The organism is Arthrobacter sp. A2-55, from assembly GCF_025548615.1.
Classification (GTDB): Bacteria; Actinomycetota; Actinomycetes; order Actinomycetales; family Micrococcaceae; genus Specibacter; species Specibacter silviterrae.
Genome location: NZ_JAJLOZ010000015.1, coordinates 1 through 54,774 on the forward strand (window position 1 = coordinate 1; position 54,774 = coordinate 54,774).

The following is a 54,774-nucleotide window of genomic DNA, read 5'->3' on the forward strand; positions in this document are numbered from 1 at the left end:
TCTAGTGAAGTGCGACACTGAACTCGCGGGTAACGGCAGGCCGCCGCCTAGAATGGTGGTGGCTTAAACCAAGGGTGTTTTGAGCCAGGAAAGGTACTAGACGTGACGCTCAACAACGTTTCACTGACCAGCGACGCCGCATTGGACACCTGGATCCAGCGCGAAACCATGGCGGAAACAATGATCCCGCTCATCGGCCGCCTCTACCGCGAAAACAACGTGATCACCAGCATTCACGGCCGATCGCTGATCAACCAGTCGGTCATCAGCCTCGTGAAGGCACACCGTTTTGCCCGGCAAATCGATGAGGTTGAGCTGCCCCTCACCGAAACCCTGCCACTCCTGGAAACCTTGGTAACCCTCCAGCTTGGTGCTGCCTCCCTGGACCTGGCCCGCCTCAACGCCGGCTTCAAGGCCTCCGGCGAAACCAACCTGGAAACGTTCCTCCGCACGGAGCTGGCCGACGTCGTCGACCGCTTCGGCGCAGACGAGCGCACCAGCACCGACGTGGTCCTGTACGGCTTCGGCCGCATCGGCCGCCTGCTGGCCCGCATCCTCATCGAGCACTCCGGTGGCGGCCACGGCCTGCGCCTGCGCGCCATCGTGGTCCGCAGGGGCGGCGACATGGACCTGACCAAGCGGGCCAGCCTGCTGCGCCGCGACTCCGTCCACGGGCCCTTCACCGGCACCATCACGGTGGATGGGGACCGCAACATCATCCAGGCCAACGGCACCTCCATCCAGGTCATTTACTCGGACAATCCGTCGACCATCGACTACACCTCCTACGGAATCCATGACGCTCTTGTCGTGGACAACACGGGCCGCTGGCGCGACGAGGAGGGCCTGTCCCAGCACCTGCAGAGCAAGGGCGTGTCCCGCGTCCTGCTGACCGCCCCGGGCAAGGGTGCGCTGAAGAACATTGTGCACGGCATCAACCACGGCACCATCCTGCCCGAAGACAAGATCGTCACAGCAGCCTCCTGCACCACCAACGCCATCACGCCCGTGCTCAAGGTCTTGAACGACAAGTACGGCATTGTCCACGGCCACGTGGAAACCGTGCACTCCTTCACCAATGACCAGAACCTCACGGACAACTTCCACAAGGGCAACCGCCGCGGCCGCTCCGCCGCGCTGAACATGGTCCTGACGGAAACGGGCGCCGCGAAGGCCGTGGCCAAGGCACTGCCCCAGCTCGAGGGCAAGCTGACAGGCAACTCCATCCGCGTCCCCACCCCCAACGTGTCCATGGCCATCCTGAACCTGACGCTGGAAAAGGGCACCACCAAGGATGAAGTCAACACCTACCTGCGCGACATTTCGCTGAATTCGGGCCTGCGCAAGCAGATCGACTTCATCGATTCCCCCGAAGTGGTCTCCACCGACTTTGTGGGATCCCGCCGCGCCGGCATCGTGGACGGGCTCGCCACGATCAGCACAGACAAGAACCTGGTGCTCTACGTCTGGTACGACAACGAATTCGGCTACAGCTGCCAGGTGGTGCGCGTCATGGAGGAAATGGCCGGCGTCCACCCGCGCCAGTTCCCCGCCGTCGACGGCGCTGCGGCACCCGTCGCCGTCCCGGCCCGCGCACTGGTGTAGCGTCAGGCACCCAGGGTGCGCGGCCGCCGTCGTTCCTTCACGGACGACGGCGGCCGCGCACCTTTTGCTTTTGGCCCGCCCCTTTCGCCTGTAGCGTCTCCAGGCCTCCCCAGGCTCGCTGCGCTCGCTCGGGGCCCCTCGGCCTGTAGCGTCTCCAGGCCTCCCCAGGCTCGCTGCGCTCGCCCGGGGCCCCTCGGCCTGTAGCGTCTCCAGGCCTCCCCAGGCTCGCTGCGCTCGCCCGGGGCCCCTCGGCCTGTAGACTTAGCCCTTGGATAGGGCAGCTGGGCAACCGCGCGCCGCGCAAGCGGCTCGAGGAACGTCCGGGCTCCGCAGGACAGGGTGGTGGGTAACGCCCACTCGGGGTGACCCGCAGGAAAGTGCCACAGAAAACAGACCGCCCGCACGGCCCCGGCCGGCGCGGGTAAGGGTGAAACGGTGGTGTAAGAGACCACCAGTTCCCCAGGCGACTGGGGAAGCTAGGTAAACCCCACCCGGAGCAAGGCCAGACAGGGCATGGTTGAGGGCTGTCCGCCCGAGTGCCTGGGTAGGCTGCTAGAGGGCGCCGGCAACGGCGTTCGTAGATGGATGGTTGCCTCTCCGCCGCGGGAAACTGCGTCGGATGACAAAACCCGGCGTACAGGCTGCCCTATCCTTTCACATTGCGCAACGCCTGGAGGTGGCGCGGGCGCGCGGTGCGTAGACTTGCGGGCATGCTGATACGACAGGCAAACGCCGCCGACTGGCCCGGAATCTGGGCCGCCATGGAGCCCACCATCCGCGCCGGGGAGACATACACCTACCCGGTCGATTCCACCGAGGCCGCCATGCACGCCGCCTGGCTCCCCGCCCCTGAACAAGCCCCTGCCATGCACGACGCCGGCGCCCCCGCGCGCGTGAGCCGCACCTTCGTGGTCACGGAGGAAACAGGGGGTGGCGCCCCTCCCATGGTGGTGGCCACGGCCCAACTGCACCCCAATTTTCCCGGTGCCGGCAGCCACATCGCCAATGCCGGGTTCATGGTCCACCCCGACCACGAAGGCAAGGGCTACGGCCGCCTGCTGGCCCACCACGTGCTGGATGCCGCCCGTGCAGACGGCTACCGCGGCATGCAGTTCAACGCGGTGGTGGAGTCCAACACCGGGGCCGTGTACCTGTGGGAGTCGCTGGGCTTCGACATCATGACGACCATTCCCGGCGCCTTCGACCACCCGTCGCTGGGGCCCGTGGGGCTGCACATCATGTTCAAGTTCCTGGCCGGCTGACTGTTTCCCTCCGGGCCTGCGATGCGGCGCGGGTTGTGGATGACTCGGGGTGTGGATAACTTCCTGCACAGGCCCGGCATGGCGCCTAGACTCGTACGATCAACGAAATTTTGCCGCGCCGTCCTGGCCCCGCCGTCGGACGGAGGGACGGTGAAGCCGGACAGGGATGGGGTGAGGACGGCGGATGTCCAGGCATGCGGTGCAGCTTCCCCCGCCCACCCGCGGCTGGCGGCGCGGCCCGCAGCGGGGCCCGCGGCGTAGCCGGCAGCGCGGCCCGCAGCGCGGGATGGCCGGGCGGCAACGCAGACCAGCCAGCCAGGCGGCGCGGCTGATGCAGGCAGCCTCTGCACTGGCCGTGCTCCTGCTCGTCATGGTGGCCGGTTGGCTGCACGCCAGCGGGCGGTGGCCGTTCGAGCCCAACCCGGGGCCGCCGCCCGTGTTCACCACTCCGCCGCCGGGACTGGGACGGCCCGTGGTCTACGTGGGGCCCGCCACCGCCCTGGCCACCCTGGAAACCCTGCCGGTGAGGGGCAGGGCTCCCAAGACGGGTTATGACCGCAGCGCTTTTGGCCAGGCGTGGCTGGACGCCGACGCCAACGGCTGTGACACCCGCAACGACATCCTGCGCCGGGACCTGGACAAGGCCGTCCTTGTGGCCGCCACGCCGTGCCAGGTGGCGTCTGGCACGCTCAAGGACCCATATACGGGCTCCGACATCCATTTCACGCGGGGCGCGGACACCAGCGGAGCTGTGCAGATAGACCACGTGGTGGCGCTGGGCAACGCCTGGCAGACGGGGGCCCAGCAGCTCACGGACGTCCAGCGCCAGAGCCTGGCCAATGAACCCTTGAACCTGCTGGCCGTCGATGGCCCGGCCAACCAGGAAAAGTCCGACGGCGACGCCGCCACCTGGCTGCCCCCGAACAAGCGATTCCGGTGCCAGTACGTGGCCCGGCAAGTGTCAGTCAAGGCAGCCTACCGGCTGTGGGTCACTCCCGCGGAAAAGGCTGCCATGGCCCGCGTGCTCGGCACTTGTCCGGGCGAAAAGACGCTTCCATCGGGCTTCAAGGGCGGCCCGTAGCGGTCCCCGGGGGACACACCCATTGAAACATTTACGGCGGTGATGGCCAGCCGCCGGAATCGGTGCGATGATGCCGGTATGAGCGAATCAGACTTCACCAACCCGATGCAGCTGGCCCACGACAACCTGGAGGAGGCCAACCGTCAATTGGCCCAGGCCACGGCGGATTTCAACGCCGGCGCCATCACCCAGGAACGCCTGGACCAGATCCACGAACTGCGCGACACCGCCGCCGCAGACGTCAACCGCGTGGCCAAGGAAAACTAGGCACCGGCACCGCAGCCGGGGCCTACTCCCGGGTGGTGCCGATTTCCGCCAGCGCCAGGTCCGGGTAGTTCTTTTCCACGCGGCGCATGGCCCAGATGTCGTTGAACAGTGCCAAATACTCCCCGTCGCTGCGCTCAAGCACCTCAGCGCCATGGACGGAGCCCAGCGTGGCTGTTGCGTCCGGCGTCGTCAGCCTGGCCAGGGAATAGGGGAGGCGCTCCAGGCGCATGGGGGCGTTGAAGTCGTGGTGCATGCGGTCCTCGACCACCTCAAACTGCATGGGCCCGACGGCGGCGAGCACGGGGGCCTGGTCGCCGCGCAGGTCCGATCGCAGCACCTGGATCACGCCCTCGTGCTCCAGCTGCTCAATGCCGCGGCGGAACTGCTTGTACTTGCTGGGATCCTTGGAGCGGGCCACCTGGAAGTGCTCTGGGGCAAAGAGCGGGATGGCCGGGTACTCCACCGGCTCCTCCACGTACAGGCTGTCGCCCACCCGCAGGGCCGAGGCATTGACCAGCCCCACGACGTCGCCCGGGAACGCTGTGTCGATCACCTCTCGTTCCCGCCCAAAAACCTGCTGGGCGTACTTGGTGGCGAAGGACTTGCCGGTGCGGCCCTGGGTCACCACCATGCCGCGCTCGAACTTGCCGGAGCAGACCCGGATGAATGCCACGTGGTCGCGGTGGGCCTGGTTCATGCCTGCCTGGACCTTGAACACGAAACCGGAAAATGGCGCCTCCACAGCCCGCGTGCCGCCGGAGACATCGGGGCGCGGAGCTGCCGGGGGAGCGTAGTCCACCAAGGTGTCCAGGATCTGCTTCACGCCAAAGTTCAGCGCTGCCGAGGAAAACAGCAGCGGCGTGGCCGCACCCGAGTAGAACGCCTCCAAGTCCAGGGGGGAATCGGAATCGACCACCAGCGACGCCTCCTCGATGGAATCCTGCCAGGCGTCGCCCTCGGAATCGGCGGCTTGTTCCGGTGTCAGGTACTGGGTCAGTGCAATGTGGGCGCCGGAACTGTTGCGCGCAAACTTGGCGAACTCGTTGCGCTGGATGTCCCACACGCCGCGGAAGTCGCCGGCGATGCCAATGGCCCAGGTCAGCGGCATGGGGGTGAGCCCGGTGCGCTCGGTGATTTCGTCCATCAGCTCCAGGGGGTCCAGGCCGGGGCGGTCCCACTTGTTGATGACGGTGATGATGGGCAGCTTGCGCTGGCGGCACACCTCAAACAGCTTCATGGTCTGCGTTTCCAGCCCCTTGCCCGCGTCCACCAGCATGACGGCGCAGTCGACGGCGGCCAGCACACGGTAGGTGTCCTCGGAGAAGTCGGCGTGGCCGGGCGTGTCCAGGAGGTTGATGACGGTGTCCCGGTAGGAGAACTGGAGGGCTGCCGAGCTGATGGAGATGCCGCGGTCCTTTTCCATCTGCTGCCAGTCGGAGACGGTGTCCTTGCGGTTTGACTTGCCGTTGGTCGCACCCGCCGTGCCAATGACCTTCGCGTGCAGTGCCAGCGCCTCGGTGAGCGTGGACTTGCCGGCATCCGGGTGGGAGATGACGGCAAAGGTGCGGCGGCGGCCCGCCTGGCCGGTGATTTCAGTGGCGAGGGCGGGGGTGGGGGCCGGTAGGGACACAGGACTACTTTCTGGCGGAAAAGGAAATTCGTGGCAGGCATGCCGGAAGCCGGGGCAAAATGCCAACTCCCAAGTTTACCGCAGGGCTAGTGGGGCAGGGGCATGTACCCGAAACCGAGCTGCCACGTGCCGCCCGCGTCGATGCGGTCCAGCACCACCTGTTGCAGCGCAGTGGTGCGCGGCAGCGCAGCAAGGTTCTCCATGCTGCGCGTTCGGAACGTGAAGTAGACGGCGTCGGTGGGTTCATCGCGCGGGGTGCCGTAAGGGGTGAAGAGCCCGGCAAAACGGGCAATGTTCGACTCGGGGGCCAGGTGCGCCGCCAGGTACGGGTCCAGCAGCCAGGATTCGCAGTTGGCCACGGCAACTGGCCGGTCCGGAAAGTGCGTGGCAAGGAACGGTCCGGCCGCGGCCAGGCTCCCGGCAACCACCTGCACGCCCAGCCCGCCGTCCTCGGGGATGTGGATCCCCGCGACCCACTCCCCGGGAGCCACGCCGGGAATGCCGGCGGCGGGCTGGTGGAGCAGGAACTGCAGCCGGCCCAGCTGGAAAATCCGGCCGGCGAAATGGTGGGTGAGCCACTTGTACGTGTCCATGCCGAAGTGGCCGTGTACGCGGCGGTTGATGGCCAGGTTGCGGCCAAAGTCGGCCAGGGTGTCCCGCGTGACGGCGTCGGGAATGTCCCGCTCCGCGTGCCAGTGCTGCAGGGCCGGGACAAAACGGAGCATGGCCTCCAGCCATGGGCCCTCCGCCGTCGGCAGGCCGCCGGAAGGCTCAGCTGCCGGCACCGGTGCGCCCAGTTGGGAGTCCAGGTAGTCAAGAACGACGGCGGCCTCCGGGCTGATGTCCCCCTCAAGCAGGGCCAGGCACCCGGCCCGGTCCTCCGCCGCAACCCCCAGATAGTCGAAGGTCAGCTCGGTGGACAGTGCGGTGTGCGGCATCATTCCCCCAGCCTACCGAAAGTCAGTGGCCGAAGGGGTCCGGGTCCACGCCGGGCATCCAGCTCAGGCCCGGCACGCCCCAGCCGCGTTCCTTGCGGGCCCGCTTGGCCTTGCGGGCGTAGTGGTCATTGAGCCGGTCCACGTACAGCTTGCCGTCCAGGTGGTCGTATTCGTGCTGCATGCAGCGGGCAAACCAGCCCGTGGCCTCAAAATCGAGGGGGCCGCCGTCGGCGTCAAAGCCGCGCACCCGCACCCACTCGGCCCGCTTGAGCGGGAAGTCGATGCCAGGGACGGAAAGGCAGCCTTCCAGCTCCTCGTCGGGGTCCGGGCTCTTCCCGGAAATTTTGCCCAGCGTGAGCGTGGGGTTCACCAGCACGCCGCGGCCGGGGACGCCGTCGTCGTTTTCCATCTGGTACGTGAAGATGCGCAGCCCCACGCCGATTTGGGGTGCGGCCAGCCCCACGCCGTGGGCGGCGTCCATGGTCTCGAACATGTCAGCCACGAGGGTTTTGAGGGCGCCGTCGAACGCCTGGACCGGCTCGGCGCGGCGGTGCAGCACCGGTTCGCCCAGGATGGTCACGGGGAGGATGGTCATGGCGGGTCCTTTCCAGGGGTGGCTCCCCGGGCGGCGGGGGAATGAAAAACACCCCGATCAAGTGACCGGGGTGTTCCGTGTTCGCAAGGAACACCATGGGGTGAGATACGGGGGTTGAACCCGCGACCTCCTGGACCACAACCAGGCGCTCTGCCAACTGAGCTAATCCCACCATGAGCCGCCGTCGTGCAGGCACACACCTGAAGTGCATCCTGCGCTTTGGGCAACGACGACTAGTCTACCCGGTCTTCCCGGTGGTCATGACCAAAACCGTGGGATTGGGCAAAAATGTGGTCCAGATCGCATTTTTGCCCAGCGGCAACCGCGCAGCCACGCGGATTCCGGTGCTAAAACTTGGCGGCAATCTTCTTCGCGGTGTCCGAATCCGGCCCGGGTGCGGGCACAAAAACGGCCTCCCGGTAGTACTTGAGCTCGTTGATGCTGTCCTTGATGTCGCCCAGCGCGCGGTGCCCGCCGGTCTTGGCGGGGGACTGGAAATAGGCTCGGGCGTACCAGCGCCGGGCCAGTTCCTTGATGGTTGAGACGTCAATGACCCGGTAGTGCAGGTGCTCCACCAGTTCGGGCATGTCGCGGGCCAGGAACACCTTGTCCGTGCCGATCGAGTTGCCGGCCAGGGGAGCCTTGTTGGGCACCGGCACGTGCTCCTTGATGTAGGCCAGCACCTGGGCCTGGGCATCCTCCATGGTGGTGCCGGCGTCGAGCTCGTCAATCAGCTTCGAGGTGGTGTGCATGTTCCGCACGAAGTCGCCCATCTGGGCCAGGGCCTCCGCCGACGGCTTGATGACCACATCCACGCCGTCGCCCAGAATGTTCAGCTCGGAGTCCGTCACGAGCGCCGCCACCTCGATCAGGGCGTCATTGACGGCATCCAAGCCTGTCATCTCACAGTCAATCCACACAATGCGTTCATTTGTAATAGGCACCCGTCCAATGTACCGCGAACCCGCATGCGCCCCGGCAGCGCTGGTAAAATCGCAGGGCCACCATCCGCGTGGCAGCCACGCATGTTTTCCAAGGAGACCCCATCAGTACCACGCCGGCCGGAGACTTCCGTTGAGCGCGGCACCGCGCGCTGCCGGTTCCGTGGAGACGGGCGGGATCCGCCCGTGGGTTGCGTTGCTGGAAGGGTTCGCCGGCTCCCTGCTGGTCCTGGCGGGCTCCGTGGGTGTCGGGTGGATTGCCAACGGTTCGCCCATGATCCGAAACCCAATCGTCATAGCCATGCGGACCGACGGTACGGCCGTGCTGGCCTCCACCATCATGCTCACGCTCGGCGCCATGGTGCTGTTGCGTTCGTGGCTGCGGCTGGGCCAGCGCCTGCACGGCTGGGGCCCCGGCTCACTGCGCCACGTGGTCCGCGCGGTCGTGGCCTGGGGTGCCCCTTTGCTGGTGGCCGTCCCCATCTTTTCCCGCGACGTGTATGCGTACACCGGGCAGGGGCGGCTCATGGCGGAGGGCCTGAACCCGTACACCACGGGCATTTCGGCGCTGAGCAACTGGTTCATGCTGGGCACGGACCCGTCCTGGGCCGAGAACCGCACACCGTATGGCCCGCTGTTCCTTTGGCTGAGCCGGTGGGTGGTGGCCGTCACGGGGGCCCAGCCCGATGTGTCCGTGCTGTTGTTCCGCGTGCTGGCCTGCATCGGGGTGGCCCTGTGCGTGTACTTTGTGCCCAAGCTGGCGCAGCTGCACGGCATCAACGGCGCCCGGGCGTTGTGGCTGACGGCTGCCAACCCGCTGTTCCTCATTTCCTTCGTGGCCAGCGCCCACAACGACGCCCTCATGGTGGGGCTGGCCGTGGCCGGCATCTACTACGCCGCCGTGAGGAAGCCGCTGCTCGGAATTGTGTTGGTGACGGCGTCCATTGCGGTCAAGCCGATCACCATTGTCCTGCTGCCGTTCATCGGACTTCTCTGGGCCGGCTCCGCCGCGGGCTGGAAGCGGAAGCTCGCGTGCTGGGCCGGGACGGCAGCCCTGTCCGCGGCCCTGCTGTTCCTGGCCGGACTGCCGCACGGCCTGGGCTTCGGCTGGACGTGGGCGCTGTTGGACACCACGCCCGGGTACACGGGCTATTCGCCGTCGGGATTTGGCGGCCAAATGGTGGAACTGGCAGGCAACGCCCTGGGCCTGGACGGGGGAGCCATGGGGGACGGCTTCCGGAAGCTGCTGACCCTGGCCAGCATGGCTTTGGCAGCCTGGCTGGTGCTCTTCGGCAACCCCAAGCGGGTGGTGCGGCGCCTGGCGTACGCTTTCGCCGCCGTCGTTCTTCTGGCCCCCATCATCCAGCCGTGGTACGTGCTGTGGTTCCTGCCGTTCCTGGCCGCGACGGGCATTCGGAACAACTGGCAGGTCAAGGTGCTCTATGTGGTGGTGGGGTTCTTTGTGGTGTTTGGCGCCCAGGACCAGGTTTTTGTGTGGAACTTCGTGGTGCTGCCCGTCTCCGCCCACGCGTTGTCGTACTGGGTGGCCCTGGCGGCCGTGGCCTACCTGCTGCTGCTCGACGTCCACACGCGCAGGCTCGTGTTCAACCGCCCGCCCGTCGCCGTCCCGCCGAAATAGCGGATCCGCACCGCCCTTCCGCCGAGTTAGCGGATCCGCACCGCCCTCTTGCCGAGATAGCGGATCCGCGTCGAGATGGGCCAAATATTTGGCGGGGTTTCGGCGCTTATCCGCTACCTCGGCGCGTTCGGCGGTCACTTCATGCCGCCCTTGCGCAGCGCGGCCAGCAGGCGGCTTTTGAAGACGCGTTCGTTGAACAGATCGTTCCAACCGATTCGGATGACTGTCCACCCCTGCTCGATCAGGACGTTTTCCCGGCGCCGCTCCTCGCGAAGGACCTCCGGTGTGGGCCTGTAGTTGAAGTACTTTCCCTCGCCGTCGAATTCGAGGATGACCTTGTATTGCGGCCAGGCAAAGTCGGCGCGGTAGCCACCCAGGCGGGTGGCTAGCGGGAATTGCAACACCGGAGGTTCAATGTTGCAGGTGGCGATCAAGTCCCGAGTCAGGGATTCGCCGGCGGATTCTGAACTGGCGCCGGCGAAATCCAGTGCGGCCCGGAAGATCCGGATGCCGCGGTGGCCGTCAAAGGCGGCCGCCTCGCGTTGCAGCACCGCCCGCGGAATTCCGGTGCGCAAGGCATGGTCCATGAGGATCAGGGCCTGCTTGTAGTTCATGGTCAGCGCACAATCCACCGAGGTGCGCACCACATTCGTCAGCGTGACCCCGTCGATTTGCGTGCACTCTGAGTCCAGCAGCGGGCGGCAGTGGATCCTGACGTCGGGTGCCCGCCCCACGGTTGATTGCTGGGCCGGGAGTGTCAGGTGGATGAATTTGTCTGCCCGCCACAGTGGCAGCCCGTGAAGCCGCGCCGCCGATGCATGGCTGTAAACGGACCGTGCCCAGGAAGACGATACCGCGGCGTGGGCGTGCAGCAGGATCGCCAGCCGGTCCTGGCCGCGGGGATCGAATTTGTCCCAGTATTCTGCCCGGACATAGCAGCCGTGGCGGGCCCTGATGAGGACGCGTGCGCGCACCAACGCGGCTATGGAGGCTGCGTTAAGGCCCATTTCATTGAGTTGGCGGGTCCGCCAGGCGTGTTTGTTGCCCGGCAGGCTGTCGGCTGGCAGCGTTGCTGTGGGCGGGCCCGCACTGTCACGGTTGCTGTGGGCTGTGCTGTGGCCGGTGCTCTGGCCGGCGGCCGGCACCAGCCGCACAGTTCGGGCGCCGTCAGCTGGCGGAGGTGGTGTGTCGGAGTAGTTTGGCTTTGGCGAGGAGTTCATGGATCCAGCCTGACGGGACGCGCAAAGCCGCAACAGCCCCAAACGGTGATCTGTGGATAACGTGCGGCTGCCGCCCATTGGCCGAGGCAACTTTTCCCGAAATAGCGGGTCCGCGTCGAGACTCGCCGAGATGTGGGCTGGTCTCGTGGCGGACCCGCTATCTCGGCGCCGGGGAGGTGGCGGGATGGCGCGGGGGAGGCGTAGGGGAGGCGTGCGCGGGGAGGCGTGTGAGAGGTGTGGGGGAGGTGTGCCGGATGTGGCGGACCCGCTACTTCGGCGCGGGGGACGGCGCGGGGGCGCTGGAGGGTTTCCGGCCCAACTCCGCCGTCCGCCGCACGGACCACACCAGCAGCGTCACCAGCAGCACGTTGCGGATGGTGAGCACGGCCGCCATGATCGGGTTCGCGTGGATGAGGGGGGTGTAAAACAGCGGGTAGATCACAAAGGTGGTGAACGCGATTCCCATGAGCAGCGTGGCGGGGATCTTCCAGCGGTCCCAGTTGTGCGTGAGCCCGGCAATGACCACGGGTGCCAGCCAGATGATGAACTGCGGGGACCCCACCTTGTTGAACACGATGAACGCCGTGACCATCAGCAGTGACCCCTCGAGGAGGAGTTCCTCGCGTTCGGCGCCGCGGCGCAGCGCACGGATCATGATCAGGGCGCCCGCCACGGCCGCAATGATGAGCAGCGGCTGCATGAGCAGGGCGGCCAGCGGGGCGCCCGGCCCGTACACTTCCGTGGAGTTGATGGCGACGTTGTCCGCAATTTTGGACCCGCCCAGGTGCAGCACGCTCAGCCACACCCACGGGGTGGAGAACGTGGCCTCGAGCTGCATGCCGCGCTGGCCCTGGTTGACGGCAAAGTCGAGCAGGTGGGGCCCGGCGCCGGAAAGCACAGTGGCCCCTGCGACCACGGCGCTGACCACCACGCCTGCCACCAGCACCTGCAGCCGCCGCGCGCTGGCGATCAACAGGGGGGCCACGACGGCGGCCGGCCAGACCTTGATCCACGTCGCCACGGACAGCAGCACAGCCGCCACCACGGGACGGTCCGCCGCGTAGAGCAGCGCAATCAGCACAATGGACGTGGTGATGCCCTCCACGCGGGCGAAGCTCAGGTAGCCCATGAACACGGTGAAGCCCAGCCAAAACCAGGCCGGGGCGATGCCGCGGCGGGAACGGGTGCCGCGCGTCAAGTACGCCAGCCCAACGGCGTCAAGTGCGGTCAGGATCAGCGTCCAGCCGAGCAGGTACAGGTGCGGGCCAAAAATGTTGGCGGCGAAGATGGGCACCTGCGCCAGCACGGGGTACACCCACGGGCTGATGGCGCCGTGCAGCTCGGCCGGGTTGTAGCCCAGCAGCGCCCATTCGCGGTACTGCTCCGTGTCGCTGAACGTGTCGCCGTGGACGAAAAAGGAGAACATCCACGCCAGGAAGTACAGGTGGACGGCCGCGAAGCCCCACCACACGCTGGCGGGCGTGCGGAACCAGGCCAGCACGGCGGGCGGGAGCAGCCGGTTCCGAAGCGACGTGGCGCGGTCCAGGACCCGGTCGAAAAGTGGCGTGGAAATCTCAGGACTCCTTGGCACCGGCGGGGGCGCCGGCGTCGTGCTTGGAGGGAACGGCGGAAGGCCGCCGGCCCAGCTGGAACAGCCCGCGCACCGACCACACAAACAGCACCACCAGCATCAGGTTGCGCAATGTGAGCACGCCGGCCATGACGGGGTTGTTGTGCGAGAGGGCGTCATAAAACAGGGGGTAAACCACAAAGGTGAGCACGCCGATGGCAATGAGCATGGCCGCCGGCACCCGCCAGGCCTTCCAGCTGTAGGCCAGCCCGACGGCGACGGCGGGGGACAGCCACACCATGAACTGCGGGGAGCCCACCTTGTTGAACACGACAAACGCCGTGGCCAGTGCCAGCGCCCCCAGCAGGAGCAGCTCGGTGCGGTCGGCGCCGCCGTTGCGCTTGCCGGTGTGCAGGGCCCAGAAAATGAGCCCGGCCACCAGCAGTGCGGCGGCCACCAGCAGTGGCTGCATCAGCACGCTCATGACCTGGGTGCCGGGCCCGTCGACCTGCATGGAGTTGATGTCCTGGTTCATGTACATCCGCGCCCCGCCCAAACCCATCACGCTCATCCACAGCCAAGGAGTGGTAAACGTAGCCTCGAGCTGCATGCCGCGGTCGCCCTGTTGGAGCAGGAAGTTCAGCAGCTTTGGCAGCGACTGCATGGACAGTGCCAGGCCCACCACCAGCACAGTCACCAGCACGCCGGCAAGGACCACCCGCACCCGGTGTTTCACCACCGTGAAGAGGGCAAGAACGACGGCGGCCGGCCAGACTTTCATCCACGTCGCCGCGCTCAGAATGGCCGAGGCAAGGAACGGCTGGGCCACACCCAGGGACAGGGCGATGAGCACCACGGGGGCCGTAAAGCCGTCCACGCGCGCAAAACCGAGCCAGCCCAGCAGGCCGGTGAAGCTAATCCACCACAACGCCGCCGGAATGGCCTGGCGGCGCCGGCCCCAGCTGGTGAGCTTCGCCACGGCCAGGAAGTTCAGGAAGGTGATCATCAACACCCACAGGAACAGGAACGGGGCGTTGCCAAACACGTGCGCCACCGCCATGGGGAGCAGGGCCAGGATGGGATAGACCCACGGGCTGGGTCCGGTGATGCGGGTTTCGTCAAAACCCACGTCCACCCACGAGCGGTAAATGAAGGTGTCGCTGAACGCCTCGCCGCGCAGGGAAAGGATGCCGGCAAAGACCAGGAAGAACAGGTGGACGGCGGCAAAGACGCTCCACATTCCCTGGGGGGACTTCAACCAGGCGAGGGCAGGTGCCGGCAGGATTCGGTCCCGGGTGTGGGAGAGGCCGGCAAAGAATTTGTCCGTGGAGATGGTTGGGTCCTTCTCAAGCGTGGTTGGGTAGACTGCCAAGATAAGGTGCCCCTTGGCTTTACCATGTTAGCGCAGCCCGCTGTTTGCCCACGGGCCGCCCGGTGCGCGCCGGTGCCCACAGGGCAAACGGATTGTGCATGCCACTGATTGTTCAGGAGAAGAGTATTTGACCAGCCCGGAGGTTGCCGAGCTCGAGACGAGGAGTCCGGTGTCAGCCGCGGAGCCAGTGCACAGGGTGACCGCCAGGTCCGCGGTGTGGCAGGGCTTTGCCGGCTCCGTGATGTTGTTGCTCGGCTCCTTGGGCGTTGGCTGGATGGCTACGGGCAGTTCCCCCCTGATCCGCACCTGGCTGTTCATCCTGGCCAGGACCACACCGGCCGCCGTCATCACCTGTACCGTGCTGCTGTGCGTGGGCGCGCTGCTCATGCTGCGGGCTTGGCTGCGCCTGCGCCAGCACCTGGAGGGCTGGGACCCCTCGTCGCACCGGGTGCTGGTCAAGGCCCTTGCCCTGTGGACCGCCCCCATGATGGCCGCGCTGCCGCTTTTTAGCCGGGACTCCTACGCCTACATTGGCCAGGGCAGGCTCATGCAGCAGGGCCTGGATCCCTACACCAACGGCATTTCGGCGTTGAGCAACTACTACAACCTGGGGCCGGACGCGCTGTGGACCGAGGCCCCCACCCCGTACGGGCCGATCTGGCTGTGGCTGGAGCAGGCCGCCGTCGGGCTCGCCAACGGCAGCCCCGAACTGGCCCTGATACCGTTCCGCCTGGCCAGCCTGCTGGGCGTGGTGCTGCTGGCCGTCTACGTGCCGCGGCTGGCGGCGCGGCACGGCCTGAACCCGGAGCGGACCCTGTGGCTGGTGGTGCTCAACCCGGTGCTACTGATCAACTTCATCGGCAGCGTCCACAATGATTCCCTGATGCTGGGCCTGGTGGTGGCAGGCATCTACTACGCGTCCGCCAAGCATCCCGTGGTGGGAATTGTGCTGGTGACCCTGTCCATAGCCATCAAGCCCATTACGCTGATTGCGCTGCCGTTTGTGGGCCTCCTGTGGGCCGGCTCGCAGGCGGGCTGGCTGCGCAAGTTCGGGCTGTGGGCTGCCACGCTTGCCATTTCCATGGGGATCATGGCCGCCATGGGGGTGGTCAACGGGCTGGGCTTCGGCTGGCTGGCCGCCCTGAACACTCCGGGCGCCGTGTGGATCTGGTACGCCCCGGTGGGCCTATTCTCCCACACGGTGGGCTTCGTGGTGACCCTGCTGGGCGGGGGCGCGGCAGGGGGAGTGGTGACCGGCGTCATCCAGGCCGTCGGCCAGGGTGCGTCCATCCTGGCGGTGGTGGCCCTGGCACTGGTGAAGGTGCGCCCGCCGCGGGCGGATGGTTGGCGGGCGGACGCCGTGGACGACACCCGCTACAGCCGTGCCGCCATGCGCCGGATGGCCTGGGCGTTTGCGGCGGTGGTGCTGCTGGCGCCCATGATCCAGCCCTGGTACATGCTCTGGCTGCTCGCGTTTTTTGCCGTCACAGGTGTCAAGGACGGCTGGCCCCTGCGTGTGGTGTATTTCCTGTCCGTGTTCTTCACGCTGATTGCGCTGACCGACCAGCTGAGCGTGTTCCAGTGGATCCCCGTGGTGCTGGTTCGCGGCGTGGCCATTGGTGTTGGGGTGCTGGGGGCGCTGTGGATCATGCTGTGGGACAGGAAGGTCCGGGGGCTGTTCCGGCCGTCCGTGGCTGCCCGGGACGAGGAGCGCGACGCCGCGGCCGAACGGCCGGTGGCCGCCCGTCGCGGCGCCGTCAACCCAGGTGCTTGAGCGCCTCGCGCCGTGACAGCGGGCTGAGCCGGGCGCGGTACCGGCCCACGAAATCCAGCACCCAGTCCGGATCGGTTCGTGCGTATTGCCGCAGGGCCCAGCCAACCGCTTTCCGGATGAAGAACTCCGGCTCCGCCAAGTTGGGCACCAGGACATCGTGCAGCAGTTCCGTGTCCGTTGCCGACTTGGCAGGCAGCTGGGAAATGATGGCTGCCCGGCGGAACCAAAAATTCGCATGCGTGCTCCACTCCCGCAGCAGCGGGTCCATGGCTGCCCGTTCGGCCAACAGCAGCCCGGCGAGCCTGGGCGCCACTGAATCCACGTAGTCCCACCACTGCCCCTGGCCAATGACTGCCGTGTAAAACGGCAGGAAGCCCAGCTCGCCCCGGGCCATGCGCGAGTCCGTGAGCATGATGGCCGCGTAGTGCTCCTCCCGGTATTCCGCCCCGGCCCACAGCGCCTGCGCCGTGGCCAGCAGTTCGGGCGGGCCCGTGAATCCGTGCTTGCGGGCCAGGGCGCGCACGGCCTGGCGCACCACGGGGGACGGCACGCCCAGGAACGGCATCGCCGACTTCATATAGGCCGCCATGCCAGCTGCCTTCCTCGGCACGGCCAGCCCCTCAAGGGCGGGGCGCAGGGAGGCGAGGAAGGCGGTGTTTGGGGCGGCGGCGCGGTCGGTCATGGGGACAGCTTAACCGCCGCCGGCCGGGGAGCGCTCCGGCTGATGGACGACGGCGGCGCGCCGTGCCGGGCTTCCGCCGCGGGAAGGGGTCTACCATGTGTATTCCATGGAGCCCATTGGCGTGGAGTTGGTCGAGGAAGTGGTGGCGCAGCTGCGCGCAGCCGGATGCGTCTATGCCGAGGAGGAAGCCGGCATCCTCCTGGAGGCAGCAGGGGATTCCACCATCCTGGCAGGCTTGCTCCGCCGCCGTGTGGCCGGGGACCCGCTGGAGCACATTGTGGGCTGGGCCGGGTTTTGCGGGCTGCGCATCAAGGTGGCGCCGGGGGTGTTTGTGCCGCGTCGAAGGACAGAATTCCTGGTGGCACGGGCGTTGGAAGTGCTTGGGACGGCGCCGGCCGGCTGTTTCCTTGACCTGTGCTGCGGCAGCGGTGCCGTGGGCACGGCGCTGGCCGCAGCCCTGCCCGGCGTCGGCGTCCACGCCGCGGACATTGACCCCGCCGCGGCGGCCTGTGCCATGGAAAACCTTGCCCCCTACGGCGGACGCGTCCACTGCGGGGACCTGTTTTCTCCGCTTCCGGAGGACTTCCGCCATTCCTTCATGGCCATTGTCGCCAATGCCCCCTACGTGCCGGAAGACGACATTGCCTTCATGCCCCCGGAAGCCAGGCTTCATGAACCCGGGGCGGCCCTCAACGGCGGGCCGGACGGCCTGGCGCTGCACCGGCGCATCGCGGCGGAGGCTCCCGGGTGGCTGCAGCCCGGCGGCTGGCTCCTGCTGGAGACCAGTGCCAGGCAGGCCACACGGACCTTGGGGATCTTGGAACAGGGAGGCTTTTCGGCCACCGCGGCGCACAGCGGCGAGGTGGACGGCACAGTGGTGGCGGGACAGCTGCGCGGTGGTCGGGCAGCTACGCCAGCGCCTTGAGCAGCGAGTCGTAAACCCATTGCCGGTACCGCGTGCCCGACCAGCCGAAGGTGCCCCTCAAGGAGGCATAGGTGTCCGGGTGCCCGATCGTGAAGATGATGGCGGCAGCGTCGCCGTCGCCCATGCCGCCGGTCAGCCCGCCGCGCTCCCGGACGGCGGCGGCCGCCTCGCGGTAGTGCTCCATCCGCTGCCTGGCCCGGGCATCCCGCAGCTGCGCGACGGCGGGGTCGACGGCGGCCGCCTGGGCAATGGCCGTGAAAACAGCGCCGCTGCGGGGCAGCCCCTCGGCAAACCAGTCGGCCAGCACGCCCGCCAGGGCGGGGAAGTCGGCGGCCCGGGAGGTGCGTTCACGCATGAATTCGGGCACGGTTGCCGGGGCGTTGGGGCCGGCGACGGCGGCGTCCAGGACGGCCGAAAGGAGGGCAGGTTTGTTCCCGACGGAGTTGTAGATGGTCTGGACCGCCACGCCCGCGGCCGCCGCGATGGCCCCGATGGTGGTGGACACATAGCCCTGGGTGAGGAACAGTTCGCCAGCCGCCTGGACAATGTCGAGGCGGGTTTGTGCCGCCTGCAACTCGCGCCGTCCCGCGCGGCTGGATGATCCTGCTGTGCCAACCATGAATCTAGAATAGCATTCCACTCACTGGAAGCGTATTCTAATGAAATCACAGGGCCACGGAGTCGCAGGAGGCGCATCATGGCTGCACGGGACACAGGCGGGACCATTGTCATCGGGGCGGGGCAGGCGGGGCTGGCCACGGCGTTCCACCTGGCCCGGCTGGGAGTGGAATGCGAAGTGCTGGAAAGGGGCGTGCCGGGGGAATCCTGGCGGCACCGCTGGGATTCGCTGAAACTGTTCACGCCTGCCCAGCACTGCAGTCTGCCCGGCCGGCGGTTTCCGGCGCCGCGGGGGAGTTTCCCCGCCAGGGACCAGACGGTGGCATACCTGCAGGACTATGCCGCAGAACTGCCGGTCACACCGGGCGTAACGGTGACCGCCCTTCGCAGCTCGGGCAGTGGGTTTGAGCTTGACACCTCCAGGGGAACCCGGTCTGCTGCACGGGTGGTGGTTGCCACCGGCGCCACTTCCGTGCCGCGGATTCCGGAGCTGTCACGGGAGCTGGCCCCCGGCCTGTGCCAGCTCCACAGCTCGGACTACCGCAACCCCGGCTCGGTTCCCCACGGTGGCGTCCTGGTGGTGGGCAGCGGCACCTCCGGCGTGCAAATTGCCATTGAGCTGGCCGAAACGCGTGAGGTGTGGCTGGCCGGAAAGGCGCCAGTCCACGTTCCCGATCCCCTGCTTAAGTACGCTGGTGCCCTCTACTGGCAGTTCATTCACCGCGCACTGACCCGGCGTACTCCGCTGGGCAGGAAGCTGGCACCCAAGGTGGTGGCCCATGGCGCCCCGCTGATCTCGGTGTCGACGGCGGATGCCGAACACGCCGGCGTCGTTCTGCTGCCACGCTTTGAGGCCGTTACCGACCGTGGCCTGCCTTCCTTCGCGGGGCGTCCCGCCCCGGCCATCTCAACGGTTGTTTGGGCCACCGGTTTCAGGCCGGACTATGCCTGGATTGCCGGACTGGAACGCGACGGGAACGGCTGGCCGCTGACGGACAGGGGTGCTGCGGCCGGGCTGCCAGGGCTGTTCTTTGTGGGGTTGCCGTTCCAGTTTGGGCTGACGTCCCCATTGTTGGGCGGGGTGGGGCGGGACGCCAGGCATGTGGCCGGACGGGTTGCCGCTGCACAGCAGGCCGTGTGAAGTTGCCCCCGTCAGGACGATAATGGGGTCATTCCAGGCAAGTGGCATGGATGGAAGCAGGGGGCAATGGAATCCCGATTCGGCAGGGGCGCCGTGATTGTTGGGTTGCTGCCGGCCCAGGACCCGGCTGTCCTGCTGTGTGCCGCCGAACTGGCTGCGGCAACGGGGGTCCGGCTGGCCGGCGCCTATGTTGACCCGGCCAGCTACCTCATTGAGTGGGACCCGGACGGAAATGTCGACGGCAAGTCGCTGGACCCCGCCCTTGACCCGGAGGACGACGCGCTGCAGGCAGCCCATGAACTCGAGGCCTTGCTCCGCGGCGCGGCAGGTGCGTGCGGCGTGGAGTATTCCTTCCGCACACTGGGCGGTGACCCTGCCATGGCACTGGGCCGCCTGGCCGCTGCCATGTCCGCCTCGGCAATAGTTGTCGGGACGCGCAGGCCCGGCGTGGCGGCCGGCGTCAGCGAGCTCGTGGGCGGCTCCGTGGCGCGGAAACTGTTCACCACCCAGCACGTCCCCGTGGTGGTGGTGCCGCGAACCGGGGTCAAGGCGGGCCACCAGGGCTGAAGCCCGGCAAGCAGGACTGAAGCCCGGCAAGCAAAGGCCCGGTGCCGGCGTCGTTGGCAGGGGTGACGTCTGCGGCGGTCCTTTCAAAGCACGGGAATTCTGGCTAGCCTCGGGAGGGACCGACCGACACACAATGAGGAGCCATCCGTGAGCCTGCACAAGCACCACCCCCAGCATGACGCCATTGTTTTGGACCCGGCATTCGACGGCGGCGTGGGGTCCATTCCCAAGCACAGGCTGCCCCGCGGCACCCAGGATGCAGACGCCGCCCAGCGATTTGTCCGGGACGAGCTCATGCTGGACGGCAATGCCCGCCAGAACCTGGCCACCTTCGTCACCACCTGGATGGAGCCGCAGGCCGCCGCACTGATGCAGGAGTCGTTGGAAAAGAACATCATCGACAAGGACGAGTACCCGCAGTCGGCCGAGATTGAGCGGCGGTGCGTGAACATCCTGGCCAATCTGTGGAACGCGCCGGCGCCCACCGGGGGAGCGGATGCCGTGGGGTGCTCCACCACCGGCTCCTCGGAGGCCGCCATGCTGGCCGGAATGGCGCTGAAGTGGCGGTGGCGGGCGCGCCGGGAGGCCGCCGGGCTGGACACGGCGAAGCCCAACCTGGTGATGGGTGCCAATGTGCAGGTCTGCTGGGAGAAGTTCGCCCGCTACTGGGACGTGGAGGCGCGCCTGGTCCCACTTGACGGGGCGACCCACCTGACGGCCGCGCAGGCCGCCGCTGCCTGTGATGAAAACACCATCGGCGTGGTGGCCGTGCTGGGCTCCACGTTTGACGGCTCCTATGAGCCCGTTGCTGAAATGGCCGCAGCCCTGGACGAACTGCAGTCCAGGACAGGGCTGGACGTGCCGCTGCACGTGGACGCTGCATCCGGAGGCTTCGTTGCCCCGTTCCTGGACCCGGAGCTGGTGTGGGACTTCCGCCTGGATCGGGTGAAGTCCATCAACTCCTCCGGCCACAAGTACGGCCTGGTCTACCCGGGCGTGGGCTGGGTGCTGTGGCGCAGCACCGAGGACCTCCCCAAGGACCTGATCTTCAGCGTGGACTACCTGGGCGGGTCCATGCCCACCTTTGCGCTGAACTTCTCCCGTCCCGCAGCCCAGGTCATCGCGCAATATTACGTGCTGGTCCGGTACGGCTTTGACGGCTACCGGCGCATTCAGCAGCGCTCGCGCGACATTGCCGGCGCCATTGCCGACGGCGTGGGGCGGCTGGGGCCGTTCACCCTCCTCAGCCGCGGGGACGAACTGCCCGTCCTCGCCTTTAAGCTCACCGCGCCGGACGGCTGGAGCGTGTACGACCTCTCGCACGAGCTGCGCAGCTTCGGCTGGATTGTGCCTGCCTATCCCATGCCGGAGGGGATGGCGGATGTGGACGTGCTGCGGGTGGTGGTGCGCAACGGCTTCACCTTTGACCTGGCGGAGTCATTGCTGGTCGATATGGGCAAGTGCGTGGACAGGCTTTCCGGCGCCGCCAAGCGGGCTGTCGCCTTCCACCACTAAGCTGTGCGGCGCCGGCACAAAAAAGTTGTTGACAACGCTTTTCGGCGGGTTTAGCTTTAAATAATCAACCAACTGGTTGATAAACGAATTAGTTGATTATAGGCAGTGGACACATGCAGGACACCGGACCTTACGACGACCGCCTGGACAGGGCCTTCCTGGCCCTGGCCGACCCCGTCCGCCGCAGCCTGGTGGCCCGGCTTTCACGCAGTTCGGCCACGGTGAACGAGCTCGCCGAACCGTTCCAGCTGAGCAAACAGGCCATTTCCAAGCACATCCAGGTGCTGGAGAAGGCAGGCCTGATCACCAGGACCCGGGACGGCCAGCGCCGCCCGTGCCACCTGGCACCGGCCGCCCTGGAGGAGCTCACCTCCTGGATCGACGGTTATCGCCTGGCTGCGGAGGCGCGCTTCAGGGCGCTGGATGGGGTCCTGGCCGCCATGAGAACTGCCCCGCCGCCAAACAAGGAAACACGGAAAGAAGTTGGGAAAGATGACTAGCCAAAACACCCTCGTTGTCACCGCCGAGCCGGGCGTGCCCTTCGTGGACAGCTTCCGTGAGGTGGATGCCCCGGTGGCGGACGTGTTCCGCGCCTACACCGACCCGGCCCTGGTGGCCCAGTGGATGGGGCCGCGGGAACTGACCATCGAGATCATTTCCTGGGATGCGCGCATTGGCGGAACCTGGGCGTACACCCACACGGATCCAAGCGGCAACGCGTACGGGTTCCGCGGCGTCTTCCATGACGTCACCCCCAATGCAGGCATTGTGCAGACGTTTGAATACGACGGATTCCCCGGCCACGTCAGCCTGGACCGAGTGGTCTTCGAGGACCTGGGCGGGCGCACCCGAATTGTCAACCACACCACGTTCCAGACGCAGGAGGACCGCGACGGCATGGTGGCCTCCGGAATGGAGCGGGGCATGTCCGAAGGCTACGAACGCCTGGAGGAGCTTCTCACCGGCAAGTAGGGGGGCTACCCCTGGGCAACCACCGTGGCCAGTTTCGCCAGGCCCTTTTCAAAGTCGCCACCCACCAGCTTGTCCATGTTCATGAACAGCATGAAGACCTTGTTCAGCCCCTTGCTTTCCCCGTCCATGGCCCAGGTGACCCGGGTGCCGGAACCTTCCGGGGCGAAGGTGAAAGTGATGGGGTTCAGGGCCTTCATGGGCTTCGTGAACTCAAGCCGGATGGCAATGCTGGCGGGCTCCGACGCGTCGGTGATTTCCATGGTGCCGGCACCGGCCTTGCCGTTGCCCTTCCAGGCGTACTTGGCGCCCACGCCCTTGACGGGCCCGTCATAAGTGCGCGTCATCGAGGGGTCGATGGTCTCCCAGGGCGACCACTTGACCCATTCGCGGAAGCTTTCGACAAACGGGTAGATGGCCTCGGCGGGCGCCTGGATGAGTGCGCTGCGGGTGACGTTGAATGATGACATGCGCCCATACTATGCGCCGTGCGCGCTGTGCAACAGACGGCCGCCCCGCGTGCCTGAAAGCCGGCCTGCGGTGTTGCTTCGACGCCGGAAGGTGCAGGATGGGACCATGGGCTACGACGACGGCGGTGTTATGGGCGGGGATCGGGATCACCTTGGCGCCACAGCGCACCCGAACGGGCTGCGGCCGCACCCGTGGCACCGCTTTGTGGCCCTGGGGGATTCGTTCACCGAAGGCCTGGGCGATCCGGAACCAGGCAGCCCGGGCGGCTTTCGCGGCTGGGCGGACAGGGTCGCGGAGGAACTTAGTGCCAGCCGGGAAGACTTTGCCTATGCCAACCTGGCCGTTCGCGGGCTGCTGCTCCGGCAGGTGTTTGACCGCCAGCTGGCCCCCGCCATCGCCTTGCATCCCGACCTGGTTTCCATCCAGGCCGGCGGGAACGACCTCCTGCATCCCCGTGCCGACCCGGACAAGCTGGCTGACGTCGTCGAGGGTGCCGTGGTGGAGCTGCGTGCGCTCGGGGCCACCGTGCTGGTTTTCGTGGGGCCGGATTCGGGCAGGTCCACTGTCATGGGCCAGTTCCGGACCAAGATTGCCATCTTCAATGAAAATGTGCGCAGCATTGCCGAACGCCACGACGCCGTGGTCGCAGACCTCTGGGCCATGACCGAGCTCCACGATCCGCGCATGTGGAGTCCGGACCGGCTTCACCCCTCAGCCATGGGCCACCATGCCGTGGCGGCCATGGTCCTGGACACGCTTAATGTTCCCCATTCCATGGTGCCCCAGCAACCCAAGCCGCTGCCTGCGCGGAGTTGGCGGGAGGCGCGGGCCGGGGACCTGGTCTGGGCACGGGAGTACTTTGTGCCGTGGGTGCTGCAGGGCCTGAAGAACCGCTCCCACAGCGACGGCTTCCAGGCGAAGAGGCCCATGCCCGGACCAATAACGGGGCCGGCAGGCGGACCGCTCTTCGGCAACCCCGTCCCGCCCGGCCCGGAGGCCGAAAGTTAAGGCATGGTGGCGCCGTGAAAAGATTCCTGGCCCGCTGGCGGCGTGAATTGCGGGGCACCTTCAGCGCCAACTCGCCCGCCATTCCCCAATGGGAGCTGGACCTCGAGCACGGGAACGACGGCGGCTACTTCGGCCCCGACTCCGCCGCCTGGGCCGTCCACGGATCAACGGCAACCCTGGTGGCCGGCATCCAGTCCCTGCTCATCCAATCCCTCCACCCCGGAGCCATGGCCGGCGTCCACGACCACTCCGACTATGCCAGGGAACCCCTCTCCCGGCTGGCCGGGACCATCCGCTGGATTTTCACGCTGACCTACGGCGACACGGCCGCCGCGCAGGCTGCCTGCTCCCGGGTGCTCAAAATCCACCGCCACATCACCGGCAGCTACACCACGGCCGCGGCGGAGGAGGTGCAGTACAGTGCCAATGACCCTGACTTGCTGCGATGGGTGCACCTGGCATTCATCGAGGCGTTCCTTGCATCCAGCCGGTACGTGGGTGGCCCCATGCCGGGAGGGCCGGATTCCTATGTGGCCGACTGGGCAGTTGCAGGCCATCTCATGACAGTAAACAATCCGCCGCTCACGGAACGCGAACTTCACCGGCAGCTGGCGGCCTTCACCCCGGAACTGCGTTACGACCACCGCGTTGCGGACACCGTGGCCTTCCTGAGGAACCCGCCGCTGCCGCGCTCGCAGCAGATGGGCTACAGGATTCTCTTTGCCTCTGCGGTGGCGGCCATGGCTCCTGAATACCGTGCCCTGCTCCGCCTGGACACGCCCAGGGTGGGAAGGGTCCGGCTCCCGGTGAGGTCGGCTGCGAAGGTGGTGCTCGGGGTCGTGCGGTGGGGGTTGGGAACGCCCGGGCCCAGCGAACGGTCAGCCCGGGCCCGCAGGCGACGCCTGGGCCTGGACGGGACTGAAGCCAACTAGGCCACAGCGCGGCCCACGCGCCGGCCGGCTGCGGCGGGCCTATACGGCGTCGAGCTGGTGAACGTTGCGGGAGAGGTAGATGTGGTTGTCGTCCACCCTGTCAATGGCACTGAGCGGGGCGAAGCGGCTGCCGGACCACACGCCGTGGCCGGCAATTTTGACGAAGCCGGCGCGGAACAGGCGCGAGGACATTTCCTTGGGCACGCGCGGTGTGGCGCCGAAAATGGCGGTCAGAATCAGGTTGATCGGGTCCTGGGTGGAGACGCTGGCGGCTTCCTCAAAATCAGCGATTTTCGCGTTGGCCGGTTCCACATGGCTTACCTTGCCAATCTGGCGTCCCTCCGAGTCAATAACCAGCATGCCCTTGATGACGTGGTCGTAAGTGATCATTTCGACACCCTCCTTGAACTCTTAGTTGAACTATAGCTCCACGAGGGTAAAAGTCCCCTGAATGTTCATGCCAATTTTGCAACGGCGGAAAGCGGTGGACATTTCTCACAGGAGACACGCAATTTCCGTGCTGTCCGCGCCCAGCAAGGGGCAATTTACTGGAGAAGCCAGGCAAGGGCCTGACGGAATTAAGGAGTACCGGTGAGCCAAGAAGCACCAGAGAATGACGCTGCGGGCCGGGTGCCTGACGCGCACGACGGCGGCGCCCGACTATACAACCCGCCCACCCAGGCGCTGCCCAGCACCGGCCAGCCCCCGGGCGCCCAGTTCAGCGCGGCCGGCCCCGGAACGCCCCCTGTCTGGCGGGGCACCAACTCCACCATGGCTGCGCCGCTGAAGAAGAGGTGGTGGACCATCCCCAAGGTGATCATTGCCGGGGCCATCGCCGTGCTGCTGTCAGGCGGAGTGGGCGGCGCCGTCGGCTACGGCATCGGCCAGGCAAGCGTCCCGCACCACGGCTTTGGCCAATCCGGCCGGCTCCGCTACGGCCACGGCGGATTGGGCAACGGCACCATTCCCGGGCAGGGCGCCACGGGCGGAAACGGGTCCGGCAGCAATTCCGGGTCCGGCAGCAGCAACCCCTGAAACTTCCTGCGGGGCAGTGCACTGGCACTGTTCCGCAGGATGCCACCCGGCTAGCCTTGGAGAATGAAAAGTAGGGGCAAACCGCCCCCGGCCCTGGGAGGAAACCATGTTGGCAGGCAGCCGTGCATTTAGCGGATATTCGGTGGACGACGTCGGAACGGTCCGGGACTTCTATTCCCGCACCCTGGGCCTGGACGTGGGCGAGGACCACGGGATGCTCAAGCTGAACCTGGCCGGCGGAGGCCAGGTGCTTCTCTACCCCAAGGGGCCGGCCCACGTGCCGGCGACATTCACGGTGTTGAACTTTCCCGTGCCGGACGTTGATTCCGCCGTAGAGGCACTTGCCCAGGCCGGGGTGGCCTTTGAACACTATGAGGGCACGCCTGCTGAAACCGACGACAAGGGCATCTTCCGTGGCGGCGGGCCGCTGATCGCCTGGTTCAAGGACCCCGCGGGGAATGTCCTCAGCGTGGTCCAGGAATAGGGGCCGCAGGCCGGGCAGGCCTGCGGCGAGCCTGGGTCGCCACAACTTTCGTGTTTGCCAAGATGATCTGTGTGGAATACTATCTGCGTGACAGCATAGTTTCTGGGCATGGAGGCAATCATGGAAATCGGCGCCTACAGTTTTGGCGACACCCCGCTGGAGGCGGACGGTTCGCCGCGCCCCACTGCGGAGGGCATCCGCAACTTGTTTGACGCCATCGTCCATGCCGACCGGGTGGGGCTGGACTATTTTGGCGTGGGGGAGCACCACACGGTGTCCATGCCCGCATCCTCCCCGGGCGCCCTGGTGGCGGCGGCCGCCGCGGCCACCAAAAACATCACGCTGGGCAGCGCCGCAAGCATTATCAGCACTGATGACCCTGTGCGGGTCTTTCAGCAATTTTCCACGGCTGACGCCGTATCAGGCGGAGGGCGCATCGAAATCACTGCAGGTCGCGGTTCCTCGGTGGAAACCTTCCCCCTTTTCGGATACGACCTGGCAGATTATGACCAGCTGTACTCCGAAAAGCTGGCACTGCTGATGGCCATCAACAGTGCTGAAACGGAAAACATTTCGTGGAGCGGCAGCGTGCGCCCCGCCATTGACAACCTGGCCGTAGTCCCCCGCCCCCTACTGGGAAAGCTGCCGCTGTGGATTGCCACGGGAGGCAGTCCGGCGTCGTCCGCAAGGGCAGGGAGCCTGGGACTGCCGGTTTCCTACGGCATCATCGGCGGGGCACCGCACCGCTTTGCCCCGCTGGCCCGGCTTTACCGGGAGTCGGCCGCCCAGGCAGGGCATGCGGGGGACGGCATCAAGGTTTCGGTGGCGGCGCTGGGACTGGTTGCCCCCACCAAGAAGGAGGCCTTGGAGCGCTTCTACCCGGGTTGGCACAACCTCAACGTGGAGATGGGGCGCCTGCGAGGATGGCCCGCCCCGGACAGGAACGCCTACCTGGCCCAGGCCGAGGCCCCCGGCGCCTACTATGTGGGCGACCCTGATGAGGTGGCAGAGCGGATAGTCCACCTGCACGGGTACATGGGGCACATGCGGCACTTCCTGCAAGGGGACATCGGTGGGTTGCCGCACCAGCACCTCCTGGAATCAATCACGCTGCTGGCCACCGAGGTCAAGCCGCGCGTGGAGCGCCTGCTCTCGAAAAAGTAGGGTGGCGCCCGGACGTTTCAGGCTGCCCCGGACACTGCCCTTGACACTGCCCGCGGCGGTGGACAGCATTGCCTCAACAGCAATTCCACGCAGCGGGAGATGGCCATGGACCCTGACGGTGGCAACAAACTTGCCCCAGCGCTGACACACGCCCAGCTGGACGCCTTGCGGCCCCATGTGGTGGAGCTTCAGGATGGCGCCCTGGCAACCACGGCCCTGCTGAATACGACGGCGGCGGATGTTGACGCGATTTTCACCACGCACCTCCCGGCCTTTATCCAGGCACGGGGCGGCGGGCCCGTGCCTGTCATGTTTTGGGCGCACGGCGGTCTGGTGGGTGAGGGCCATGCGCTGGAGACTGCCCGCCAGCTGCTTCCCTGGTGGCTGGCCAACGGCATTTATCCTGTGTACTTTATCTGGCACACGGGCTTGTGGGCCACCCTCGGAGACCTGGTGGCCAGCCACGTCACTGGTACATCCGCGGCGCAAGCGCGCCCGGCCGGGGCCTGGACGGATTCAACGGACACGGTAATCGAGGACGCCGTGAGGGCCCTCGGCGGGCCCGCCGTGTGGGAAGCCATGAAGGAAAATGCGCGGCTGGCGTCGATCGCGGGCGGGGGAGCGGCCCTGGTGGCGCAGCGCCTGCAGGCGTTTCTTGCCGCCAAGCCGGGCGCCCTGACGCTGCACGCTGCCGGCCACAGCGCGGGGGCCCAGTTCCATTCACGCTTCATCCCCGCGGTGGTGCGTCCGGGACCGGGCTTTGACAGCTGCTCCCTGCTGGCCCCCGCCCTCACCACCGGGGAATACAAGGCAACGCTGCGGCCGCTGGTGGGGGCAGGCATCGCCTCCACCGCGGTGTTTGGCATGAAGGAAGCTGTGGCTCGCGCCGACAATTGCTTTGGACTGTACCGAAAATCACTGCTGTACCTGGTCGGCGGAGCCCTGGAACCCCATCCGGGCACTCCCATCCTGGGCCTGCAGCAGTCGTTGCTGGCAGACACGGAATTGCGTTTGCTGTTTTCGGGCTCGCACCGGGCCGCGGCGGTCTGGTCGATTGCTGACACCGGCCCCCTCCGCTCACGCAGCAGCGCCACCAGCCATGCGGCATTCCAACACGACGCCCCGACAATGGACAGCGTGGTGCGCCGCATTACCGGGCGCGACAACATCATTTCCTTCGGCGCCGCGAGCCATCCAGGTGTTCTCTCGGCGGCGGCGCGGATGGCGCGCTAACTCCGGTCCTTGAAGTTCCAGGCGGTGTCAGCCGGCGCGTTCGGGCCACAGCCCGGGCAGCATGGGCGTGTCGCCAAACAGTTCGGAGGCGTCATCCGGGACGGCAGGCAGGACAAAATTCTCCACGGGCGGCTCGCCCATCTCGATGAGCAGCTCGTCGATGGAGGTCTGCCCCTCGATCTCCCCGGGAATCTCAAAGTCCATGGCTAAATCGTACGGTTGCCTGGCGCTGCCGGGGATGGGACACGCCCACACCGGGCGGCGGGCCGCCACGTTTTGTCTGGGCGTATACTCAACTTCGTGGCTATCACAGTGACTGTGCCCTTGGGGCGTTTGGAGGTTGTCGGCGAATCACTCGCCGACGCCAGATAGCGCCGTTTTCCCCGGTGAATTACCCCGGCGCCGTTTGGCGCCCCTTTCCACCCAAGTCTGTCCCTGAACGGTTCAAAGCGGCACAGCCGCACGGCAGGGACCACGAGAAACGGCAACCACACCATGCTTTCACTTGACGAAAAAACCATCCGCTCCTCCTTCATCAACGCCTCCCAACGGGAGCGCAGCAACATGAACTTGCCCGAGAATTTTGACACCCTCGACTGGGACGGCCTGGACTTCCTGGGCTGGCGCGACAAAAAGTACCCCGAGCTTGGCTACGCCGTGGCCTGGACGGGAGGGCGCCCCGTGGGGGTCCTCCTGCGCCAGGTGGAGGGCAAAACACGCAGCCGTCCCCAATGCGCCTGGTGCGAGGACGTGTACCTGCCCAACGACGTGGTCTTTTTCAATACCAAGCGGGCCGGGGCTCCGGGGAGACAGGGGAACACTGTGGCCACCCTGGTGTGTGCCAACTTTGAATGTTCCGCCAATGTCCGCAGGCTGCCGCCCGTGGCGTATCTCGGCTTTGACGTGGAGGCCGCACGTGTGGAAAGGATTGCCGCCTTGCAGGGAAACGTTGAATCCTTCCTGCGCAAGGTGGGCGGGGACACCCCATGAGTGCCTTTGCCACACCATCCCTCAAGCGGACCATGTCCTTCCGGGACCTTGTCATGAACGGGCTGGTGTTCATCGGCCCGGCCGCCGCCGTGGCCGTTTTTGGTCCGCTCGATGCCAAGAGCCACGGGGCCACTGCCATGGTGTACATCGCGGCAACCGTCGTCATGGGCTTCACGGCCTTGTCCTATGCCAAGATGTCCGTGGCCGTGCCCAAGGCAGGATCAGTGTTTTCATACGCCACGGCCGGCATTGGGCCGGGCACCGGTTTCATGGCCGGCTGGATGGTGTTGCTGGACTACATGCTGATCCCCAGCGTGGCGTACTTGTTCACGGGGCTGGCCATGCATTCGTTTGTGCCGGCCGTCCCCACCTGGGCCTGGACGGGCGCGGCCGTGGTGGTCACGACCATCCTGAACCTGACGGGCGTGAAAAACATAGCCCGCGCGGCCCTGGTGGTGGCCCTGGCGGAGGTCCTGGTGCTTGCTGCCGTGCTGGTGGGCGGGGTGGCGGTGCTGGCCACCGCCGGCGCCACCCGGCCCCTGCTTTCACCCCTGCTGGGGGTGGGCGGCTTTTCGCTGGCGGCGGTCCTTGCTGCCGTCTCCATCGCCGTGCTGTCGTACCTGGGCTTTGACGCGATTGCCACGTTTGCGGAAGAAAACGCCGGTGACGCCAGGCTGATAGGCCGGGCCACCCTGGTGTGCCTGGTAATTGCCGGCCTGCTGTTTGTGGCCCAAAGCTATCTGGTGGCGTTGATTTCACCCACGTCCCCGGCCGAACTCGCAGCCCACCCGGAGCTGCAGGGCACCATTTATTACGACATCGTGCGGGAAGCCGTTGCCCCCTGGCTCGCCACCGCCCTGGGGGTGGCCAAGGCCCTGGGCGCCGCCTTCTCCGGAATGGTTGCGCTGGCAGCGGGCGGCCGCGTTGCGCTGACCATGGCTCGGGAAGGGAAGCTGCCCCGGGCCTTGTCCGGCGTGTCTGCGCGCACAGGCATTCCCACCGTCTCCACGGTGACAGTCACTGCCGTCACCCTGGTGGTGGCAGTGTGGGCCGCCTCCGCTCCGGACGGCCTTGACCTGCTGGTGTCCGTGGTCAATGTCGGCGCCCTGTGCGCGTTTGTGCTCCTGCATGCCTCCGTGGTGGGGTACTTCGTGGTGCGCGGCGGCAGCCGGCGCTGGGTGAGCCATGTGGTGTTCCCGGCGCTGGGCGTGGCCACGTTGGTCCCCGTCCTGGTGCTGGTCAACCACCGGGCCCAGCTGGTGGGCGCCGTCTGGCTGGCTGCCGGCCTGGTGACGGTCGCCGTGCAGCGGAGGCGTGGTGCTGCGATGCCGCGGAGCTAAGCTCCGCTGCTCAGGCGGCCGGCCTCAGGGGCCTTCCGGTGCTTCCTTCGCGGCCTGCTCAAGCTGTTGGCGGTACTGCTTCCACCACCTTTCGTCCTGGTGGGGCAGGTTTTCGTTGCCGCGGCGCAACCCCGCCATTCCGTCAATGAGTTCGCGCACTATGTCGGCGTGCCCGGCATGGCGGTGTGTCTCGGCGATCATGTGGACCAGGATTTGCTGCAGCGTCACCTCCTGCCGGCCCTCCGCCCACCAGGGCACCCGCCCGGGTGCGTCGAGGGGCAGGGCGGCGATGGTGCCGTCGGCATGCGCGCAGGCCGCGCGGTAGAGTCCGGTGATGTAGTCACGTGATTCGCCGGCCGTCGCCCACATGTCCACGTTGGGGCCGTCGTCGTCCGACCAGGGAAGCACGATGTCGGCGGCCCTGCCAAACACCGTCCCAAAATAATCCAGCTCGCAGCCTGCAAGATGCTTGACGAGACCTAGCAGGTTGGTGCCGGTGGGCGTCCTTGGGCGCCGGATGTCAAAGTTTGACAGCCCCTCAAGCTTCCACAGCACGGCTTCCCGGGCGGCGTCGAGGTAGCGCTGGAGCACATCTTTCGGATCAGTTTCAACCATGTGGGGAAGACTACCGCCCGCGACGGCACATTCCCACAGGCAATGTGTCCCGCCATGCCGGCGGCAGCACCGGTCATCGGGCCGCCGTACCACGCGGTGCGAATCAACCCTTGAAATCGACGTCCATGGCCGGCGTGACGGCTGCCGTGCGGCCGGGCGCGTCCTGGTACTGCCAATACAGGTTTGTGTGCGCAATGACTGACTCCACCGGCGGGGCTCCCCAGGCGGTCTTGTCCCCGGCCGTGTGGGCATCACCCACGAGCGTCACGTCATAGCCGCGCGTGAACGCGCCGTGGATGGTGGAACGGATACAAGCGTCCGTTTCGGCGCCGGCCACCACCAGCCGGCCCACGCCGGCGCGGGCCAGCACGTCCTCCAGGTTCGTCCCTTCGAACGAGTCCCCATAGGACTTGTGGACCAGCGCCTCCGATTCCCGGCGGACCAGCTCCGGCACGTACTTCCAAGCTTCGCTGCCCTCTTGCAGTTCCTCATCCGAGTGCTGGACCCAGACCACTGGAACGCCCTCGCCACGGGCCTTCTCAACCAGCGCATGGATGTTGGCGACGACGGCGTCTCGCCCAAGGGCCCCGTCCACCACGCCGTTTTGGACGTCGATGACAATCAATGCCGTGTTGGGCCGGTCCGCAAGTGTGGTCATGGTGCTTCTCCCTGGTCGGTGGAGCTGGATTGCTTTCAGATTTCCAGACTAACCGGGACCACTGACAGGCACCATGGCCGCAAGCTTGCAGTGACTTCGCAGCCTCCAGCTGCCGGCGTCGGGCGGGACCGGGCAGCCGAAAATTTTTTGGGCCGTTGTCGATTTCCCCTCGCGCCATTCGACCAATGGGTGAGAAGGTCGAGAGGCGGCCTTCCACAACCAAGGAGTGCATCATGGCAAAGTACATGCTGATCTGGCGCCCGAGCGATGCGTCAATGGCAAAGTTCCAGGACATCGACTTCACCGACATCATGAACGCGATGGGCAAGTTCACGGACGAAATGATCAGGGCCGGGGTCCTGCTTGCCGCCGAGGGCCTTGCCGATCCGGCAGAGGGAGTGGTGGTCGACTTCACGGGGGAGGTTCCCGTCGTCACCGACGGGCCCTACGGGGAAACGAAGGAACTGTTCAACGGCTACTACATCATTGACGTTGCCTCAATCCAGGAAGCCGTGGAATGGGCCAAGCGGGCACCCTACATGCAGGGGAGCAAGGCCGAAATCCGCCGGGTGCCCACCATCGACGAGTTCCCGCAGGACAACGAGTGGATCCAGAAGGAACGCGCCTGGCGCGAACAGACAGGGCAGCTCTGATCCGCCATGGAAATGCAGGGCGGGAACGGCTGTGAATGAGGCCCGGGGCGCCGTCGAGGCGGTGTGGCGTATGGAGTCTGCCCGCATCGTCGGCGCCCTGGCCCGCTACACGGGTGATTTCCCGCTGGCGGAGGACCTGGCCCAGGAGGCGCTGGCCGAGGCCCTGGTTTCCTGGTCAGTGGACGGGGTGCCCGCCCAGCCCGCGGGGTGGCTGCTGACGGTGGGCCGCCGTCGGGCGATAGACACCTTCCGGCGCCGGGCCGCGCGGGACGAACGCTACGCGCTGCTGGCCCGCGGGCTCGACGGCGAAACGCCGGGACCGGACGCCTTGTTTGACCCTGAAGCGGTCGACGACGACATCCTCGCGCTGATGTTTGTCTCCTGCCACCCCGTCCTGGCCAGGGAGGCGGGGATTGCCCTGACGCTTCGCGTGGTGGGCGGCCTCAGCACAGCCGAGATCGCCAAGGCGTTCCTGGTCCCGCAACCCACCATCCAGGCCCGCATCACGAGGGCGAAGAAGGCGCTGGCCGCGGCAAACGTCCCTTTCGCCGTGCCCCCGCCGGAGGAACGTGCCGCGCGGCTGGGCTCCGTGCTCCAAGTGGTCTACCTGATTTTTACTGAAGGGTCCTACGCGTCCGGCGGCCCGGAGTGGATCCGCACCAGCCTGGCCTCGGAGGCCCGCCGGCTGGCCCGCGTGCTGGTCCGGCTGGTCCCGCAACCTGAAGTGTTCGGGCTGCTGGCGCTGATGGAACTGACCGCGGCCAGGTTTCCGGCCCGGCTGGATGCCGCAGGCCGGCCGGTGCTGCTGGAGGACCAGGACCGGCGGCTGTGGGACCAGTCGGCCATCCGCCGCGGCCGGGCCGCGCTTGCCCAGGACGTGGCCGCCGGCCGAGGCCTGGGCGTTTACGGGCTGCAGGCCTCCATTGCCGAATGCCATGCCGTGGCCCGGTCGGTGAAAAAGACTGACTGGCCGCGGATTGTTGCACTGTACGGGGCCTTGGGGAAGCTGGCCCCGTCACCCGTCATTGAACTCAACCGTGCCGTGGCGGTGGCGATGGCTTCCGGCGCGGAAGCCGGGCTTGGCGTGCTTGACGCGATCGACGCCCGCGGCTGGCTGGCGGAAACGCACCTGTTGCCGTCCATCCGCGGTGAACTGCTCCTGCGCCTTGGGCGCATTGGGGAAGCCCGGGCCGAGCTTTCGAGGGCCATCGGCCTGTGCGGCAATGATGCCGAACGTGCCGTGCTCCAGGACAAGCTCGACGGCGTGGGCCGAGTTTAGCGGGCAGGCCACGCATGGGCTTGCTGGCCGATCAGCGTCTTGAGATTGCCGTTGATGTACCCGCCCCAGGCGGATTCGCACCTGTCGTAGCACTCGAAGTCCGGGACCAGGCCCTCGTGCGTGAATGTCACCAGCGTGCGGCCGTCCTGCTCGGCAACGTCGAACGTCACGGTGGTCCCGGTCCATTCCTCCTTATTTTCGGCGAAGGTCAGCTGGCTGTCGAGAACCAGCCAGGCCACGCGGCTTGAAGGGCTGAACTCGGTGATGCGGAACTTGGAGTAGTGGATATCCGGGACCCGGTAGGTGAATTCGTCGCCAAGCTTGTCGGTGCCTCCCTCGATGTCCCCCGTCCACCAGCCACGGACGTTGTTGATGGCCGAGAAGGCCTGTTGCGGGGTCTGGTCAACCACAAAGCTGATGCGCATGGACTTGTCCATGGTGGTGCTTCCGATCTTTCCTGGGCCGCTCGCGGTTGCGAAGCAAGCCGCTGTTTAAGACGATGAGAATTACTTGAGTGACACTTCCGCCATGCTGTCGTCCTGGGTCCGGACCTGGGGATCCTAGGATGGATAGGCCCACCTTTCCCCTTACCGTGCAGTGTGCCTTCCGGCAGGATTAAAGCGATGGGCAGCACAGGAAGGGACCGCACCGTGACCGAATTTCAGGCAACGCCACTCGAGGCAGGACCGACCATCCACCTGCTCTGGGGGCTGCGCGTCGGGGACACCATCGAGTCCTGGCGCGGGGGCCGGCTTGAGGCGGCTGGAATTGTGAGCCGAACCCTGCCGTCCGTGGCGATGGCGTGGATCGTGTGCGCCAGGACGGGAACCCTTAAGCTGGTCGACCAGCAGGCCACCGACCTAGTTGTGGTGGCCGCGGCCGGCTGCGGCATCCTGGAAGGGGCGGCACCCGGGGGGTGCCGCCATCGCCAGTCCTTGCGGGCGGAACGGCCCGGCCAGGTCACGACGTGGAGCGGACAGTCCAGAAGTCGCTGGCCAGTGACGTGCTGAGCAGGTAGGCGTAAGGCATGGTGGCGTAGCCGGCCTTGCCCCAGCCGGTGCCCCACGAGTTGCGGATGGTAAAGCGCTGGCTGGAATCGTCGTATCCCACGGCCACCACGCAGTGCCCGCCCAGAACCGCTTCGCCGGCGGCCGGCATGGGGACCACGCCGGTCTTGGCAACGTCGGGGCTTTCAAAGCTTTCGTAAACGGTGAAGCCAAATACGATGGGGTACCCCGCGGCCAGGCAGCCCTTCATTTGGCTGAGCGTTTGGCCGACCCGTGAATACACAATGGCCCTGTGCTTCTTGGCAGCCGTGTAGCAGGCCGCCTTGGGCTTGGTGGCAAACTTGGCAATGTCGTACGGCCAGAGCGTTTCATCGCAGGCGCCTGCGGCGGCCACCGTCTTGATGCCGTCGCGGATCTGGGCGCCGGAATCGGACTTGACGGTGCCTTCAATGACGCGCTCGTTGTAGTAGATGAACAGGCGCGACGGCGTGGACGAGTCCGCCAGGCCCTCCTTCAGGGCGTCAAACTGGAGCACCCCGGCCACGCCGTTGCCGGTGCAGGAGCCCAGCTGCCCCTGGTCGTAGACAGGCGGGCAGTTCGCTGTCAGGTCGACGGCGGGCGGCAGGCTGGCCTGCACGGCCGCCGGTGCCGCAAAGTGGTAGTCGCGCTGGTCGGGAAGGTCGGGGACCCATCCGTACCGGGAGTTGGTTCTGGCCATGATGCCGTGCCTCCTTGCCCATGCCGTGGTCCGGGCGGGCCTTGCAGCGGCATGGTTAGTCACGAGATTCCTCCCGGGCAAGGGCCTTGTCAAGGGGACATTGTCAAGGGGGCCGGCGCGGACTTGGCGGCGGCAGCCGGGCCCGGGGCCGGGCATGGCGCGCGGCCCCGGGCGGGACCGGGCTAGCGGATGCCTTCCTTGGCAAAGGCAAGCACGGCGGGCGCGTTGTTCTTGTCAATGATGGACGGCCCGGTCAGCACGGGAAGCCCGCCGCCCACCTTGAATCCGCCACGCTTGTACTGCCAGAGCGCGTCGATGGAGTCATAGCCCTGCAGCCACGGCTGCTGGTCCACCGTGAACTGCACTTTGCCGTCAATGATTGACTGCGCGAGGGTTGCGTTCAGGTCGAAGGAGGCCACCTTGACCTTGTCCTGCAGGTTCAGGCTGGTGACGTCCTTGACAATGGTGAGCGTGATGGGCGCCCCCAGGCCGATAATGGCATCCGCGCTGGAATCGGCCTGCAGCTTCGCCGTCACGGTGGAGTCGACCTGGCTCATGTCCGTGCCCTGCACGTAGAGGATTTCGGTGCCGGGAACCTTGGTCTTGACACCGGCACACCGGGCCTCCAGCCCGACATTGCCCTGCGCCTGGATCACGCAGATGGGGCGCTTGACACCCTCCGCCGCCAGCCGGGCACCCACTGCGGCGCCGGCAACGTTCTCATCCGAGCCAAAGTGGGTGAAGGCCCCCAGGCTCTTGAAAACGTCTTCGCCGGAGTTCAGGCTGACCACGGGAATGCCCGCGTCCTCGGCCTTCTTCAACACGCCCTTCAATGCATCCGGCGTGGCAAGGGTGACGGCAATGCCGTCCACTTTCTGGTCGATGGCCTGCTGCACCAGCTGAGACTGTTTTCCGGCGTCGGTGTCCGAGGTGTAAAGCAGGGTGACGTTGTCCTTGTCGGCGGCCTCCTGGGCCCCCTTGCGGACAATGTCCCAAAACGTGTCACCGGCCGGGGCGTGGGTGATCAGGGCAATCTTCAGCCGCGGCGTGGTGGCCACCTGTCCGCCGCCCCCGGCCGCGGACGAGGTGGCTGGGCGGCCGCCCGTGCTGGAACAGGCGCTCAGCGCCAGCATTGGCACCACCGCGGCCGCCATTGCCGCCATGCGCCATGAAAACTTCCTCACAATTGATCTCCTTTGATGTGTGACTGCCCTGGGACGCTGTTTTCGCTGGGAACTCGCAGCGTCCAGGCAGGGACTGTTGAGGCCGTGGGGTGGGCCGGCGCCGCACATCAGTTATTCAAGACAAGTTGTCAAGACAAAGTGCTGGCGTGAGAAAAACTGTACGTGCCCCCACGGGCATCCACAAGGCTTTTTGGGAAATTATTTGCAACGCTCCAAATTCGACCCGTGGCCCGGGGCTCAGCACATGCCAAGAACGACGGCGGCGCCCGGCTCAGGGGCTCACGGCCGCCGTGGTGCCCCGGGGGGCCAGCTCGGGCTGGATCAGCGTGCGCAGCAGCGGGCGCGAGGATTCCTCCATGCGGGCCAAAAGTGCCCGTGCCGCGCCGATGCCCACGTCACCGCTCTTGGCGTCAATGGAACTCAGGTCAAGGTAGCGGGACATGGCCAGCGGTGAGTTGTCGTAGCCGAGGACGGAAACGTCCCGGGGCGCCTGCAGCCCCCGCTCCCGCAGTGCGGCCAGCGCCCCCACCGCCATGATGTCGTTGGCGGCGAAGATTGCCGTGGTGTCCGGGAAGTGCTCCATGAGTGCGCGGGCGGCCTGGTAGCCGTCCTCCTCGCTGGTGCCGTGCCCCTCGCCCCACAGGCGCACCGGCAGGCCGGCCTCGGCGCACCGCAGGAGGAAGCCGGCCCGGCGGTGCGCCGCAGCGCCGCCCGATCCGGTCAGGTGGGCGATGCGGGTGTGGCCCAGGTCCAGCAGGTGTCCTGCTGCCAGCCGCCCGCCGGCGGTGTCGTCGTTGGCAACAAGGTCGGCCCCGTCGGGGATGCGGTCCCGCCACCCGGCAACAACCGTGGGCGCCCACGTGGCCGGCAGCATGGAATCGCGGGGGTCCATGGCCACCACGATTCCGTCAACCCGCAGGGAGAGCAGCTGGTCGATGGGCCCGTTTCCGGGCGTTTCGTCGCCCGGCGAATCCACCACCGTGACGTGGTAGCCGTGCTGCTCCAGCTCGGCCTGCAGGCCGTGGAGCAGCTCGACAAACCACAGGTTGCGGTAGTCGTCGATGATCAGGCCGATTGTCTTGCTGGCGCCCCCTGCCAGGGTGGCAGCCGCCCGGCTGGGTCGGTAGCCCAGCTCCTTGATGGCAGCATCCACCGCAGCGCGCTTGGGCTCCCGGACCAGCGGGGAGCCCTGCAGCACCAGGGACACCAGGGACGTGGACACGCCCGCGTGCCGGGCAACGTCGGAGATGGTGGGGCGCCGCGCCTTGGAAGCTTTGGGGGCCATTGCGGAAATCCTTTCGTCACTGACATCTGAGACTACCGCCACCGCGGCCTATTGACAGGACATATGGATGAAACTAATCTGGCTGAACCAACACGATTTGTAGCGCTCCAAACACTAGTCAACCAAACAATAGTCAACACAGCCGAGCAACGGCTGGAATCCACAAGGAGAATCCCAATGCCCCAAACTTTAGGCGTGGCCGTCATCGGTGCCGGCATGGCCGGAAAGGCGCACGCTGCGGCGTACCGCGCCGCCTCCACCCTGTACAGCCCGGTACTCCCGCCCGTGCGGCTGGTGTCCATTGGCGATGTCAATGCTGAATTTGGCAGCCTCGCCGCCCGGCGCTTCGGCTATGAACGGTCCGACACCTCCTGGCAGGCCATCGCCGCGGCGGACGACATCGATGTGGTCAGCGTGGTCATCGCCAACTCCCTCCACCGGGAAGTGGTCGAGGGGCTCCTCGCCGCGGGCAAGCACGTGCTCTGCGAGAAGCCGCTCAGCGACACGCTGGCCGATGCCCGGGCCATGGCGGACGCCGCCCGCAACGCCAGTTCGGTTGCCCGGATCGGCTACACCTTTCGCCGCACCCCCGGCATTGCCTACATCCGCGACCTCATCCAGTCCGGGGTCCTTGGCAAGGTGCTGCATTTCAGCGGCCGCTACTGGACGGACTACGGCTCCAGCCCGCAGGCGCCGATGAGCTGGCGCTACAAGGGAACGGCCGGCTCGGGCGCCCTGGCCGATGTCGGCAGCCACCTGGCCTACGTTGCCGAATTCCTGTGCGGCGACGTCCGCTCCGTCAACGGCGGCCAGCTCAGCACGGTCATCGACGAACGCCCCCTGCCGCTGGGCGCCATCATGGGTCACGACCATGCGGCCGTCAGCGACATCTTCGAAGCGGTCGAGAATGACGACTACGCCGCCTTTTCCGCCACGTTTGACCAGGGCGTGGGCAGCTTTGAGGTGTCCCGCGTTGCCGCCGGCCATGCCAACAGCCTGATCTTCGAGGTTTTCTGTGAGAACGGGGCCGCCACCTTTGACCAGCGCCGCCCTTCCGAAATCAGCTTGTTCCTCAACGAGGGCGCCTCATCGCAGCGCGGCTACCGCCAGGTGATCCTGGGCCCCGAACACCCGTACATCGGCGGCGGCCTCGCCATGGACGCCCCCAGCGTCGGGTTCGGCCAGAATGACGCCTTCGGCTACCAGGCCAGGGCCTTCCTGGAAGAAGTGGCCGGCTTTGACGGTCCGGATGCCCTGCCGCGCAATGCCACCTTCGACGACGGCGTCCACAACATGGAACTCCTCGACGCCGTGGCCCGGTCCGCCCAGGCCGGCGGCAGCGCCGTCGTCGTCGGTGCAGGAAAGCTGGCCGCAGCATGAAACTGGGCGTCTACAACGCGGTCCTGCATGACCGCACCCTCCCCGAGGCCCTCACGGTGGTCCGGGACCTGGGCCTCACGGGCATTGAGCTCAACTCCGGCGGCTTCCTGCCCGCCGTCCACATTCCAAGCTTTGACGCAATCCTGGAAAGCGACGCCGCGCGCGACGACTTCCTGGCCCTCTTTGAGGGGACGGGCGTGTCCATTGCCGGGCTGAACTGCAACGGCAACCCGCTGCACCCCAACCGCGCCATCGGGGAAAAGCATGCCGAAGACATCCGCCGCTCCATCCGCCTGGCCAACCGCCTGGGCCAGCACCGCGTGGTGACCATGTCCGGGCTGCCCGGGGGCGAGCCCGGGACCACCCGTCCCAACTGGATCGTCAACGCCTGGAACTCGGCGGCCCTGGATGTGCTGGACTACCAGTGGGGGATTGCGGTGGACTTTTGGCGGGAGACAGACCGGCTGGCCCGCGAGCTGGACGTCAAGGTGGCCCTTGAACTGCACCCGCAAAACCTGGTCTTCAACCCGGCCGACATCCTTAAGCTGGTGGAACTGAGCGGTGCCACGCATGTGGGCGTCGAGTTGGATGCCTCGCACCTGTTCTGGCAGCAGATGGACCCGGTTGCCGTGGTCCGCGCCCTGGGGCCCCTGGTGTTCCACGCCGCGGCAAAGGACGTCCGCATCAACCCCGCCGCCGCCATCTACGGCGTCCTTGACAACCGCTTCCGGCGGCTGGGGGCGGACGAAGTCCGGACGAACCTGGGCGGGGACGAATGGGCCAACGAGTGGCCCAAGGATGCTGCCTGGGACTTTGTTGCCCTCGGGAAAGGCCATGACACGGCGTTCTGGACGGAGTTCCTGCGGGCACTGCATGAGGTGGACCCGGACATGTTGGTCAACATCGAACACGAGGATGTTGAGCTGGGCCGCATCGAGGGGCTCCAGGTGGCGGCGAAGGTCCTGCTGGATGCCGATGCCGCCCTGGCTGAATCGTTTGCCCCAGGTCTCGCCGCGGGTGCGAAAGCGCACTAACGTAAGTCTCGACAGGACAAGCGCTCCGGGCACAGTCCCGGAAATCGGCAGGGAGATGCGGCATGGACGACTACCAGGTGCACCACAAGATCGAGGAACTGGTCAAGGCTGAACAGGAGCTGAGGGAGTCCTCTCCGGACCAGGCGGACTTGGCGGGGCGGGCGGCGAAGCTGCAGTCCATTGAGGTCCAGCTGGACCAGTGCTGGGACCTGCTCCGCCAGCGGCAGGCCCGGGTCCATGCCGGTGAGAGCCCCGACGGCGCCCAGCTGCGTTCGGCCGACGAGGTTGAGGGGTACAGGCAATAGCCTCCCTCGACTTCCAGGCCCGCGGCCCGTCCACTTTGATGTGGACGGCCGTGAAGCAAAGCCGGTACAGCCCGCGCAGCCCGCGGGGCCCGCGGGGGAGTTAAACCTCAGTGCCGCAGCGGCCCAAGTGCGGGTCACTGCGGCACTGGCGGTTACGTACCTGGCAGGCGTGCTACCCGACCAGCCGTGCTACCCGGCCTGGCCGCCCGCCATGGCGGGATCGCTGAAACTGGGCTTGCCGTCCTCAACGTGGCCGGCGAAGCGGCGGAAATACGCGGGCGCGTCCTCATCCGTGATGGATACGTCGAACCAGCCGTGGCTGGCACCGAAGTCAATGTCCTTCACCACAGTCTTGCGCGGGGGGACAACCACCTTGCGCGCCTTGTCGGTGCTGTAGGAATTGCTGATGTGCAGCTTGCGCGGGCGGCTGCCCGCATTCACCAGCACCAGCCGGGTGCCGCCGTCGTCCATCCCGGCCTGCACCTCAGGCTCGCCGGCCAGGGAACCCTTGAACTCGGCGAGGTAGCCGTTGGCACCCCACACGCCCAGCTGGTAGTCCGGACCGCCGGCCCAGGAATCCCTGACGGTGTCGGCCGCGGCCACCTGGTAGCGGCGCGGCGCATCCTGCGGGGCCAGGCCGTTGCGGACGTGGAACGGCGCCCCGGCGGTGCCGTGGTTGGCGAATTCCAGTTGCAGCTCGGTGCCACTGAGGCGCACCAGGTCCGCGCCGAAGCGGTAGGGCAGGGGCCGCGCCGGCCGGGTGCCCGGATCCTGGAGCGGCATGGACTGCGGGTCCTGGACGGAGAACGGCTGGCCCAGGCCCTTGATCGGGGCCGGGGCTGCGATGGCGGTGAAGTTGGCCTGCGTGCGGGAGAAGTCGAAAGCGGAGGTCAGGTCGCCCACCACGGAGCGCCGCCAAGTGCTGATGTTGGGCTCGGCCACAAGGAAGCGCTGTTCTAGGAAGCGGATGACGGAGGTGTGGTCAAACACTTCAGAGCACACCCAGCCGCCCTTGCTCCAGGGCGAAACCACCACCAGCGGCACGCGCGGCCCCAGGCCGATGGGCTGCTTGCCGAGGGGGTCGGCTCCGGGAACCAGCGGGTGTGCCTCGCCCGGGTGCAGGTCAAGGTCGAGGATTTCATCGGCAAGGCTGGCGGCCAGGGAATCCGAAACCAGGCCGTCGGTGCCCGGGCGGTTCTGCACGGGCGGCATGGGTGGGACCACGTGGTCGAAGAAGCCGTCATTCTCGTCATAGTTGAGAATCAGCGCCGTCTTGGCCCAGACCTTCGGATCCGCGGTGAGCGCGTCCAGGACGGTGTCAATGTAGTAGGCGCCGTCCGTGGGGGAGGCCGAGGGGTGCTCGCTGTACTTGTAGGGCGAAACAACCCAGCTGACGGCCGGCAGCGTCCCGTCCAGCACGTTCTGCTTCAGTTCGGCGAGCGTGTGGGTGGAGGCGCCGTTGTCCACCAACGGTCCGCTGGCGCCCTGTGCCTTCTGGAAATTGGCAAAGAATTCCAGGGAGTTGTCGGTGTAATTGTCTGTTGGCTGGCCCGGGACCCCGGTGCCGCCCTGGTACACGCGCCAGCTGACGCCCGCGTTTTGCAGCCGCTCGGCATAGGTGGTCCACGTGTAGCCGTTGGTGACGTTCCGTTCGCCCAGGCCGGGCCCGTTGGGCTTGGCGCCCATCCGGTTTTGCGGGTCAATGGTTCCCGTCCACAGAGCGATCCGGTTCGGCGCGGTGTCCGCGTGGACCGAGGCAAAATAGGCGTCGCAAATGGTGAAGTTGTCCGCCAGCGCACGGTGGAAGCTGTTTTCCTTTTCCGTCAGGTACGCCATGGTCATCACATCCTGCTTTTGGTTGACCCACTGGTCCCAGCGGCCGTCGTTCCAGGCCAGGTGGCCGCTGCTCCAGCCGTGGTCGGTGCCGGCAATGTTTTCGCTGGTCCGCTCGGAGTTCAGCGGGAACGGCAGCACATGGGCGGCGTCGGAGGGCAAGCCGCGGGCGTGGTAGCGGGAGGTCTGCACAGTGGCAGGCGGCTGGTGCCAGACGGTGTCGCCATTGGGCAGGATCCACGGCCGGGGGTCGCCGAAGCCGCGCACACCGCTCATGGTGCCGAAGTAGTGGTCAAAGGAGCGGTTCTCCTGCATGAGGACCACCACATGCTCGATGTCGTTGATGGTGCCGGTGCGCACGTCCGGCTCGGCGGCAACGGCCCGGCTGATCGAGGCGGGCAGGGCCATGGACGCTGCTGCGGCTGCAACGCCCCCAAGGAACTGGCGGCGGTTTGCGGAAATCATCCGTTGGTCTCATTTCTCGTGATTGCTGGTCTGGCAAAGCTATCGTCCCAGCCGGATTAAAACAGCCCATGAAGCCTGGTGGGACATGGGATGAATGCTGTGGGAAAGGCCTGTCGGAACGCTGTGGACATCACCGTCGGGAAGCCCCGTGGAAAGCGCTGTGGACATCACCGCCGGGAAGCCCCGGTGAGGCGGGCTGGGTGGCGGGGCGGCCGCCGTCGTGCTTGAGTCAAGGCCGCTGGCTGGGAATCTCCCCAGAGTTTGGCGATGCGCGGCGGAAGGTGTGGTGAACAGTGGGCGGAAACGGGCCGAAACCCTAACCATCGGGCGTGGGCCTTGGCAGAATCCACACGGGATGAACCCACATCCCTTGAATATTCCCCCATTGCGAAGGACAAAAGCCTTGATGAATTCAGCAAAAAAGAATGCCGCTGCTGCGGCGGCAGTGCTCGGAGCGGTCATTATTGCAGGGGCCACAGTGACGCCGGCGCTGGCCAGCCACGGCGCAGGCGGAACCGGGAGCAGGGGCGGCACATCCAAGCATGTGCTGCTGCTGTCGGTGGACGGCATGCACCAGAAGGACCTGGACTGGTACGTGAAAAACCACCCGGGCTCCGCCATTGCCTCGCTGGTCCACCACGGAACCAGCTACACCAACGCACAGACTCCTGTCCCGTCGGACTCATTTCCCGGCATGGTGGGCCAGCTGACTGGCGGAAACCCGAAAACCACGGGCGTCTACTACGACGACACCTTCAACCGCGCACTCCTGCCGGCCGGCACCACCAATTGCGCCACGGCTGTCCCGGGCGCGGAGGTTGCCTTTACGGAAGCCGCGGACGCGAACCCGCTTGCCTTGGATGCAGGGCAGGGGCTGGGCGGCCTGCCTGCCAGCATCATGGCCATGACCGGCCACCCTGAGACCCTGCTGAACCCGGCTGCCCTGCCGGTGGACCCGGCCACCTGCAAGCCCGTCTACCCCCACGAGTACCTGAAGGTGAACACGGTCTTCGAGGTGGCGAAAGCGGCCGGGCTGACCACGGCGTGGTCGGACAAGCACGCCGCCTACGAAATCCTCAACGGACCCTCCGGCAAGGGCATTGACGACCTCTTCACCCCGGAAATCAACTCCGCCACGCCGGCGCACTTTGCCGGCGCCGACTGGACCACCGACAACGCCGCCACCCAGCAGTACGACGGCTACAAGGTCCAGGCCGTGCTGAACGAGATCCATGGCAAGGACCACTCCGGCACCAAGGTCGCGGCCGTCCCTGCCGTCTTCGGCATGAACTTTCAGTCCGTTTCCACGGCACAGAAGCTGCCGACGTCGGACGGCCTGGCCGGCGGCTACCTCGCCGACGGCGCCACCCCCGGACCGCTCCTGAGCAAGGCGCTGGACTACATCAATGCCTCGGTGGGAAGCATGGAGGCCGCCCTGAAGGCAACGGGCAACAGCAAGGACACCACCGTAATTCTCTCCGCCAAGCACGGGCAGTCGCCCATGAATCCGGCAGCGTTGACCCGGGTGCCTGACAGTGCCATCATCGCCGGCCTGAATGCGGCATGGAAGGCGGCCAGCCCGGCGTCGGCCGCGGACCTGGTGGCCTTCTCCACGGATGACGACATCATGCAGCTGTGGCTTTCGGACCACTCGCAGGCCGCCGCCCAGTTCGCCAAGGACTACCTCCTGCACCACGCGGCGGCAGGCAATGACATTTCCGGTGCGGCGAAAACCGTCCAGTCCTCCGGGCTCGGCACCGTGTACGCAGGCAGCGAGTCCGCGAAGTACTTCGGCACCACCACCGCAGATGCCCGCTACCCTGACGTCCTGGGCATCGCCCAGACCGGCGTGGTCTTCACGGGCGGGCACAGCAAGATTGCCGAGCACGGCGGCGCCAGCGCGGATGACAGGAACGTGCCGCTGGTTGTTTCCGGGGCCGGCCGTGCGCAGGTGCAGCAGGTATCGGCGCAGGTCGAGACCACGCAGATAGCCCCTACCATTCTGGCTGCCTTGGGGCTCGACCCGACGCAGCTGCAGGCAGTGCAGCTTGAGGGCACCCAGGTGCTCCCGCAGCGCTGAACTTTTAGTTTCGGCGGCAGCCGCCCACCTGGAAAACACTGAAGACACGAAAATGGCCGGAGCCTCCCCGGGGCTCCGGCCATTACTTTGGGTCAGTTGCCTGCCCCGCGTGGCTAGTTCTGCGAGTCGGCTGCGTCCTGGCCCTGGCCGCCGTGGCCGTCCTGATCGCCGTGCCCGTGGTGGCCGCCGCCGTCGTGGTTGCCGTCGCGGGAGGAGGTGAACATCAGGCCCTTGGGGTGGATGGCCGCCAGTTCCGGGATGGGGGTCAGTGCACCGGTGGTGAGGTCCAGGGTGTTCAGCGAGTTGGCGCCGGCGTCGGGGGCCACTGTGGAAACGGCCTGGCCCGCCTTGAAGGGTCCGGTCACGGAGTACACAGCGTTGGCGGACGGGTCGGTGATCCACAGCGTTTCATTGGCCCGGGCCGCAAAGGCCGTGTCGTCAAGCGGCTGGGCCACGTTGAGCACCTGAAGGCTCTGGCCGGCCTTGCCGAGGTTGGCGGCGAAGATCAATTGCTGGTCGCCCTGGGCGTCCAGCATGAACGCGTTCTTGAAGCGCGGCGCCGAGCGCGGAACCATGGTGTTGGAGTCGGGGTCGGTCAGGGCCAGGGTGGTGGTCGTTCCGGCATTCGGGCCGTTGGCGATCGTGGCGGTGGCGTTGTCGGCGAACAGGGGCGTCAGCGCCGCCGTCGTGCCCTGCAGGGAAACCGAGTAGGCGGCAGGGCCGGTGGAGTCGCTCGGGGCGGAGGCGCTGACAACGATCTTGCCGTGCCGGAGCGTGATCGCATCCGTGCCGCCGCCATGGGTCAGGCCGGAGTAGCTGTAGCGGGCCAGCGGCACGGCTGCGGTGGGGGAGAGGGTGGCGAAGGAGGAGTTGCCGTCCTCGTTGGCGGTCAGCAGCAGGCGGTGGTGGGAGGGGTCGGCGGTGAGTCCGTCCACCTTGCCGCTCACCTGCCAGGACTTGCCGGGCTTGCCGTCCAGGCCGTACTGCTGGATGGTGCTCTCGGTGGCACCTGACTTGGCGGCCTCGCCCAGGGGGCCCACGCCGTTTTGGAAGGAAACGTACACCGAATTGCCCAGGCGTGTGATGTCGTCAGGGCCGGTCTCCGCGCCGACGGCGGGGAACGACTTCACCGTGTAGCCGGTGGTCTTGGGGGCCTCGGGTTTGTTGGCGGCGGAGGCGGGCAGCGCGGCGGAGGTGGCGGCGGCGGTCAGGCAGACGCCGATCAGGACCAGGGAGGTGCGCTTGAAGCGGGGCATGGCAGGCATGGGTAATATCCTTCGGTTCGGAAATAGCTTGCCTTTGAAAGTTATGACCGCCGTCTGGGAGTCCGTGCTGAACTGGGGAAACTGCACCCAACGCGAAGGTGAACGGGAGAAATTGCCAGGCGGCGCACCCTTCGCCTACGCCGTGAGCCCGGCCCGCGTCCCTGTGGAACGGTCCCAATGGCCCCATGGATGCCGATACGGACTATTGATCCTGATATATCAGCCTCAATTGTCCGTATCGGCATCCCCGGCCCCAAGCTCAGTCCTTTCGCCGCCGTGCCAGCATCTGCGGATCGTCCGGCCGGACCTCTTTGGCGGTGCGGTTCTTGGGCCGGTTCGGCATGACGGGCGCAAAGGCGAACCGCCTCGGCCCGCTCCACATGGAAGGCGGGGCGTCGATGGCGTAGGCCAGGGCGTAGGCCACCTTTTCGTAGTTGGCGCGCCAGCCCCTGAAATGCGGCCAGGCCTGTTCGGGGGTGACCTCAACGGGGAAATCGACGCTGCGCAGCATGTTCACGGCACCCTGGAAGTCTTCGAAGGTGACATTGAGCGGGGCGTCCGGGTCCGGGTCTTCGTCAACCGGGATGCGGATGGCCCGGGCCACCTGGTTCATGCAGGTGAACCCCATGCGGATCACCAGCCGCGCCCGGGTGTTGGGGACGGTGCCCGGGCTCAGGGCCAGCTGCAGCGCGGCGGCGTCCATTACGCTCAGCAGCGAAATGAGCCAGTTTGACTGCGGGGACGGGGAACGGAACCACACCAGCGTGAGGTAGGTGCTGTGCGATTCGGCCACCTCGGCGGCCCAGCGTTCCCACCGCTGATACAGCTCCGCCAGCTCATTGGAGCTGTCCTGCGCGGCGCGGCCAAACCGTGTGCGGACCAGCAGCTCGGGGCCCCAGGACGGCGATCCGGCGCGCGACACCAGCAGGGTCACTTCAGCCTCGCGGCGGTTGAAGGCTGAATAAAGTGTGGGGAGGTAGCTGATCTGCAGGGCGATGACAATCAGGCCGGTAAATGCGGCCGCGTAGACCAGCACCGTGTTGCCGGCATTGGTGGGAGCCGCATAGCCGAGGGTGAACATGGCCGAACCAGCCTCGCTGGCAGCCTTCCACACATCCCCGTCCACAGAGGGAAGCAGCATCAGCGTGAAGGACAGGTCAAAAAGCACCACCCACAGGATCAGGCGCAGGAACAGGGACATCGGGGCCTGCCAGGACATGAACCGGTCCCGCATTTCGTACGTGTCAACTGGCCTCAGGATGGCGAAAAACGCCTTCATGGTGGCTATGCCCGTCACCCGGGACAGCACACTGTGCAGCGGACGGGGCACAATCAACGTTCCGATCACGCTGATCCACGTCAGCAGCAGCCCCACTGCCCCGACGGTAAAACTGGCCCATTGGAGGACCTTCAAGGCAGCTTGTCGCCGTCCGGTGCCCCAGACCCCTGAGGTTCGACGCCGGGCACCTCCGCAGGCTGTCGGCTGCCTGTTGGGTCCGGGGGAGCGGGCATCTCATCCTCCGGCATGGGTGAACCGTACCCGCCCTCGTGAATTTCGTTGTGCCGTGAAGCTTCCTGCTGGCCCATTGCTGGCCTCCTCAGTGTGGCTGCCGTGCGGGTTGCTGGCCGGGGAAGTGGCCCCGGTGTGGCACGGCGATGGTAAAACTTTAGCCATGGCGGCGGCGCGCGGGAACCCCGCCCGGACGGGGCCTGCGCGGGCGAGACCTGGCCGTGACATTTCCATGCTTGTCAGGGAGTATTGGGCCATGACACGCATTGAGAACCTGACGCTTCGCTTCACGATGGAAATCAATGATCCCGGGGTCTTGCTGCAGTTCCACGATGCGAGGTATCCGGGGGAGGGTGCCGAAAATGGAGACGTTCCCCTGAATGAACAGGCAGTGCGCGCCGCAGCGCATGTTCTCGCCGGTGCCTTCACCAAGCTGAAGCTGGAAACGGGCATCCAACTGCGTTCGGTAGACGTCGTCGAATAGCGCCACGGCAGCTCTAATCGGGAAAATACCTTCGACCAGCCTTGGGGCGCCCGCTGCCACCGACTCCTCGTTACCTGCGAACACCCGACCGGAGAGTTCGCGGACCAGCCGGTCGGCAATGCACTGCGCGGAACTTTGGCCCGGTCGGCGCGAGACGGTCGCAAGGTGCCGGGGGCTGCTGGGACAACCGCCGGGCTACCATGCTGCCAGCGGCACCACCTCACCTGTTGCGCGGTCCTGGGCGTCGAGCAGATGTCCGATTCGCTTGACTGGGTGCAGGTGGACGATCCGCTCATTGACGGCCAGCTGGGGGAAGGCGGATAGCAGGAGGGCCTCGAAGGGCTCTATCTCGGCCGGGCTGGAAAACCACATGGTTGCCACCAGGTTGCTGCGGTCCACGACGGAGGCGGCCAGACGGCACTTGGACATGGCGGCAATCAGCTTGCCGGCTTCCTGAATGGACGGGCTGGGCAGCTGAAGGAAGAACGTCACCTGGATAGCCGGTCCCACCAGGGGCGTCGCCAGCTCGCAGCGCAGCTCGATGACGCCTGAGGAGAACAGGCGCTGGATCCTGCGCCGTGCCGTGGGGGCGCTGGTGGCGCACTGGGTCGCCAATTCCGTCCAGCTCAGGCGGGCATCTTCGGTCAGAGCGCCAATAAGTTGGTGGTCCAGTCTGTCCAGGTTTGTGGTGAAGCGGGGCGAGCCGGGCAGGGCCCCGCCACTAAGCTGGCGGACCTGGTTCGGCTCCAGGGCGCGGACTCGCCATCGCGATCCTGTGGTGAAGATGGTGGTGATCGGGTAGGAGACCACGGCGCCGACGCCCTCGATCCTTGCCAGGCCAATGGCCAGGTAGCGGCGAAGCGACTCCAGATCGTGCACCAGGATGTCCAGCAGCAGGTCGTGGCTTCCCATGGTTCGGGCAATCGTGGCGACTTCCCGTTCGCGCGCCAGCCGGGCCGCGACCACCTTCGGATCGCCCACACAGGTGACCAGGGCAAAGGCCGAGGCAATTTCCTGGCTGCGCCGGTGTCCCATCGTCAGGCCAACCCATGCAAGGCCCCGCCCATGCAGCGAATCCCAGCGGCGCGCCACGGTTGCAGCGGACACGCCGAGGGCTGTTCCTACCTGTTGCCAATCGGCGCGCGGGCTGACTTGAAGCGCATTGAGCAAGGCCAGGTCAAGTTCGCTGGCCGTGTTCGATTCCATCGCAGGTGACATTGAATACGTTCAATCTTGTCGATTCTGATTCAGATTCTTAACGCCACTTTACAGTTTTGGTAATCGGGTTGGACGGCTCCACCCCGCAACGATCCATTCCACAACACAAAGAAGTGATGTCCGTGACTCCCTCAAACGTTCCACAACTATTGCCCCTTGGATCGCCGGCCGGCACGGCGGCAACGGACCAGTCGCGCCGTACCAAGGTGGTGCCGTTGCGCCACGCCGGCCGCTGGGTGGGTGGCGCCATCGCCTTTCTGCTGGCGGCCATGACGGCCAGGGAAATTATCTCCAACCCACGTTTCGAGTGGGGCGTGGTGGGGCATTACCTGGCGGCCGGCCCCATCATCCGCGGTCTCATGACCACCCTGGAGCTCACGGCGCTGGCCATGCTAATCGGCATTGTGTTTGGCATGGTGCTGGCCATTATGCGGTTGTCTGAAAACCCGGTTTCCCGGGCCATTGCCTGGCTCTACATCGGGTTGTTTCGGGGAACCCCTGTTCTGGTCCAGCTCATCTTCTGGTTCAACCTCTCGGCCCTGTTCCCGCACATGGCCATTGGACTACCGTTTGGACCCCCGCTATTGCTGGTGGACGTAAATGCCCTGATCACCCCTTTCGCCGCGGCCGTGCTTGGGCTGGGGCTCAACGAGGGTGCCTATATGGCCGAAATCGTGCGTTCGGGGATATTGTCCGTTTCTCCAGGGCAGCGGCAGGCCGCCGGGGCACTTGGTCTCAGCCGCGCCCAGACAATGCGCCGAATCGTGCTGCCCCAGGCCATGAGGGTGATCATTCCGCCCACCGGCAACCAAGTGGTGGGCATGCTGAAAATGACTTCCATCGTGTCTGTGATCGCCATGTCGGAACTGCTCTATTCGGCCCAGGCCATCTACACGCAGACATACGAGACCATCCCGCTCCTGCTGGTGGTCAGCATCTGGTACCTGACAGTTACCAGCATCCTTACCGTGGGGCAGTCCTTCATCGAGAAGCGCTACGCCCATGGCAGTGCCACACCGGCGCCATCATCCTTTTCCGGGCGGCTTCGCCGGAACCTGATCTCATTTCGGAGTGTGACCCCATGAACCATGCAGTCCAAAGCAAACCCTTCGACGTTGACACCTTCAAGCCGGAACCTGTGGTCCGGATGGTGTCCGTGGAAAAGTCCTACGGTTCCAACGCTGTTCTGCGCGGAGTCTCGCTGGACGTTGCACCGGGGGAAGTCACCTGTCTGATCGGCCCGTCAGGGTCCGGAAAATCCACCCTGCTGCGCTGCATCAACCGCCTGGAAAAGGTCGATGGCGGCCGGATTTACGTCAACGGGCAGCTCATGGGATATCGGGAGCAGCGGGGTCGCCTGTACGAGCTGCCGGAAAAGGACGTGCTGCGGCAGCGTTCTGGGACCGGGATGGTGTTTCAACACTTCGACTTGTTCCCGCACATGAGCGTCCTGGGGAATCTTGTCGAAGCGCCCGTGCTTCTGCGGCGAAACTCACGCGCGGGGGCCGTGGCCAAGGCACAGGAGCTGCTGGCCACGGTGGGGCTGGCGGACAAGTGCGATTCCTACCCCAGTGAACTCTCCGGTGGCCAGCAGCAACGGGTGGCCATCGCCCGTGCCTTGGCAATGGAACCGACGCTGATGCTCTTTGACGAACCAACCTCGGCGCTTGACCCTGAGCTGGTCGGCGACGTGCTGGAGGTCATGAAGCTGATGGCACGGTCGGGCATGACGATGGTGGTGGTCACCCACGAGATCGGATTCGCCCGCGAAGTAGGCGATACCTTGGTGTTCATGGACGGAGGCGTCATCGTCGAGACGGGGAATCCGCGGGCCATGATCGCGCAGCCGCAACACCCCCGGACCCGTGCCTTTCTGGCACAAGTGCTGTGAGTATTACGCTGGCCGCAGACGGGGCGGCAACGGACCCGGACGTTCGGGACAGGATCCTCGGGGTGATCGATCGGTGGGCACCCGAACTGGTGGGGTTGAGCCACAGCCTGCACAAAGAACCCGAGGTGGGCCTTGAGGAGTATCGCTCGAGGGACAAGATTTCCGCCTTGCTCCGTTCGGCGGGCTTTGAGGTAGCGCACCCGGCAGGGAGTCCGGCCACCGCCCTGGTGGCGCGATGCGGCTCCGGCGAGCTGGTCATCGCGCTCTGCGCCGAATATGACGCCCTGCCCGGGATTGGCCATGCCTGCGGGCACAATGTCAACGGTGCCGCCGCCGTCGGTGGAGCCGTCGGACTGGCAAGCATGGCGGACAGGTTGGGCCTGACCGTCAAGCTCATTGGCACCCCGGCGGAGGAATCCACGGGCGGCAAGATCGACTTGCTTCGGGCAGGCGCCTTCGACGGTGTCGCTGCGGCAATGATGGTTCATGCCAACGGATCAGATGAGGTGGGCGGTTCCTCCTACGCACTGGCCCTCTGGGACGTGCGCTACACGGGTAAGGGCGCCCACGCGGCTGCCGCTCCGTGGTGCGGGGTTAATGCTGCAGATGCCGTCACCCTTGCCTACCAGGCTGTAGGTCTGTTGCGGCAGCAGCTTCCTGTGGGGCAGATCGTCTCCTTCATCATTCATGAAGCCGGCCAGGCACCCAACATCATTCCGGCGGGTGCGAGGGCAAGCGTGGAGCTTCGCGCGTCCTCAATGGCGGGCTTGGAGAAGTTGCAAGAAGCGGTGCGCCGCTGCCTGCAGGCCGGTGCATTGGCAACGGGTGCTGAGCTTGCGGTGAGCCAGCGGGGCGGTGAATTTGCGGAGCTCCGCCAGGACCCTGGCCTGACGGGGGCGTATGTGCAGGCCATGGCAACCCTCGGCCGCATCCCATTCGACGCCGCCGGTGCACCGCGTGCCTCCACCGACATGGGCAATGTCTCGCAGCACCTGCCAAGCATCCAGCCAATGATCGGCTACGACGTGGGCGGTGCAGTCCACCACACACCCCAATTCACTGAACACGGGATCACTCCGTCAGCGGACCTTGCCGTGCTCGACGGCGCCCGCGGCCTGGCGCTGGCCGGGGCAATCATCGCGGCCGACCCTGCCCAGCGAAAACGTCTCCTGGATCAGGCAGGCGCCAGAAAACTAGTCACCAAGCCACACGAGAGGCCCCAGAAATGAAAACAACAATCAAGGTTCGGCGCACCGCCATGGCAGCGGCAGCATGCCTGGGAGTCGTGCTGGCGTGCAGCTCCTGTGGTGCCATATCCGTGGCTGGCGCACCCGTCTCCCCGGGCACTCAGTCCGGCACGCACCAGAAACTGGCGGACAAGCTCCCCGCTGACATACGCCAGAAGGGATACGTGGTGGTTGCCACGAACCCGATGTATCCGCCCTTTGAAACCCTTGACGCAGACCAGAAGACCATTCGTGGGCTGGATCCGGACCTGCTCGAAGCCATGGCCAAGCAGCTGGGCATCACCGTCAAATTTCAACAGGCCGGATTTGACTCGATCATTCCGGGGCTTCAGGCCAAACGGTATGACATGGCCATGTCGGGCATGACGGACACGGTCCAGCGCCAGGACAAGGTCAAGTTCGTGGACTATTTCCAGGTGGGCGGCGGCATCGTCATGAATGCCGGCGATCCAGCAGCGAATGGACCGTTGCCGGATGTCCTGTGCGGCAAGCAGGTGGGCGTTGGCATTGGAACCATAACGGTGGACCTGGGCAAGAAGGCATCCGAAAGCTGCACGGCCCGGGGGCGCAAGCCGATCGGCATCCAAAATTTTCCGGGGGTCTCGGACTCCATGCTGGCCCTCCATGCCGGCCGAATCGGCTACGTGTGGACGGACACTGTGTCGGCCCAGACCCAGGTGAAGAAGGGAAACGGCACCTTTGTCTCTATTCCTGACGGCACCCCGGCCGCGCCCACGGGCATTGCCTTCCCGAAGGATTCGGGGGCCTTGGCCGCGGCGTTCCAGTCAGCTCTCCAGGCGATTATTGACGATGGATCATACAAGTCGATTCTTGACACTTATGGCCTGGCCGGCGGCGCGCTGGACACTGCCACTGTGAATGGGGGGAAGGACTAGGCCGTTGGCCGTGCCCGTTACAGCCCCTTGACCCGGAGCACCCGGTCCGCCCGGTGGGCCATCGACTCGATGAGCCTGGCATTGTTCTCATCCGAGCCAAGCGCCCACAGCCGCGCGTCCGCCGCCGACTTCCCGTAGTCCATGTGCCGGTTGATGAGCCAGTGGTGCCGCCGGTCCCGGTCCGGGTCCAGGAACCAGGATTCCGTGAGGCAGGCGCGGGCGGCCGGCCAGGCGCCGGTCTCCGCAAGCAGGTAGTTCCCCTCCGTGACCACAAGGGGGACCTCCGCGAGGACAGCGATGCTGCCGGCTATCGGCTCCTCCAAGTCGCGGTTGAAGCTGGGCGCATAGACAACCTCGCCCGGCTGCTGGTCCCGGATCCGCAGCAGCAGGCTCGCGAATCCGGCGTCGTCGAAGGTCTGGATGGCGCCCTTGACCTGGCGCAGCCCCTTGGCCAGCAGCACGGCGTTGGCCAGGTGGAAGCCGTCCATCGGGACCAGCACGGCCCGCTCCGGACCCAACGCCGAAACGATGAGGCTGCCCACCGTGGATTTGCCCGCGCCGGGGGCTCCCGTGATGCCCAGGATGGCCCTGCCACCTCGGGCGGCGAGGGCGGACGCGCTTTCAACCAGCTCGTCAATCTGGACCGCGGTGGTCATGGTCGTACCGTCCTCAAGTAGTCAAGCGGCCCGCTGCCGGCCAGCCCGCCCAGCCATTCCCGGGTGCCCGGCCAGGCGCACTTGAGCGCCGCTATGTGGCCCGCAAATTTCAGCGCCGCGGCCGGTTCCAGCCGGCCGGCGCC

At 66.4% G+C, this 54,774-nt stretch carries 56 protein-coding genes, 1 tRNA gene and 1 other RNA gene (1 of these 58 only partly in view); 33 read left to right on the plus strand and 25 right to left on the minus strand.

From position 1 onward, the window contains the following. The first annotated feature begins 102 nt into the window (after nucleotides 1–102). The 5 genes from LPN03_RS06085 to LPN03_RS06105 all read left to right on the plus strand — a co-directional run bounded on the left by LPN03_RS06085 (nucleotide 103) and on the right by LPN03_RS06105 (nucleotide 4,215). Entirely contained in the window at nucleotides 103–1,605 is a 1,503-nt protein-coding gene (locus tag LPN03_RS06085; protein ID WP_262453531.1) for a glyceraldehyde-3-phosphate dehydrogenase, read from the plus strand. A 273-nt stretch (nucleotides 1,606–1,878) separates the two neighbouring features. Continuing rightward, nucleotides 1,879–2,258, plus strand: an RNA gene (gene rnpB / locus LPN03_RS06090) — RNase P RNA component class A. A 57-nt stretch (nucleotides 2,259–2,315) separates the two neighbouring features. Further along, nucleotides 2,316–2,867, plus strand: a complete 552-nt coding sequence (locus LPN03_RS06095) for a GNAT family N-acetyltransferase (protein WP_262453532.1) — start codon at nucleotides 2,316–2,318, stop codon at nucleotides 2,865–2,867. A gap of 286 nt (nucleotides 2,868–3,153) precedes the next feature. Then, nucleotides 3,154–3,948 (plus strand): HNH endonuclease family protein, encoded by a 795-nt coding sequence (locus LPN03_RS06100; RefSeq protein WP_262453581.1) that lies wholly within the window; start codon nucleotides 3,154–3,156, stop codon nucleotides 3,946–3,948. A 78-nt stretch (nucleotides 3,949–4,026) separates the two neighbouring features. Then, a complete protein-coding gene (locus LPN03_RS06105; RefSeq protein ID WP_165182362.1) occupies nucleotides 4,027–4,215 on the plus strand; it encodes a hypothetical protein in 189 nt (62 codons plus the stop codon). Nucleotides 4,216–4,237: 22 nt separating this feature from the next. On the opposite strand, the gene LPN03_RS06110 is transcribed toward LPN03_RS06105, so the two are convergent. From LPN03_RS06110 to orn, 5 genes are all read right to left on the minus strand, one after another. Beyond that, complete coding sequence (locus LPN03_RS06110) at nucleotides 4,238–5,845, minus strand: peptide chain release factor 3 (protein ID WP_165182361.1); 1,608 nt, start codon at nucleotides 5,843–5,845, stop codon at nucleotides 4,238–4,240. 86 nt (nucleotides 5,846–5,931) lie between these two features. Beyond that, nucleotides 5,932–6,786, minus strand: a complete 855-nt coding sequence (locus LPN03_RS06115) for an acyltransferase domain-containing protein (protein ID WP_262453533.1) — start codon at nucleotides 6,784–6,786, stop codon at nucleotides 5,932–5,934. A 19-nt stretch (nucleotides 6,787–6,805) separates the two neighbouring features. After that, entirely contained in the window at nucleotides 6,806–7,378 is a 573-nt protein-coding gene (gene def, locus LPN03_RS06120; protein ID WP_262453534.1) for a peptide deformylase, read from the minus strand. 96 nt (nucleotides 7,379–7,474) lie between these two features. Further along, nucleotides 7,475–7,550 (minus strand) — tRNA-His (locus LPN03_RS06125). Between the two features lie 175 nt (nucleotides 7,551–7,725). Then, nucleotides 7,726–8,322 carry an oligoribonuclease gene (gene orn, locus LPN03_RS06130; RefSeq protein WP_262453535.1) on the minus strand — a complete coding sequence of 199 codons (597 nt, stop codon included), beginning with the start codon at nucleotides 8,320–8,322 and terminating at the stop codon, nucleotides 7,726–7,728. Nucleotides 8,323–8,452: 130 nt separating this feature from the next. Here orn and mptB (LPN03_RS06135) point away from each other — a divergent pair, with 130 nt between their 5' ends. Continuing rightward, on the plus strand, nucleotides 8,453–9,958 hold the full coding sequence (gene mptB, locus LPN03_RS06135) for a polyprenol phosphomannose-dependent alpha 1,6 mannosyltransferase MptB (RefSeq protein ID WP_262453536.1): 1,506 nt from the start codon (nucleotides 8,453–8,455) through the stop codon (nucleotides 9,956–9,958). 134 nt (nucleotides 9,959–10,092) lie between these two features. Here the strand turns inward: mptB (LPN03_RS06135) and LPN03_RS06140 are convergent, their stop codons facing one another. The 3 genes from LPN03_RS06140 to LPN03_RS06150 form a co-directional block, all read right to left on the minus strand. Next, nucleotides 10,093–11,178 (minus strand): DUF559 domain-containing protein, encoded by a 1,086-nt coding sequence (locus LPN03_RS06140; RefSeq protein WP_262453537.1) that lies wholly within the window; start codon nucleotides 11,176–11,178, stop codon nucleotides 10,093–10,095. Between the two features lie 268 nt (nucleotides 11,179–11,446). Further along, nucleotides 11,447–12,676 carry a glycosyltransferase 87 family protein gene (locus tag LPN03_RS06145; protein ID WP_410468566.1) on the minus strand — a complete coding sequence of 410 codons (1,230 nt, stop codon included), beginning with the start codon at nucleotides 12,674–12,676 and terminating at the stop codon, nucleotides 11,447–11,449. Between the two features lie 76 nt (nucleotides 12,677–12,752). Continuing rightward, entirely contained in the window at nucleotides 12,753–14,081 is a 1,329-nt protein-coding gene (locus LPN03_RS06150; protein ID WP_262453583.1) for a DUF2029 domain-containing protein, read from the minus strand. A gap of 235 nt (nucleotides 14,082–14,316) precedes the next feature. Here LPN03_RS06150 and mptB (LPN03_RS06155) point away from each other — a divergent pair, with 235 nt between their 5' ends. After that, nucleotides 14,317–15,894: a polyprenol phosphomannose-dependent alpha 1,6 mannosyltransferase MptB gene (mptB, locus tag LPN03_RS06155; RefSeq protein WP_262453538.1), complete on the plus strand. Its 1,578-nt coding sequence runs from the start codon at nucleotides 14,317–14,319 to the stop codon at nucleotides 15,892–15,894. Here the strand turns inward: mptB (LPN03_RS06155) and LPN03_RS06160 are convergent. After that, on the minus strand, nucleotides 15,878–16,576 hold the full coding sequence (locus LPN03_RS06160) for a DNA alkylation repair protein (RefSeq protein WP_262453539.1): 699 nt from the start codon (nucleotides 16,574–16,576) through the stop codon (nucleotides 15,878–15,880). The two genes, mptB (LPN03_RS06155) and LPN03_RS06160, sit on opposite strands and share 17 nt — an antisense overlap. A gap of 106 nt (nucleotides 16,577–16,682) precedes the next feature. Between LPN03_RS06160 and LPN03_RS06165 the strand changes: the two genes are divergently transcribed. Beyond that, nucleotides 16,683–17,501, plus strand: a complete 819-nt coding sequence (locus LPN03_RS06165; RefSeq protein WP_262453540.1) for a putative protein N(5)-glutamine methyltransferase — start codon at nucleotides 16,683–16,685, stop codon at nucleotides 17,499–17,501. On the opposite strand, the gene LPN03_RS06170 is transcribed toward LPN03_RS06165, so the two are convergent. Continuing rightward, nucleotides 17,485–18,120, minus strand: coding sequence for a TetR family transcriptional regulator (locus LPN03_RS06170; protein WP_262453541.1), 636 nt, complete (start codon nucleotides 18,118–18,120; stop codon nucleotides 17,485–17,487). The two genes, LPN03_RS06165 and LPN03_RS06170, sit on opposite strands and share 17 nt — an antisense overlap. A 78-nt stretch (nucleotides 18,121–18,198) precedes the next feature. Here LPN03_RS06170 and LPN03_RS06175 point away from each other — a divergent pair, with 78 nt between their 5' ends. The 5 genes from LPN03_RS06175 (at nucleotide 18,199) to LPN03_RS06195 (ending at nucleotide 22,314) form a co-directional block, all read left to right on the plus strand. Beyond that, a complete protein-coding gene (locus tag LPN03_RS06175; RefSeq protein ID WP_262453542.1) occupies nucleotides 18,199–19,260 on the plus strand; it encodes a flavin-containing monooxygenase in 1,062 nt (353 codons plus the stop codon). A gap of 66 nt (nucleotides 19,261–19,326) precedes the next feature. Continuing rightward, nucleotides 19,327–19,827 carry a universal stress protein gene (locus LPN03_RS06180; RefSeq protein WP_262453543.1) on the plus strand — a complete coding sequence of 167 codons (501 nt, stop codon included), beginning with the start codon at nucleotides 19,327–19,329 and terminating at the stop codon, nucleotides 19,825–19,827. 147 nt (nucleotides 19,828–19,974) lie between these two features. Beyond that, nucleotides 19,975–21,342, plus strand: coding sequence for a glutamate decarboxylase (locus LPN03_RS06185; protein WP_165182351.1), 1,368 nt, complete (start codon nucleotides 19,975–19,977; stop codon nucleotides 21,340–21,342). Between the two features lie 113 nt (nucleotides 21,343–21,455). Continuing rightward, nucleotides 21,456–21,842, plus strand: coding sequence for an ArsR/SmtB family transcription factor (locus LPN03_RS06190; protein WP_262453544.1), 387 nt, complete (start codon nucleotides 21,456–21,458; stop codon nucleotides 21,840–21,842). Further along, nucleotides 21,835–22,314 (plus strand): SRPBCC family protein, encoded by a 480-nt coding sequence (locus LPN03_RS06195; RefSeq protein ID WP_262453545.1) that lies wholly within the window; start codon nucleotides 21,835–21,837, stop codon nucleotides 22,312–22,314. The genes LPN03_RS06190 and LPN03_RS06195 overlap by 8 nt, the downstream gene beginning before the upstream one ends. A gap of 5 nt (nucleotides 22,315–22,319) precedes the next feature. On the opposite strand, the gene LPN03_RS06200 is transcribed toward LPN03_RS06195, so the two are convergent. Then, entirely contained in the window at nucleotides 22,320–22,781 is a 462-nt protein-coding gene (locus LPN03_RS06200) for an SRPBCC family protein (protein ID WP_262453546.1), read from the minus strand. A gap of 130 nt (nucleotides 22,782–22,911) precedes the next feature. Here LPN03_RS06200 and LPN03_RS06205 point away from each other — a divergent pair, with 130 nt between their 5' ends. Continuing rightward, complete coding sequence (locus tag LPN03_RS06205) at nucleotides 22,912–23,790, plus strand: SGNH/GDSL hydrolase family protein (protein WP_262453584.1); 879 nt, start codon at nucleotides 22,912–22,914, stop codon at nucleotides 23,788–23,790. 14 nt (nucleotides 23,791–23,804) lie between these two features. Beyond that, a complete protein-coding gene (locus LPN03_RS06210; RefSeq protein WP_262453547.1) occupies nucleotides 23,805–24,722 on the plus strand; it encodes an oxygenase MpaB family protein in 918 nt (305 codons plus the stop codon). Nucleotides 24,723–24,761: 39 nt separating this feature from the next. Here the strand turns inward: LPN03_RS06210 and LPN03_RS06215 are convergent, their stop codons facing one another. Continuing rightward, complete coding sequence (locus tag LPN03_RS06215; protein WP_262453548.1) at nucleotides 24,762–25,112, minus strand: hypothetical protein; 351 nt, start codon at nucleotides 25,110–25,112, stop codon at nucleotides 24,762–24,764. Between the two features lie 201 nt (nucleotides 25,113–25,313). On the opposite strand from LPN03_RS06215, the gene LPN03_RS06220 reads away from it, so the two are divergent. The 4 genes from LPN03_RS06220 to LPN03_RS06235 all read left to right on the plus strand — a co-directional run bounded on the left by LPN03_RS06220 (nucleotide 25,314) and on the right by LPN03_RS06235 (nucleotide 28,638). Next, the gene (locus LPN03_RS06220) at nucleotides 25,314–25,757 is read left to right on the plus strand and encodes a hypothetical protein (protein WP_262453549.1); all 444 of its coding nucleotides are present in this window, start codon (nucleotides 25,314–25,316) and stop codon (nucleotides 25,755–25,757) included. 106 nt (nucleotides 25,758–25,863) lie between these two features. After that, a complete protein-coding gene (locus tag LPN03_RS06225; protein WP_262453550.1) occupies nucleotides 25,864–26,241 on the plus strand; it encodes a VOC family protein in 378 nt (125 codons plus the stop codon). A gap of 108 nt (nucleotides 26,242–26,349) precedes the next feature. Continuing rightward, nucleotides 26,350–27,405, plus strand: a complete 1,056-nt coding sequence (locus LPN03_RS06230) for an LLM class flavin-dependent oxidoreductase (protein ID WP_262453551.1) — start codon at nucleotides 26,350–26,352, stop codon at nucleotides 27,403–27,405. 105 nt (nucleotides 27,406–27,510) lie between these two features. Further along, nucleotides 27,511–28,638: a hypothetical protein gene (locus LPN03_RS06235; RefSeq protein ID WP_262453552.1), complete on the plus strand. Its 1,128-nt coding sequence runs from the start codon at nucleotides 27,511–27,513 to the stop codon at nucleotides 28,636–28,638. Nucleotides 28,639–28,665: 27 nt separating this feature from the next. On the opposite strand, the gene LPN03_RS06240 is transcribed toward LPN03_RS06235, so the two are convergent. Continuing rightward, nucleotides 28,666–28,842 (minus strand): hypothetical protein, encoded by a 177-nt coding sequence (locus tag LPN03_RS06240; RefSeq protein WP_262453553.1) that lies wholly within the window; start codon nucleotides 28,840–28,842, stop codon nucleotides 28,666–28,668. Nucleotides 28,843–29,133: 291 nt separating this feature from the next. On the opposite strand from LPN03_RS06240, the gene LPN03_RS06245 reads away from it, so the two are divergent. Together LPN03_RS06245 and LPN03_RS06250 are read left to right on the plus strand one after the other, a co-directional pair. Continuing rightward, the gene (locus LPN03_RS06245) at nucleotides 29,134–29,628 is read left to right on the plus strand and encodes an FBP domain-containing protein (RefSeq protein WP_262453554.1); all 495 of its coding nucleotides are present in this window, start codon (nucleotides 29,134–29,136) and stop codon (nucleotides 29,626–29,628) included. After that, entirely contained in the window at nucleotides 29,625–30,968 is a 1,344-nt protein-coding gene (locus LPN03_RS06250) for an APC family permease (protein ID WP_262453555.1), read from the plus strand. Before LPN03_RS06245 ends, LPN03_RS06250 begins: the two co-directional genes overlap by 4 nt. A 24-nt stretch (nucleotides 30,969–30,992) precedes the next feature. Here LPN03_RS06250 and LPN03_RS06255 read toward each other — a convergent pair whose 3' ends face one another. Continuing rightward, the gene (locus LPN03_RS06255; protein WP_262453556.1) at nucleotides 30,993–31,583 is read right to left on the minus strand and encodes a DinB family protein; all 591 of its coding nucleotides are present in this window, start codon (nucleotides 31,581–31,583) and stop codon (nucleotides 30,993–30,995) included. Between the two features lie 103 nt (nucleotides 31,584–31,686). Beyond that, nucleotides 31,687–32,241 (minus strand): isochorismatase family protein, encoded by a 555-nt coding sequence (locus LPN03_RS06260; RefSeq protein ID WP_262453557.1) that lies wholly within the window; start codon nucleotides 32,239–32,241, stop codon nucleotides 31,687–31,689. Between the two features lie 233 nt (nucleotides 32,242–32,474). Between LPN03_RS06260 and LPN03_RS06265 the strand changes: the two genes are divergently transcribed. Continuing rightward, nucleotides 32,475–32,894 (plus strand): YciI family protein, encoded by a 420-nt coding sequence (locus tag LPN03_RS06265; RefSeq protein WP_165182337.1) that lies wholly within the window; start codon nucleotides 32,475–32,477, stop codon nucleotides 32,892–32,894. A gap of 70 nt (nucleotides 32,895–32,964) precedes the next feature. Continuing rightward, on the plus strand, nucleotides 32,965–34,173 hold the full coding sequence (locus LPN03_RS06270) for an RNA polymerase sigma factor (protein WP_262453585.1): 1,209 nt from the start codon (nucleotides 32,965–32,967) through the stop codon (nucleotides 34,171–34,173). Here the strand turns inward: LPN03_RS06270 and LPN03_RS06275 are convergent. After that, complete coding sequence (locus LPN03_RS06275; protein ID WP_262453558.1) at nucleotides 34,170–34,610, minus strand: SRPBCC family protein; 441 nt, start codon at nucleotides 34,608–34,610, stop codon at nucleotides 34,170–34,172. The two genes, LPN03_RS06270 and LPN03_RS06275, sit on opposite strands and share 4 nt — an antisense overlap. A gap of 213 nt (nucleotides 34,611–34,823) precedes the next feature. On the opposite strand from LPN03_RS06275, the gene LPN03_RS06280 reads away from it, so the two are divergent. Further along, entirely contained in the window at nucleotides 34,824–35,183 is a 360-nt protein-coding gene (locus tag LPN03_RS06280; RefSeq protein WP_262453559.1) for a hypothetical protein, read from the plus strand. Here LPN03_RS06280 and LPN03_RS06285 read toward each other — a convergent pair. The 3 genes from LPN03_RS06285 to LPN03_RS06295 form a co-directional block, all read right to left on the minus strand. Continuing rightward, nucleotides 35,134–35,898 carry a C1 family peptidase gene (locus tag LPN03_RS06285; protein ID WP_262453560.1) on the minus strand — a complete coding sequence of 255 codons (765 nt, stop codon included), beginning with the start codon at nucleotides 35,896–35,898 and terminating at the stop codon, nucleotides 35,134–35,136. The genes LPN03_RS06280 and LPN03_RS06285 overlap by 50 nt on opposite strands. 182 nt (nucleotides 35,899–36,080) lie before the next feature. After that, complete coding sequence (locus LPN03_RS06290; RefSeq protein WP_262453561.1) at nucleotides 36,081–37,082, minus strand: substrate-binding domain-containing protein; 1,002 nt, start codon at nucleotides 37,080–37,082, stop codon at nucleotides 36,081–36,083. Between the two features lie 271 nt (nucleotides 37,083–37,353). After that, a complete protein-coding gene (locus LPN03_RS06295) occupies nucleotides 37,354–38,367 on the minus strand; it encodes a LacI family DNA-binding transcriptional regulator (protein WP_262453562.1) in 1,014 nt (337 codons plus the stop codon). Between the two features lie 177 nt (nucleotides 38,368–38,544). Here LPN03_RS06295 and LPN03_RS06300 point away from each other — a divergent pair, with 177 nt between their 5' ends. From LPN03_RS06300 to LPN03_RS06310, 3 genes are all read left to right on the plus strand, one after another. Continuing rightward, nucleotides 38,545–39,747 (plus strand): Gfo/Idh/MocA family protein, encoded by a 1,203-nt coding sequence (locus LPN03_RS06300; RefSeq protein WP_262453563.1) that lies wholly within the window; start codon nucleotides 38,545–38,547, stop codon nucleotides 39,745–39,747. Next, a complete protein-coding gene (locus LPN03_RS06305) occupies nucleotides 39,744–40,781 on the plus strand; it encodes a sugar phosphate isomerase/epimerase family protein (RefSeq protein WP_262453564.1) in 1,038 nt (345 codons plus the stop codon). Before LPN03_RS06300 ends, LPN03_RS06305 begins: the two co-directional genes overlap by 4 nt. 62 nt (nucleotides 40,782–40,843) lie before the next feature. Beyond that, nucleotides 40,844–41,086 (plus strand): DUF2630 family protein, encoded by a 243-nt coding sequence (locus LPN03_RS06310; RefSeq protein WP_262453565.1) that lies wholly within the window; start codon nucleotides 40,844–40,846, stop codon nucleotides 41,084–41,086. A gap of 189 nt (nucleotides 41,087–41,275) precedes the next feature. On the opposite strand, the gene LPN03_RS06315 is transcribed toward LPN03_RS06310, so the two are convergent. Continuing rightward, nucleotides 41,276–43,384: a phosphocholine-specific phospholipase C gene (locus tag LPN03_RS06315; protein ID WP_262453566.1), complete on the minus strand. Its 2,109-nt coding sequence runs from the start codon at nucleotides 43,382–43,384 to the stop codon at nucleotides 41,276–41,278. A gap of 406 nt (nucleotides 43,385–43,790) precedes the next feature. On the opposite strand from LPN03_RS06315, the gene LPN03_RS06320 reads away from it, so the two are divergent. Next, entirely contained in the window at nucleotides 43,791–45,464 is a 1,674-nt protein-coding gene (locus LPN03_RS06320; RefSeq protein WP_262453567.1) for an alkaline phosphatase family protein, read from the plus strand. Between the two features lie 113 nt (nucleotides 45,465–45,577). Here LPN03_RS06320 and LPN03_RS06325 read toward each other — a convergent pair whose 3' ends face one another. Both LPN03_RS06325 and LPN03_RS06330 read right to left on the minus strand, forming a co-directional pair. Next, nucleotides 45,578–46,729 (minus strand): hypothetical protein, encoded by a 1,152-nt coding sequence (locus LPN03_RS06325; protein ID WP_262453568.1) that lies wholly within the window; start codon nucleotides 46,727–46,729, stop codon nucleotides 45,578–45,580. A gap of 259 nt (nucleotides 46,730–46,988) precedes the next feature. After that, entirely contained in the window at nucleotides 46,989–48,143 is a 1,155-nt protein-coding gene (locus tag LPN03_RS06330; RefSeq protein ID WP_262453569.1) for a hypothetical protein, read from the minus strand. 352 nt (nucleotides 48,144–48,495) lie between these two features. Here LPN03_RS06330 and LPN03_RS06335 point away from each other — a divergent pair, with 352 nt between their 5' ends. Beyond that, complete coding sequence (locus LPN03_RS06335) at nucleotides 48,496–48,723, plus strand: hypothetical protein (RefSeq protein WP_262453570.1); 228 nt, start codon at nucleotides 48,496–48,498, stop codon at nucleotides 48,721–48,723. Between the two features lie 195 nt (nucleotides 48,724–48,918). On the opposite strand, the gene LPN03_RS06340 is transcribed toward LPN03_RS06335, so the two are convergent. Beyond that, a complete protein-coding gene (locus LPN03_RS06340; protein ID WP_262453571.1) occupies nucleotides 48,919–49,929 on the minus strand; it encodes an Lrp/AsnC family transcriptional regulator in 1,011 nt (336 codons plus the stop codon). Nucleotides 49,930–50,063: 134 nt separating this feature from the next. On the opposite strand from LPN03_RS06340, the gene LPN03_RS06345 reads away from it, so the two are divergent. Genes LPN03_RS06345 through LPN03_RS06360 form a run of 4 tightly spaced genes read left to right on the plus strand, consistent with a single transcriptional unit; the run spans nucleotide 50,064 to nucleotide 53,975 of the window. Next, nucleotides 50,064–51,026, plus strand: a complete 963-nt coding sequence (locus tag LPN03_RS06345) for an amino acid ABC transporter permease (protein ID WP_262453572.1) — start codon at nucleotides 50,064–50,066, stop codon at nucleotides 51,024–51,026. Next, complete coding sequence (locus LPN03_RS06350; RefSeq protein ID WP_316255579.1) at nucleotides 51,023–51,832, plus strand: amino acid ABC transporter ATP-binding protein; 810 nt, start codon at nucleotides 51,023–51,025, stop codon at nucleotides 51,830–51,832. Before LPN03_RS06345 ends, LPN03_RS06350 begins: the two co-directional genes overlap by 4 nt. Further along, nucleotides 51,829–53,061, plus strand: a complete 1,233-nt coding sequence (locus tag LPN03_RS06355; RefSeq protein ID WP_262453573.1) for an amidohydrolase — start codon at nucleotides 51,829–51,831, stop codon at nucleotides 53,059–53,061. The genes LPN03_RS06350 and LPN03_RS06355 overlap by 4 nt, the downstream gene beginning before the upstream one ends. Beyond that, entirely contained in the window at nucleotides 53,058–53,975 is a 918-nt protein-coding gene (locus LPN03_RS06360) for an ABC transporter substrate-binding protein (protein WP_262453574.1), read from the plus strand. Before LPN03_RS06355 ends, LPN03_RS06360 begins: the two co-directional genes overlap by 4 nt. A gap of 17 nt (nucleotides 53,976–53,992) precedes the next feature. Here LPN03_RS06360 and LPN03_RS06365 read toward each other — a convergent pair whose 3' ends face one another. Beyond that, nucleotides 53,993–54,631, minus strand: a complete 639-nt coding sequence (locus LPN03_RS06365) for a nucleoside/nucleotide kinase family protein (protein ID WP_262453575.1) — start codon at nucleotides 54,629–54,631, stop codon at nucleotides 53,993–53,995. After that, nucleotides 54,628–54,774 carry the final stretch of a PfkB family carbohydrate kinase gene (locus LPN03_RS06370; RefSeq protein ID WP_262453576.1) on the minus strand. 816 nt of this gene lie beyond the right edge of the window, so the window shows 147 of its 963 coding nt (coding positions 817–963); its start codon lies off the right edge, out of view; it ends in the stop codon at nucleotides 54,628–54,630. Before LPN03_RS06370 ends, LPN03_RS06365 begins: the two co-directional genes overlap by 4 nt.

What these genes read in the sequence shown, in the direction of transcription:
- LPN03_RS06095 (WP_262453532.1), top strand. Translation starts at nt 2,316, where the DNA reads ATGCTGATACGACAGGCAAACGCCGCCGACTGGCCCGGAATCTGGGCC.
- LPN03_RS06100 (WP_262453581.1), top strand. Translation starts at nt 3,154, where the DNA reads ATGGCCGGGCGGCAACGCAGACCAGCCAGCCAGGCGGCGCGGCTGATG.
- LPN03_RS06105 (WP_165182362.1), top strand. Translation starts at nt 4,027, where the DNA reads ATGAGCGAATCAGACTTCACCAACCCGATGCAGCTGGCCCACGACAAC.
- LPN03_RS06115 (WP_262453533.1), bottom strand. Translation starts at nt 6,786, where the DNA reads ATGATGCCGCACACCGCACTGTCCACCGAGCTGACCTTCGACTATCTG.
- def (WP_262453534.1), bottom strand. Translation starts at nt 7,378, where the DNA reads ATGACCATCCTCCCCGTGACCATCCTGGGCGAACCGGTGCTGCACCGC.
- LPN03_RS06140 (WP_262453537.1), bottom strand. Translation starts at nt 11,178, where the DNA reads ATGAACTCCTCGCCAAAGCCAAACTACTCCGACACACCACCTCCGCCA.
- LPN03_RS06160 (WP_262453539.1), bottom strand. Translation starts at nt 16,576, where the DNA reads ATGACCGACCGCGCCGCCGCCCCAAACACCGCCTTCCTCGCCTCCCTG.
- LPN03_RS06165 (WP_262453540.1), top strand. Translation starts at nt 16,683, where the DNA reads ATGGAGCCCATTGGCGTGGAGTTGGTCGAGGAAGTGGTGGCGCAGCTG.
- LPN03_RS06170 (WP_262453541.1), bottom strand. Translation starts at nt 18,120, where the DNA reads ATGGTTGGCACAGCAGGATCATCCAGCCGCGCGGGACGGCGCGAGTTG.
- LPN03_RS06175 (WP_262453542.1), top strand. Translation starts at nt 18,199, where the DNA reads ATGGCTGCACGGGACACAGGCGGGACCATTGTCATCGGGGCGGGGCAG.
- LPN03_RS06180 (WP_262453543.1), top strand. Translation starts at nt 19,327, where the DNA reads ATGGAATCCCGATTCGGCAGGGGCGCCGTGATTGTTGGGTTGCTGCCG.
- LPN03_RS06190 (WP_262453544.1), top strand. Translation starts at nt 21,456, where the DNA reads ATGCAGGACACCGGACCTTACGACGACCGCCTGGACAGGGCCTTCCTG.
- LPN03_RS06195 (WP_262453545.1), top strand. Translation starts at nt 21,835, where the DNA reads ATGACTAGCCAAAACACCCTCGTTGTCACCGCCGAGCCGGGCGTGCCC.
- LPN03_RS06200 (WP_262453546.1), bottom strand. Translation starts at nt 22,781, where the DNA reads ATGTCATCATTCAACGTCACCCGCAGCGCACTCATCCAGGCGCCCGCC.
- LPN03_RS06205 (WP_262453584.1), top strand. Translation starts at nt 22,912, where the DNA reads ATGGGCGGGGATCGGGATCACCTTGGCGCCACAGCGCACCCGAACGGG.
- LPN03_RS06215 (WP_262453548.1), bottom strand. Translation starts at nt 25,112, where the DNA reads ATGATCACTTACGACCACGTCATCAAGGGCATGCTGGTTATTGACTCG.
- LPN03_RS06225 (WP_262453550.1), top strand. Translation starts at nt 25,864, where the DNA reads ATGTTGGCAGGCAGCCGTGCATTTAGCGGATATTCGGTGGACGACGTC.
- LPN03_RS06230 (WP_262453551.1), top strand. Translation starts at nt 26,350, where the DNA reads ATGGAGGCAATCATGGAAATCGGCGCCTACAGTTTTGGCGACACCCCG.
- LPN03_RS06235 (WP_262453552.1), top strand. Translation starts at nt 27,511, where the DNA reads ATGGACCCTGACGGTGGCAACAAACTTGCCCCAGCGCTGACACACGCC.
- LPN03_RS06240 (WP_262453553.1), bottom strand. Translation starts at nt 28,842, where the DNA reads ATGGACTTTGAGATTCCCGGGGAGATCGAGGGGCAGACCTCCATCGAC.
- LPN03_RS06245 (WP_262453554.1), top strand. Translation starts at nt 29,134, where the DNA reads ATGCTTTCACTTGACGAAAAAACCATCCGCTCCTCCTTCATCAACGCC.
- LPN03_RS06250 (WP_262453555.1), top strand. Translation starts at nt 29,625, where the DNA reads ATGAGTGCCTTTGCCACACCATCCCTCAAGCGGACCATGTCCTTCCGG.
- LPN03_RS06255 (WP_262453556.1), bottom strand. Translation starts at nt 31,583, where the DNA reads ATGGTTGAAACTGATCCGAAAGATGTGCTCCAGCGCTACCTCGACGCC.
- LPN03_RS06260 (WP_262453557.1), bottom strand. Translation starts at nt 32,241, where the DNA reads ATGACCACACTTGCGGACCGGCCCAACACGGCATTGATTGTCATCGAC.
- LPN03_RS06265 (WP_165182337.1), top strand. Translation starts at nt 32,475, where the DNA reads ATGGCAAAGTACATGCTGATCTGGCGCCCGAGCGATGCGTCAATGGCA.
- LPN03_RS06270 (WP_262453585.1), top strand. Translation starts at nt 32,965, where the DNA reads ATGGAGTCTGCCCGCATCGTCGGCGCCCTGGCCCGCTACACGGGTGAT.
- LPN03_RS06275 (WP_262453558.1), bottom strand. Translation starts at nt 34,610, where the DNA reads ATGGACAAGTCCATGCGCATCAGCTTTGTGGTTGACCAGACCCCGCAA.
- LPN03_RS06285 (WP_262453560.1), bottom strand. Translation starts at nt 35,898, where the DNA reads ATGGCCAGAACCAACTCCCGGTACGGATGGGTCCCCGACCTTCCCGAC.
- LPN03_RS06295 (WP_262453562.1), bottom strand. Translation starts at nt 38,367, where the DNA reads ATGGCCCCCAAAGCTTCCAAGGCGCGGCGCCCCACCATCTCCGACGTT.
- LPN03_RS06300 (WP_262453563.1), top strand. Translation starts at nt 38,545, where the DNA reads ATGCCCCAAACTTTAGGCGTGGCCGTCATCGGTGCCGGCATGGCCGGA.
- LPN03_RS06305 (WP_262453564.1), top strand. Translation starts at nt 39,744, where the DNA reads ATGAAACTGGGCGTCTACAACGCGGTCCTGCATGACCGCACCCTCCCC.
- LPN03_RS06310 (WP_262453565.1), top strand. Translation starts at nt 40,844, where the DNA reads ATGGACGACTACCAGGTGCACCACAAGATCGAGGAACTGGTCAAGGCT.
- LPN03_RS06315 (WP_262453566.1), bottom strand. Translation starts at nt 43,384, where the DNA reads ATGATTTCCGCAAACCGCCGCCAGTTCCTTGGGGGCGTTGCAGCCGCA.
- LPN03_RS06320 (WP_262453567.1), top strand. Translation starts at nt 43,791, where the DNA reads ATGAATTCAGCAAAAAAGAATGCCGCTGCTGCGGCGGCAGTGCTCGGA.
- LPN03_RS06325 (WP_262453568.1), bottom strand. Translation starts at nt 46,729, where the DNA reads ATGCCTGCCATGCCCCGCTTCAAGCGCACCTCCCTGGTCCTGATCGGC.
- LPN03_RS06335 (WP_262453570.1), top strand. Translation starts at nt 48,496, where the DNA reads ATGACACGCATTGAGAACCTGACGCTTCGCTTCACGATGGAAATCAAT.
- LPN03_RS06340 (WP_262453571.1), bottom strand. Translation starts at nt 49,929, where the DNA reads ATGGAATCGAACACGGCCAGCGAACTTGACCTGGCCTTGCTCAATGCG.
- LPN03_RS06350 (WP_316255579.1), top strand. Translation starts at nt 51,023, where the DNA reads ATGAACCATGCAGTCCAAAGCAAACCCTTCGACGTTGACACCTTCAAG.
- LPN03_RS06360 (WP_262453574.1), top strand. Translation starts at nt 53,058, where the DNA reads ATGAAAACAACAATCAAGGTTCGGCGCACCGCCATGGCAGCGGCAGCA.
- LPN03_RS06365 (WP_262453575.1), bottom strand. Translation starts at nt 54,631, where the DNA reads ATGACCACCGCGGTCCAGATTGACGAGCTGGTTGAAAGCGCGTCCGCC.